50 protein-coding genes and 2 pseudogenes are annotated in these 49,018 nt (G+C 73.5%); 32 read left to right on the plus strand and 20 right to left on the minus strand.

The features are described 5' to 3' along the window. The 6 genes and pseudogenes from ACWDVG_RS26775 to ACWDVG_RS26800 all read left to right on the plus strand — a co-directional run. Window positions 1-336, plus strand: a pseudogene (locus ACWDVG_RS26775) (glyoxalase); the annotation flags it as partial. 97 nt (window positions 337-433) lie between these two features. Further along, the gene (locus tag ACWDVG_RS26780) at window positions 434-877 is read left to right on the plus strand and encodes an iron chaperone (RefSeq protein ID WP_451702682.1); all 444 of its coding nucleotides are present in this window, start codon (window positions 434-436) and stop codon (window positions 875-877) included. A 385-nt stretch (window positions 878-1,262) separates the two neighbouring features. Then, entirely contained in the window at window positions 1,263-2,105 is an 843-nt protein-coding gene (locus ACWDVG_RS26785; RefSeq protein ID WP_451702684.1) for a helix-turn-helix domain-containing protein, read from the plus strand. Between the two features lie 347 nt (window positions 2,106-2,452). Next, the gene (gene wecB, locus ACWDVG_RS26790) at window positions 2,453-3,592 is read left to right on the plus strand and encodes a non-hydrolyzing UDP-N-acetylglucosamine 2-epimerase (RefSeq protein WP_451702686.1); all 1,140 of its coding nucleotides are present in this window, start codon (window positions 2,453-2,455) and stop codon (window positions 3,590-3,592) included. Window positions 3,593-3,683: 91 nt separating this feature from the next. Continuing rightward, a complete protein-coding gene (locus tag ACWDVG_RS26795) occupies window positions 3,684-3,857 on the plus strand; it encodes a hypothetical protein (RefSeq protein WP_451702687.1) in 174 nt (57 codons plus the stop codon). Between the two features lie 145 nt (window positions 3,858-4,002). Further along, window positions 4,003-5,382: a glycosyltransferase gene (locus ACWDVG_RS26800; protein WP_451702689.1), complete on the plus strand. Its 1,380-nt coding sequence runs from the start codon at window positions 4,003-4,005 to the stop codon at window positions 5,380-5,382. 40 nt (window positions 5,383-5,422) lie between these two features. Here ACWDVG_RS26800 and ACWDVG_RS26805 read toward each other — a convergent pair whose 3' ends face one another. The 4 genes from ACWDVG_RS26805 to ACWDVG_RS26820 all read right to left on the minus strand — a co-directional run bounded on the left by ACWDVG_RS26805 (window position 5,423) and on the right by ACWDVG_RS26820 (window position 11,467). After that, window positions 5,423-6,940, minus strand: coding sequence for an oxygenase MpaB family protein (locus ACWDVG_RS26805; protein WP_451702690.1), 1,518 nt, complete (start codon window positions 6,938-6,940; stop codon window positions 5,423-5,425). After that, window positions 6,937-7,623, minus strand: a complete 687-nt coding sequence (uppS, locus tag ACWDVG_RS26810) for a polyprenyl diphosphate synthase (RefSeq protein ID WP_451702775.1) — start codon at window positions 7,621-7,623, stop codon at window positions 6,937-6,939. Before uppS ends, ACWDVG_RS26805 begins: the two co-directional genes overlap by 4 nt. Before the next feature lie 284 nt (window positions 7,624-7,907). Next, a complete protein-coding gene (locus tag ACWDVG_RS26815; protein WP_451702692.1) occupies window positions 7,908-9,662 on the minus strand; it encodes an ABC transporter ATP-binding protein in 1,755 nt (584 codons plus the stop codon). Further along, window positions 9,659-11,467: an ABC transporter ATP-binding protein gene (locus ACWDVG_RS26820; protein ID WP_451702694.1), complete on the minus strand. Its 1,809-nt coding sequence runs from the start codon at window positions 11,465-11,467 to the stop codon at window positions 9,659-9,661. Before ACWDVG_RS26820 ends, ACWDVG_RS26815 begins: the two co-directional genes overlap by 4 nt. Window positions 11,468-11,630: 163 nt before the next feature. Between ACWDVG_RS26820 and ACWDVG_RS26825 the strand changes: the two genes are divergently transcribed. Beyond that, window positions 11,631-12,272 carry a TetR/AcrR family transcriptional regulator gene (locus ACWDVG_RS26825; protein ID WP_451702695.1) on the plus strand — a complete coding sequence of 214 codons (642 nt, stop codon included), beginning with the start codon at window positions 11,631-11,633 and terminating at the stop codon, window positions 12,270-12,272. A 104-nt stretch (window positions 12,273-12,376) separates the two neighbouring features. Continuing rightward, window positions 12,377-13,147 (plus strand): GNAT family N-acetyltransferase, encoded by a 771-nt coding sequence (locus ACWDVG_RS26830; RefSeq protein WP_451702776.1) that lies wholly within the window; start codon window positions 12,377-12,379, stop codon window positions 13,145-13,147. A 142-nt stretch (window positions 13,148-13,289) separates the two neighbouring features. On the opposite strand, the gene abc-f is transcribed toward ACWDVG_RS26830, so the two are convergent. Then, entirely contained in the window at window positions 13,290-14,924 is a 1,635-nt protein-coding gene (gene abc-f, locus ACWDVG_RS26835) for a ribosomal protection-like ABC-F family protein (RefSeq protein WP_451702696.1), read from the minus strand. A gap of 395 nt (window positions 14,925-15,319) precedes the next feature. On the opposite strand from abc-f, the gene ACWDVG_RS26840 reads away from it, so the two are divergent. After that, entirely contained in the window at window positions 15,320-16,243 is a 924-nt protein-coding gene (locus tag ACWDVG_RS26840; protein ID WP_451702699.1) for a serine hydrolase, read from the plus strand. Window positions 16,244-16,456: 213 nt separating this feature from the next. Then, complete coding sequence (locus ACWDVG_RS26845; protein ID WP_451702700.1) at window positions 16,457-16,897, plus strand: hypothetical protein; 441 nt, start codon at window positions 16,457-16,459, stop codon at window positions 16,895-16,897. A 22-nt stretch (window positions 16,898-16,919) separates the two neighbouring features. Here the strand turns inward: ACWDVG_RS26845 and ACWDVG_RS26850 are convergent, their stop codons facing one another. From ACWDVG_RS26850 to ACWDVG_RS26860, 3 genes are all read right to left on the minus strand, one after another. Beyond that, entirely contained in the window at window positions 16,920-18,149 is a 1,230-nt protein-coding gene (locus tag ACWDVG_RS26850; protein WP_451702704.1) for a PP2C family protein-serine/threonine phosphatase, read from the minus strand. A 217-nt stretch (window positions 18,150-18,366) separates the two neighbouring features. Beyond that, complete coding sequence (locus tag ACWDVG_RS26855) at window positions 18,367-19,626, minus strand: serine hydrolase domain-containing protein (RefSeq protein ID WP_451702706.1); 1,260 nt, start codon at window positions 19,624-19,626, stop codon at window positions 18,367-18,369. A gap of 194 nt (window positions 19,627-19,820) precedes the next feature. Further along, window positions 19,821-20,489 (minus strand): DUF6000 family protein, encoded by a 669-nt coding sequence (locus ACWDVG_RS26860; RefSeq protein WP_451702708.1) that lies wholly within the window; start codon window positions 20,487-20,489, stop codon window positions 19,821-19,823. Between the two features lie 190 nt (window positions 20,490-20,679). Between ACWDVG_RS26860 and ACWDVG_RS26865 the strand changes: the two genes are divergently transcribed. Next, a complete protein-coding gene (locus tag ACWDVG_RS26865) occupies window positions 20,680-21,741 on the plus strand; it encodes a WD40 repeat domain-containing protein (protein ID WP_451702710.1) in 1,062 nt (353 codons plus the stop codon). Window positions 21,742-21,751: 10 nt separating this feature from the next. Here the strand turns inward: ACWDVG_RS26865 and ACWDVG_RS26870 are convergent, their stop codons facing one another. Then, window positions 21,752-22,621, minus strand: a complete 870-nt coding sequence (locus ACWDVG_RS26870) for an alpha/beta fold hydrolase (protein WP_451702712.1) — start codon at window positions 22,619-22,621, stop codon at window positions 21,752-21,754. Window positions 22,622-22,744: 123 nt separating this feature from the next. On the opposite strand from ACWDVG_RS26870, the gene ACWDVG_RS26875 reads away from it, so the two are divergent. Both ACWDVG_RS26875 and ACWDVG_RS26880 read left to right on the plus strand, forming a co-directional pair. Beyond that, entirely contained in the window at window positions 22,745-23,269 is a 525-nt protein-coding gene (locus ACWDVG_RS26875) for a VOC family protein (RefSeq protein ID WP_451702714.1), read from the plus strand. Between the two features lie 155 nt (window positions 23,270-23,424). Continuing rightward, on the plus strand, window positions 23,425-23,898 hold the full coding sequence (locus ACWDVG_RS26880) for a hypothetical protein (protein ID WP_451702717.1): 474 nt from the start codon (window positions 23,425-23,427) through the stop codon (window positions 23,896-23,898). A gap of 212 nt (window positions 23,899-24,110) precedes the next feature. Here the strand turns inward: ACWDVG_RS26880 and ACWDVG_RS26885 are convergent, their stop codons facing one another. Continuing rightward, the gene (locus ACWDVG_RS26885) at window positions 24,111-26,858 is read right to left on the minus strand and encodes a LuxR C-terminal-related transcriptional regulator (protein WP_451702718.1); all 2,748 of its coding nucleotides are present in this window, start codon (window positions 26,856-26,858) and stop codon (window positions 24,111-24,113) included. 187 nt (window positions 26,859-27,045) lie between these two features. Between ACWDVG_RS26885 and ACWDVG_RS26890 the strand changes: the two genes are divergently transcribed. Then, window positions 27,046-27,522, plus strand: coding sequence for an ATP-binding protein (locus tag ACWDVG_RS26890; protein WP_451702720.1), 477 nt, complete (start codon window positions 27,046-27,048; stop codon window positions 27,520-27,522). Window positions 27,523-27,612: 90 nt separating this feature from the next. Beyond that, window positions 27,613-27,990: a DoxX family protein gene (locus tag ACWDVG_RS26895; RefSeq protein WP_451702721.1), complete on the plus strand. Its 378-nt coding sequence runs from the start codon at window positions 27,613-27,615 to the stop codon at window positions 27,988-27,990. Between the two features lie 153 nt (window positions 27,991-28,143). On the opposite strand, the gene ACWDVG_RS26900 is transcribed toward ACWDVG_RS26895, so the two are convergent. Next, window positions 28,144-29,109, minus strand: coding sequence for an ArsR/SmtB family transcription factor (locus tag ACWDVG_RS26900; protein WP_451702724.1), 966 nt, complete (start codon window positions 29,107-29,109; stop codon window positions 28,144-28,146). Window positions 29,110-29,222: 113 nt separating this feature from the next. Here ACWDVG_RS26900 and ACWDVG_RS26905 point away from each other — a divergent pair, with 113 nt between their 5' ends. The 5 genes from ACWDVG_RS26905 to ACWDVG_RS26925 all read left to right on the plus strand — a co-directional run bounded on the left by ACWDVG_RS26905 (window position 29,223) and on the right by ACWDVG_RS26925 (window position 33,865). After that, window positions 29,223-30,389, plus strand: coding sequence for an acetylhydrolase (locus ACWDVG_RS26905; protein WP_451702727.1), 1,167 nt, complete (start codon window positions 29,223-29,225; stop codon window positions 30,387-30,389). 97 nt (window positions 30,390-30,486) lie between these two features. Continuing rightward, on the plus strand, window positions 30,487-31,062 hold the full coding sequence (locus tag ACWDVG_RS26910; RefSeq protein ID WP_451702729.1) for an ArsR/SmtB family transcription factor: 576 nt from the start codon (window positions 30,487-30,489) through the stop codon (window positions 31,060-31,062). Then, a complete protein-coding gene (locus ACWDVG_RS26915; RefSeq protein WP_451702730.1) occupies window positions 31,059-32,360 on the plus strand; it encodes an MFS transporter in 1,302 nt (433 codons plus the stop codon). Before ACWDVG_RS26910 ends, ACWDVG_RS26915 begins: the two co-directional genes overlap by 4 nt. A 99-nt stretch (window positions 32,361-32,459) precedes the next feature. Next, window positions 32,460-33,371, plus strand: coding sequence for a hypothetical protein (locus ACWDVG_RS26920; RefSeq protein ID WP_451702732.1), 912 nt, complete (start codon window positions 32,460-32,462; stop codon window positions 33,369-33,371). A gap of 83 nt (window positions 33,372-33,454) precedes the next feature. Then, window positions 33,455-33,865: a hypothetical protein gene (locus ACWDVG_RS26925; protein WP_451702778.1), complete on the plus strand. Its 411-nt coding sequence runs from the start codon at window positions 33,455-33,457 to the stop codon at window positions 33,863-33,865. 180 nt (window positions 33,866-34,045) lie between these two features. Here ACWDVG_RS26925 and ACWDVG_RS26930 read toward each other — a convergent pair. Continuing rightward, a pseudogene (locus ACWDVG_RS26930) lies at window positions 34,046-34,354 on the minus strand (hypothetical protein); the annotation flags it as partial. A gap of 55 nt (window positions 34,355-34,409) precedes the next feature. Here ACWDVG_RS26930 and ACWDVG_RS26935 point away from each other — a divergent pair. Then, window positions 34,410-34,790: a thiol-disulfide oxidoreductase DCC family protein gene (locus ACWDVG_RS26935; RefSeq protein WP_451702735.1), complete on the plus strand. Its 381-nt coding sequence runs from the start codon at window positions 34,410-34,412 to the stop codon at window positions 34,788-34,790. Window positions 34,791-34,869: 79 nt separating this feature from the next. Here the strand turns inward: ACWDVG_RS26935 and ACWDVG_RS26940 are convergent, their stop codons facing one another. The 3 genes from ACWDVG_RS26940 to ACWDVG_RS26950 all read right to left on the minus strand — a co-directional run bounded on the left by ACWDVG_RS26940 (window position 34,870) and on the right by ACWDVG_RS26950 (window position 37,086). Next, on the minus strand, window positions 34,870-35,700 hold the full coding sequence (locus ACWDVG_RS26940; RefSeq protein ID WP_451702737.1) for a DUF1206 domain-containing protein: 831 nt from the start codon (window positions 35,698-35,700) through the stop codon (window positions 34,870-34,872). A 106-nt stretch (window positions 35,701-35,806) separates the two neighbouring features. After that, window positions 35,807-36,145, minus strand: a complete 339-nt coding sequence (locus ACWDVG_RS26945) for a YkvA family protein (RefSeq protein ID WP_451702738.1) — start codon at window positions 36,143-36,145, stop codon at window positions 35,807-35,809. 41 nt (window positions 36,146-36,186) lie between these two features. Further along, window positions 36,187-37,086, minus strand: a complete 900-nt coding sequence (locus ACWDVG_RS26950) for a GNAT family N-acetyltransferase (RefSeq protein ID WP_451702741.1) — start codon at window positions 37,084-37,086, stop codon at window positions 36,187-36,189. A gap of 275 nt (window positions 37,087-37,361) precedes the next feature. Between ACWDVG_RS26950 and ACWDVG_RS26955 the strand changes: the two genes are divergently transcribed. Then, complete coding sequence (locus ACWDVG_RS26955) at window positions 37,362-37,796, plus strand: DUF6892 domain-containing protein (protein WP_451702743.1); 435 nt, start codon at window positions 37,362-37,364, stop codon at window positions 37,794-37,796. Window positions 37,797-37,893: 97 nt separating this feature from the next. On the opposite strand, the gene ACWDVG_RS26960 is transcribed toward ACWDVG_RS26955, so the two are convergent. After that, window positions 37,894-38,562: a DUF2238 domain-containing protein gene (locus ACWDVG_RS26960; protein WP_451702746.1), complete on the minus strand. Its 669-nt coding sequence runs from the start codon at window positions 38,560-38,562 to the stop codon at window positions 37,894-37,896. Between the two features lie 198 nt (window positions 38,563-38,760). On the opposite strand from ACWDVG_RS26960, the gene ACWDVG_RS26965 reads away from it, so the two are divergent. The 4 genes from ACWDVG_RS26965 (at window position 38,761) to ACWDVG_RS26980 (ending at window position 41,403) form a co-directional block, all read left to right on the plus strand. Beyond that, window positions 38,761-39,108 carry a hypothetical protein gene (locus ACWDVG_RS26965; protein ID WP_451702749.1) on the plus strand — a complete coding sequence of 116 codons (348 nt, stop codon included), beginning with the start codon at window positions 38,761-38,763 and terminating at the stop codon, window positions 39,106-39,108. Then, entirely contained in the window at window positions 39,105-40,238 is a 1,134-nt protein-coding gene (locus ACWDVG_RS26970) for a DUF5954 family protein (RefSeq protein ID WP_451702751.1), read from the plus strand. Before ACWDVG_RS26965 ends, ACWDVG_RS26970 begins: the two co-directional genes overlap by 4 nt. Before the next feature lie 82 nt (window positions 40,239-40,320). Then, the gene (locus tag ACWDVG_RS26975) at window positions 40,321-40,803 is read left to right on the plus strand and encodes a HEAT repeat domain-containing protein (RefSeq protein ID WP_451702754.1); all 483 of its coding nucleotides are present in this window, start codon (window positions 40,321-40,323) and stop codon (window positions 40,801-40,803) included. A 183-nt stretch (window positions 40,804-40,986) separates the two neighbouring features. Next, complete coding sequence (locus ACWDVG_RS26980) at window positions 40,987-41,403, plus strand: CBS domain-containing protein (protein ID WP_451702757.1); 417 nt, start codon at window positions 40,987-40,989, stop codon at window positions 41,401-41,403. Between the two features lie 161 nt (window positions 41,404-41,564). Here ACWDVG_RS26980 and ACWDVG_RS26985 read toward each other — a convergent pair whose 3' ends face one another. Next, the gene (locus ACWDVG_RS26985) at window positions 41,565-41,891 is read right to left on the minus strand and encodes a plasmid stabilization protein (RefSeq protein ID WP_451702760.1); all 327 of its coding nucleotides are present in this window, start codon (window positions 41,889-41,891) and stop codon (window positions 41,565-41,567) included. A gap of 296 nt (window positions 41,892-42,187) precedes the next feature. Between ACWDVG_RS26985 and ACWDVG_RS26990 the strand changes: the two genes are divergently transcribed. Then, window positions 42,188-42,682: a hypothetical protein gene (locus tag ACWDVG_RS26990; RefSeq protein ID WP_451702762.1), complete on the plus strand. Its 495-nt coding sequence runs from the start codon at window positions 42,188-42,190 to the stop codon at window positions 42,680-42,682. 80 nt (window positions 42,683-42,762) lie between these two features. Here ACWDVG_RS26990 and ACWDVG_RS26995 read toward each other — a convergent pair whose 3' ends face one another. Next, on the minus strand, window positions 42,763-44,214 hold the full coding sequence (locus ACWDVG_RS26995; protein ID WP_451702765.1) for an erythromycin esterase family protein: 1,452 nt from the start codon (window positions 44,212-44,214) through the stop codon (window positions 42,763-42,765). A gap of 189 nt (window positions 44,215-44,403) precedes the next feature. Between ACWDVG_RS26995 and ACWDVG_RS27000 the strand changes: the two genes are divergently transcribed. From ACWDVG_RS27000 to ACWDVG_RS27015, 4 genes are all read left to right on the plus strand, one after another. After that, entirely contained in the window at window positions 44,404-45,003 is a 600-nt protein-coding gene (locus ACWDVG_RS27000; protein WP_451702767.1) for an MBL fold metallo-hydrolase, read from the plus strand. 146 nt (window positions 45,004-45,149) lie between these two features. Further along, on the plus strand, window positions 45,150-45,578 hold the full coding sequence (locus ACWDVG_RS27005) for a phage holin family protein (protein WP_451702769.1): 429 nt from the start codon (window positions 45,150-45,152) through the stop codon (window positions 45,576-45,578). Then, window positions 45,575-46,027 carry a DUF3618 domain-containing protein gene (locus tag ACWDVG_RS27010; RefSeq protein WP_451702770.1) on the plus strand — a complete coding sequence of 151 codons (453 nt, stop codon included), beginning with the start codon at window positions 45,575-45,577 and terminating at the stop codon, window positions 46,025-46,027. The genes ACWDVG_RS27005 and ACWDVG_RS27010 overlap by 4 nt, the downstream gene beginning before the upstream one ends. Window positions 46,028-46,032: 5 nt before the next feature. Continuing rightward, window positions 46,033-46,299: a DUF4235 domain-containing protein gene (locus ACWDVG_RS27015; RefSeq protein WP_451702771.1), complete on the plus strand. Its 267-nt coding sequence runs from the start codon at window positions 46,033-46,035 to the stop codon at window positions 46,297-46,299. A gap of 210 nt (window positions 46,300-46,509) precedes the next feature. On the opposite strand, the gene ACWDVG_RS27020 is transcribed toward ACWDVG_RS27015, so the two are convergent. Together ACWDVG_RS27020 and ACWDVG_RS27025 are read right to left on the minus strand one after the other, a co-directional pair. After that, window positions 46,510-47,448 carry an ADP-ribosylglycohydrolase family protein gene (locus ACWDVG_RS27020; RefSeq protein WP_451702772.1) on the minus strand — a complete coding sequence of 313 codons (939 nt, stop codon included), beginning with the start codon at window positions 47,446-47,448 and terminating at the stop codon, window positions 46,510-46,512. A 380-nt stretch (window positions 47,449-47,828) separates the two neighbouring features. Continuing rightward, complete coding sequence (locus tag ACWDVG_RS27025) at window positions 47,829-48,434, minus strand: hypothetical protein (protein ID WP_451702773.1); 606 nt, start codon at window positions 48,432-48,434, stop codon at window positions 47,829-47,831. A 281-nt stretch (window positions 48,435-48,715) separates the two neighbouring features. Between ACWDVG_RS27025 and ACWDVG_RS27030 the strand changes: the two genes are divergently transcribed. Further along, window positions 48,716-48,877 (plus strand): hydrophobic protein, encoded by a 162-nt coding sequence (locus tag ACWDVG_RS27030; RefSeq protein WP_451702774.1) that lies wholly within the window; start codon window positions 48,716-48,718, stop codon window positions 48,875-48,877. The last annotated feature ends 141 nt before the right edge of the window (window positions 48,878-49,018 follow it).

Raw genomic sequence — 49,018 nt, forward strand, 5'->3', positions numbered from 1 at the left:
ACCTCGAACAAGAAGGACACCGGCCCCGACACCCGGGTCATCGACGACCTCGTCCTGCTGATCGGCGCCACCGACGTCGCCGAGAGCAAGAAGTTCTACGTCGGGCGGGGCCTGACGGTGGCCAAGAGCTTCGGCCGCAAGTACGTCGAGTTCACCGCCCCCGACCACTCCGTCAAGCTCGCCCTCTACGGCCGCAAGGCGCTGGCGAAGGACGTCGGCCTGCCCAACGACGGCACCGGCTCCCACCGCATCGCGCTGGCCTCCGCCGCCGGCCCCTTCACCGACCCCGACGGCTTCGCCTGGGAAGCCGCCCCCCAGCCCGCCACCACCCCCTGACCCGCCCCCCGCTGTCCTCGCCCCGCTGTTCTCGACCGTTTCTCGAGCGCCCCGGGGCACCCTCCCTCTGCAGGCCCCCCACGGAAAGGGACACCCCATGGCGACCGACGAGAAGTACGACGGCTTCACCGCCGAGGAGCGCGAGGCGATGAAGGACCGCGCGAAGGAGCTGAAGTCCACCAAGGGCCGCTCCTCGCGCTCGGCGAAGGCCGACACCGAGCCCGAGGTCCTCGCGAAGATCGCCGAGATGGACGACGCCGACCGCAAGCTGGCCGAGAAGGTCCACGCCCTCGTCCGCGCCGCCGCCCCCGACCTCACCCCCAAGCTCTGGTACGGCATGCCCGCCTACGCCGCCAACGGCAAGGTCGTCTGCTTCTTCCAGAGCGCCGCCAAGTTCAAGGCCCGCTACGCCACCCTCGGCTTCAACGACCCGGCCCGCCTCGACGACGGCACCATGTGGCCCACCGCCTTCGCCCTCACCGAGATCACCCCCGACGACGAAGCCCGCATCACCAACCTCGTCAAGACCGCCGCAGGCTGAACCGGCAGCCCCTACGGGCCACTCGCCGGCGGGAGACCCGACCCCCTCCCCGGCCTCTCCCGCCGGGCCACCCGTCCGTGGCGCACTGCCCGAGCCGGCGAGGCGGGGGACGTTGTTGGCGGCACCCGTCTGTGCGTACCCTCCGTGCATCACCGACTTCGGGGGGCGGGCGTTGACGGGGCACACGGTAGAGCTCGGAGCAGTGGACCGGGTCAGCGTCCGGGTGAGCCGCCACCCCGGAGCCACTCTCTTCTCGCTCCTCAAAGACGTCCTCGGAGGCCACTCCCACGGAGTGCCACGATCGTGGCGCGACACCGTCCGGCGGGCGTTACCCGCGGACGCGGTGGCCGTCGTCGGTCCGTTACTCCGCTCACCCGCGTGCTGGATGCCGGACCGCCTCGCGTTGGTCCAGGACCTGGACGCCTCCGACGTGCACGCCCTCCTGGACGAGCTGGCGGAGAGCGATCCGGCGCTCGTGGCCGCCGAGGTGGCGGCCTTCCATTCCGCCGGCGCCACGCCGCCGGAGTGGCGGCCGCTGCTGGATCACCCCGCCTCGTTCCTGGCCGCCTACCGGGCCGTGTTCGGCGCGGCCTGGGACGCCTTCGCCCCGCTGTGGCGGGAAGCCGACGTCCTCATGGGGCGGGAGGCCGAGCGGGTGGGTCTGGCCGCGGTCACCGGTGGCCTCGACGGGCTGCTCACCGGCCTCGACGCCGCCGACGTGCACTACCGGGACGGCGCCTTGCGCCTTCCTCATCCGTGCCCGACCCACCTGGCCGACCTCGGCGGGCGGCCCCTGGTCCTGGTGCCGCTGGCGTCCGGCTACACGGCCAGCATGTACGGCGCGGACCGTGACGACGCCCTGTGGATCGCCTACCCCGTGCGCGGCCTCGGCCGCATCGCCGGGCGCCGCCACGGCGAGGCGGAACGGCCGTCCGGGGCGGACGGTCTGTCGCTGGTCCTCGGTCCCGTCCGCGCGCGGATCCTGCGCCACGTCCCGCACCGGCCGACCGTCGGCGATCTCGCCCGCCAACTGCGCCTCGGGGTCAGCACGATGACGTACCACTGCCGGCAACTCGAGGCCGCCGGGCTCCTCCAACGCGTACGCCACGGCCGGGAGGTACGGCTCCACCCGACCGAGCGCGGCACCGCCCTGACGCACCTGCTGGCCGGGGACCCCGCCGTGCCGGGACGCAACGAGGGCGCGTCCGGCGGGTCGGCGCGGTCGTAGTCGTCACCGCCCCACGACGTCCGGGTCGAATGCCTGTGCGGCGACGCGTGCGTTTCCGTACGCATGGCTCAAGCGGCAACCCCGCTGGTGCCGTTCGGCCCCGATGTGTCTGTTTTGGGCCGTCAAGGCGGCTTTCTTCCCTGTTGGGTGGTAGACGCCTGCCTTCACAGGAGGCCCCCAACCTCCTCCTGTTGAACACAATTCGATCACAAGCGTCGGATGTGGCATTTTCGGCCAATCGCTGGCTCATAGGATTCGCTCGGCTGTTGCGTCGACCGCATGCGGCTCCGGGTACCAGGCCGCGCGCACGTGCACCGGTTGCTCGGGTTGCGCGGCAGGACCAGAACATGAACGACACACCGTCCGCCAGACGCGACGTGGCCGTGGTGCTCGGCACCCGCCCGGAGATCATCAAGATGGCGCCGCTCATCCGGCTCCTCGACGGCCGGGCCCGCATCGTCCACACGGGCCAGCACTACGACAGCGCCCTCTCGGGCAGCTTCTTCGCCAACTTCGGCCTGCCCCACCCCCACCTCCTGCTCGACGGCGCCACCGGCCCGTGGGGCCGCGGGGCCCAGATCGGCTCCCTCACGGCCGAACTCGCCCGCTCCTTCGTCGCCGACCCGCCGCGCGTGGTCGTCGTCCAGGGCGACACCAACAGCACCTCGGCCGGGGCCCAGGCCGCGCACTACTGCGGCATACCCGTCGTCCACGTGGAAGCGGGCCTCCGCTCGGGCGACCGGGCGATGCCGGAGGAGATCAACCGGCTCGTCGTCGGCGTGCTCGCGGACGTCCACTGCGCCGCCACCGAGCAGGCCGCCGCCAACCTCCTCGCGACCGGAACGGCGCCCGAGCGGATCCGCGTCACGGGCAACACCGTCGTCGAGGCGACCCTGATGTCCCTGCCCACGCCCGCCGAACGCGTCCGCATCGCCCGCGAGCACGGCGCCGACGGCCCCTTCGTGCTCGCGACGATCCACCGCCCCGAGAACACCGACAGCCCCGAACGGCTCCGCGCGCTGCTCACCGCACTCACCGAGCTCGGCGAACGCGTCGTCATGCCGCTGCACCCCCGGACCCGGGCCAAGGCCAAGGAATTCGGCCTGGAACACCTCCTGGACGGGCTCACCGTCACCGAACCGGTCGACCACCCCACCTTCCTGGCCCTCGCCGACCGCGCGCTCCTGCTCGTCTCCGACTCCGGAGGGATCCAGGAAGAGGTCACCGTCCTCAAGAAGCCGCTGCTCGTCGTCCGTACGAGCACCGAACGCCCCGAAGCCGTCAGCTCCGGCTTCAGCCGGCTCGTCGAGCCGGGACCGCCGCTCGTGGACGCCGCCCGCGCCGCGCTCGCCGACCCGCACCTCGGGGCCCGGCTGACCGACACCGCCTCCCCGTACGGCGACGGTACGGCCTCCCGGCAGATCCACGCCCTCGCGACGGCCCTCGCGGACGGCCTGCCCCTGCCGGGCACCGTCCCGAGCCGCTGACCCCGCAGCAGCCGGAGCGCATCCCGCGCGTCGGTGACCACCGGAGCTTCACCGGCGCGTCCGGTGTGGCTCCCCCAGGAAAGGAGGACCCGTGTACGGGTCGGTTGGAAAGGGCGCCGTGGGCGCCGGAGTGGTGGTCGGCGGAGGGCAGCTCGCCGTGACCGGCGGTGTGCCCGGCCTCGTCGTCACCCTGCTGGCCGCCGCCCTCGTGGTCGGCGGGGCACTGATGATGCGATCCGCCCGCCTCAAGGCCGCCAGGGTCTGACCCAGGCCAGGCCAGGCCGGTCCGCCCGTCGCGCTCACCCGCCGGCCGGACCGGCCCACCCCTCTTGAGCACGAGGCCCCCTTCACGACCCCTCCCACCCTGTTCAGCGCTCAGCACCCGCCCCCATCTGCAACCAGGAGCCTTCGTGTCGTCCTCCGAGCCCGTCGGCCTGCTGGGCCTCCTGGCCGACTTCAGCCTCGTCCTGAGCCTCTTCTTCCCGCTCTACCTCCTCGGGCTGGTGCTGCCGCTGCTCGTGCGCCGCAAGCGCCGGCACGGGAAGGCGAGCGACTACCAGTGGCACCTGTTCGTACCCTGCCGCGACGAGGAAGCCGTCATCGGTGACACCATCACCTACCTGCGCGCCTCCTGCCCCGAAGCGCACATCTGGGTCATCGACGACGACTCCGACGACAGCACCGGTGACATCGTCCGACGCGCCGCGGCCGCCGACCCCGGCGTGCACCTGGTCCAGCGCCGGCGGCCGAACGCCCGCCTCGGCAAGGGCGAGGCCCTCAACGCCGCCTACGACACGCTCAGCTCCCTGCTCCCGCCCGGCACCGACCGCCACCGGGTCGTCGTCGGCGTCTTCGACGCGGACGGCCGCCCCGCGCCCGGCTGCCTTGACCACGTCGCCGCCCGCAGGTTCTTCGGCCGCTCCGAGATCGGCGGCGTGCAGATCGAGGTGCGGATGATGAACCGCGACGACCGCCGCCCCGCCCACGGCAAGGGCGCCGGACGCAACCTCTACAGCCGGCTCCTCATCCGCATGCAGGACCTGGAGTTCCGGGCGCCGGTCGCCGCCCTCCAGCACGCCCGCAAGACCTCCCGCACCGTCTGCCTCGGCGGCAACGGCCAGTTCGTCCGCCTCGCGGCACTCGACGACCTCGTCACCGACCGCGGCCGCCCCTGGACCGGCCGGCTCCTGGAGGACTTCGAACTCGGCATCCACCTGATGCTCGCCGGCTGGATCAACGCCTTCTGCGCCGACACCCACGTCGAACAGGAGGCCCTGTTCGACACCAAGCGCTTCCTGACCCAGCGCACCCGCTGGGCCCAGGGCGTCATGCAGTGCGTCGGCTACATCCCCTCCATCTGGCGCAGCAACAAGATCCCGAACATCGGCTTCCTGGAGCTCACCTTCTTCCTGAGCCAGCCCTGGCTGCAGCTCATCGGCGCCCTGCTGTACCCGATTCCGATGATCGCCCTCGCCGTCTCCTACAGCCGCCACCCCGAGGCCGCCGCCGCGTACCTCCTCGACGGGGGCTGGCGCGGCATAGCCCTGTACGCGGCGATGGCACTCGGCCAGTTCGTCATCTGGGGGCCCATCTACCGACGCAAGTGCGAGCCCGGCACCGGCTTCTGGCGTGCCCTCGGCTGGGGGGTGGCCTACCCCTTCTACCTGATGTTCCTGTACGTCGTCTCCTGGCGCGCGGTGGGCCGCATGATCAGCGGCCGCAACGGCTGGGCCAAGACCCGCCGCAACGCCGAGGCCCCGACCAGCGGCCCCGTCGCCAAGGAGGCCTGACCACAGCTCCGGGGAAGGTCCGAGGGCAGCCGCAGCCGCCCTACGCGTCGGCGAGCAGCGGGTCGTACGCCGTGTTCGCGCGGCGGCCCGCCATGAAGGAGAGGAAGTCGCCGACGAAGGCGCTGCGGCCGTAGCTGCCGTGGGCGCCCTCGGTGCCGTCGGGGCCGTCAGTGCCGTGGGTGGGGGCGAGGTCGCGGTGGAAGGCGGTGCGGAAGAGCGCCCGGTGTTCGGCCGCGTCGATGGTTCCGCTGCCGTCCTTGTCGGTGGCGTCGAAGAGCACCTCGGCGACGCGGATGAGCGCGGGACCGGCCAGGGACGGTACGGCGGCGGCGTACTCCGCGGCACTGACACGGCCGTCGCCGTCCGCGTCGAGGGCCGCCTGGAGCTCGCGCCACCAGGCGGCGAAGGCGTCGTAGAGCCGGGTCTCCTCGGGTTCGTCCAGGTCGAGGCGGGTGGCCAGTTCGCGTGCCATGGCGGCGAGGTCGGGCCAGTCGAGGTGCCCGTCGCCGGTCTGGTCCAGCACCTGACGGAAGAACTCCTCCGCCGAGCGCCGGGCCTCTCCCGTGGCCGCGGCGCCTCCCCGGGCGGCCGGGAACGGGTCCGGGCCGCCGTCGCCGCCGCCCAGGGGCGTGAGGAGCCGCAGCAGGGCGGAGGCCCGCTTCATGCGGGAGCGCAACGCGGCCACGGTACGGGCGCGGGGATCGTCGCTGTCGGGCGAGAGGGAGAGGGTCTCGATGACGGCGTCGGCATTGACCCAGCCCTCGGGCAGGAAACGGGTGAGCCCGGCGGCGAGGTAGGCGCCCTGCATGAGCGTCGGGGCACCGGGCATCTCGGGCAGACCGGCTTTGCGCCGGTACGACTCGGGGAGCGAGGCGACGGTGATCGCGCCGAGGAGCGGACCCACGACGGCACGGCCGGCCGCCCACAGCGTCGGCGCGCCGTCGAGCAGCGCCGGAGCGGGCAGGTGGTCGAAGAGCCGGTAGAGGATGATGCGGGCCGCCTCGGTGTTCTCCAGCCGGTCCTCGACGACCCCGTCGAAGTACGGCCAGAAGTCGTTCACGTCCTCCGGGAGTTCGTCCGCGTCGCCGTCGAGCGCCGCGAGGAACGTGCGGTACTCGGCGTACAGGCCCTCCATGGTGGGCTGGTCGAGCGGCTGGCCGCTCAGCCGGCACATGGTGACGGCGCTCTCGAAGAGGGTGGCGACCACCCAGGCGCGGGTCGCGCGGTCCATCGCGTCGTAGGCGCGGCCGCGGGAGTCGGAGCCGCTCATGCGGGCGTGCAGCCTGTTGAGCCGGGCGGCCTCCCGTTCGCGCACCGCCGGGTCGGCGTCGAACATGCGCCGCATGCTGAGGAAGGTGTTGCGCAGCCGGCGCCAGGGGTGGGCCACGAAGGTGGAGTTGTCGGCGAGAGCGGCACCGACCTGCGGGTGGGCGGCTTCCAGGACGGTGGCGCGGATGAGGGCGAGCGCCCAGCGCGGGTCGTCGAAGAAGGCGCGGAACTGCGATTCCGGGCCGAACAGGGGCGCCGCGTCGGCGGTTCGCGTCGTTCCGGTCGTCATGACGGGTCTCCGTTGGTCTGGGGCGGCACGCCGCCGAAGCGACGGTCGCGGCGCCGGTAGGTGTGCAGGCAGGTGAGGAAGTCGGGGGCGCGGAAGTCCGGCCAGAGCACCTCCGGGAAGACCCACTCGGCGTAGGCGACCTGCCAGAGCATGAAGTTGGAGATGCGCTGCTCGCCGGAGGTGCGGATGACGAGGTCGACGTCGGGGGTGTCGGGGAACGGCAGGTGGTCGGCGAAGAGGCCCTCGGTCACCTCGTCGGCGGGCGTCCCGCTGCGGATCAGCGACCTGGCGGCCTCGACGATGTCCCGGCGTCCGCCGTGGTCGAAGGCGACGGTGAGCGTCATCCTCCGGTTGTCGGCGGTCAGCGTCGCCAGGTCCTCGAAGTCCTGGGCCAGTTCCCGCGGGATGCGCGGGTCCGAGGCGCCGAGGAAGCGGCAGCGGATGCCGCGCGCGAGCAGCAGCGGCGCGTGCCTGCGTACGACCCGGCGGACCAACCGCATCAGATCGTCGACCTCGGCGCCGGGACGGTTCCAGTTCTCGGTGGAGAAGGCGTACAGGCTGAGCCACTCGACCCCGGCCGCCCGGGCCGCCTCGATCACGTCGATGACGGAGGTCTCCGCGGCCCGGTGGCCTTCGGTGCGGGGCAGTGCACGCCGCTGCGCCCAGCGGCCGTTGCCGTCCATCACGCACGCGACGTGCCGAGGCACCGCACGCGCGGCCCCCGTCCGGCCGGGCTCCGCCATGCGCGGGACCGCCGTTCCCGGACCCGTCCGGCCCGGCTCCGCCACTCCCGGGCCGGCCACTCCCGGGCCCGTGCCGCCCGGAACGGCACGGTCACCCCCACCGCGCTCGGTCACACCCACCTCGTATCGCCCGTACGCCCGCCCCACCCGAGCGGTTTCCTCCGAGGAGTCTGACGGCAGGGGAGCGGTCCTGACCTGCGGAACGGGGTGCCGTCATCCCTGGCTCACGTGATCGATTCCCCGTGGACCTTCTCCGTCGGGGCGGCACCGCGACCCGGCGCCGCCACGGACACGCTCCAGAAGTCGGCGTAGCGGCCGCCGAGGCGCACCAGCTCGTCGTGGGAACCCTCTTCGACGATCCGGCCGCCGTCGAGGAAGACGATGCGGTCGGCGTGGCGGACGGTGCCCAGGCGGTGGGCCACCATCACCACGGTCCGGCCTGCCGTCAGGCGTGCGATGCCGTCGTGGACGGCGGCCTCGTTGGCGGGATCGAGCGCCGACGTGATCTCGTCGAGGAGCACGATCGGCGCGTCCTTGAGGAGGGCCCGGGCGATCGAGACGCGCTGGCGCTCGCCGCCCGACAGACGGGCTCCGCCCTCGCCGACGGGAGTCGCCCATCCTTCGGGAAGGCGCTCCACCACCTCGTCCAGACGTGCCGCGGCCGCGGCCGCCCGCAGCTCGGCGTCGCCGGCGTCGGGGCGGCCCAGGCGCACGTTCTCCTCGATCGTGCCCGCGAAGAGGTGGACGTCCTGGAAGACGACGGAGAAGCGCGCCATCAGCGTCTCGGTGCGGACCGCGCGCACGTCCGCGCCCCCGACGCGCACCGCGCCCGCGTCCACGTCGTAGAACCGCGCCAGCACCTGCAGCAGGCTGCTCTTGCCCGCGCCCGACGGCCCCACCACGGCGAGGCGCTGCCCCTCCGGTACGGACAGGGACAAGCCGTCGAACACCGTGTGCTCGTCGCGCCGGAACGTGACCGCCTCCACGTCCAGGCCGTGGCCGACCGGTTCGACGGGCTCGGGGGACTGCGGCAGCGGCGGGGTGCGCAACACCGCGTCCAGCCGGGCCAGTTCGCCGCGCGCGGCGCGCAGCTTGCCGCCGAGGTCGGCCAGGGAGAGCAGCGGATCCGCGCAGCGGGCGGCCAGCACCAGGATCGTGAGCAGCTCCACGGGCCCGACGTCACCGCCGAGCACCTGGTACGCGCCCAGGGCCAGGACCGCGGTGAACACCGCCTGCACCGTCAGGGCCAGGCCCAGCGCGCCGGGCAGCGCCGCCAGCGTCGAGCGGCGGGAGGCGCGCCGTACCCGCCGCAGGGCGTCGTCGAGCAGCCGGAAACGATCGGCGGTCCGGCCGCCGGCGCGCAGCACCGGCTGGGCCCCGAGGTACTCGACGACCCTCTCCGTGGCCTCGAGGTCGCGTGCGGCGCGCTCGGCCTCCTCGGCCGCCGTGGCGCGCCCGGTCAGGACCTGGATCGCCACCACGACGGGAGCGGCGCTCAGCGCGGCCAGGCCCAGCCGCCAGTCGAGAGCGAGGATCACGGCGACGATCGTCAGCGGGGTCACGGCCGCGGAGACGAGGGGTGCCAGGAGGTGGGCGACCACGCTCATCGCCCGCAGGACGCCCTGGCCGGCCAGGGCCGACACCTCGCCCACCCGGGCCGTGCCGTACCAGCCGAGCGGCAGCCGGGTCAGATGGTCGCCGAGGCGGTGGTACACGCCGCGCAGCAGGGCCGTGCCGACGCGGAACCCCGACAGGTCGCCGAGGTAGCGCAGCACCGCGTAGCCCGCGAAGGCCGTCCCGAACGCGCCGAGCCAGGGCCAGGCGCGGTCCGGCGCGTCCCCGAGCAGGGCGCGCAGCACGGGCGCCAGCAGGGCGTACGTCAGTCCTTCGAGGAGCGCGGCCGTCGTCATCAGGGCGAGGGTGCGGCGCAGCGGACGGGCGTACTGGTGGCCGAGTGCCCGCAGGAGCATGCGGATCATCGGGGGTCGCCTCCTCGGGAGTGCCACAGGGCGGCGAACTTCCCTCCGGCGGCCAGCAGTTCGTCGGGTGGCCCGTGCTCGACGACGACCCCGTCCTCCAGGACCGCGACGGCGTCGGCGTCCATGACCGTTTCCAGGCGATGGGCGATGACCAGCACGGTCCGGTCCGTCCGCAGCGTGTGCAGGGCGTGCCGGATCGCCTGCTCGGTCCGGGGGTCGGCGAAGGACGTCGCTTCGTCGAGGACCAGCACGGGGGTGTCGGCCAGCAGCGCGCGGGCGAGCGCGACGCGCTGGGCCTCGCCGCCCGACAGCCGGGCGTCCTCGCCGATCACCGTCTCGTACCCGCGCGGCAGCGCGAGGACGCGGTCGTGGACGTGCGCCAGCCGGGCGGCGCGCTCCACCTGGTCCGGCCGGGCGTCCGGCACCGCGAGCGCGATGTTCTCCGCGACCGAGGCACGCAGCAGGCGGACGTCCTGGAACACGAACGAGACCTGCCGGTACAGCTCCCGGCTGCTCAGGTCGCGCAGGTCGACACCGCCCAGGCGGACCGAGCCGCCCGTCGGGTCGGCGAACCTCGGCAGCAGCCGGACCAGCGTGGACTTGCCGCTTCCCGAAGGCCCGACGAGCGCGGTGACGGTCCCCGGCTCCAGCGTGAGGTCGACCCCGCGCAGCACGTCGCCACCGGGTCCGTACGCGAAGCGGACGTCGCGCAGTTCCACCCGGTGGCCCCGCGGCGAGACGGGACGGGCCGGCTCCGGCAGCGGCGGCACCGCGAGGACGTCGCGGATCCGGCCGACGGCTCGGCGGGCGGCCTGCACCTCGTCGAAGCCGTGCCCGAGCGCCGCCACCGGCGCGGTCAGGCCGAGCCCGAGGAGCAGGAACGGCAACAGGTCGACCGCGGGCATGCCACCGCCGGTGATCAGCACCGCGCCCCCGGTCAGGACGGTCAGCAGCACGAACGGGGGCGAGAGAACCAGCTGCATCCCCGCGGCGGCCGGCGAGATCCCGTGGACCCAGCGGCGGAACACGGCGACGAAGTCGTCGGCCGCCTCCCGGAACTCCCGGTGCGCGCGCTCGCCGCCGCCGAAGGCCTTGACCACCGCGATGCCCTGGACGAACTCCACGGCGGAGCCCGCGATCCGTGCCGTCGCCGCGTCGAACTCGGCCTGCTCGCGCAGCCGCGCCGGGGTCATCATGAGCGGGACCAGCGCCACGGCCGCGACCACCGGGACCAGGGTGATCAGGGTCAGCCGCCAGTCCACCGTGAACAGATAGACGAGCGACACCAGCGGTACGACCACGGCGGACGCCAGCTCGCCGGGCGTGTGCGCGATGAACGGGTGGACGGCGCCGACGTCCTCGCCCACCAGCCGGGCCAGCTCCCCGCCGCGGCGCCGGGCGAGCCAGTCGAGCGGCACCCGCCCGAGCCGCGCGGCAAGCCGCCTGCGCAGCGCCAACTGCACCGCCCCGTCGAGCAGGTGCCCGGTTCCCGCGGCGGCTCCCGTGCAGAGCAGCTGGACGAACAGACCGGCCGCCCCCGCGACCACGACGAGCCGGACGTGTCCGGGGTCGACCGGTCCGGGCGCGAGCACCGAGCGCCCCAGCTCGACGACGGCGAGCAGCGGAGCCAGCCCCGCCACCGCGCCGACGGCCCGCAGGCCGATCACGGCGGCGAAGCCCGCCGCGTACGGGCGCAGCAGTCCTGCTCCGCCCGGCCCCTCCGGGCGTCGCTCCCGTGCGGGACCGGCACCGTGCGGCGGTCGTAAGGAGGGGCTCCTCGCCCCGGCGTCCTCGGTGGTGGTCATCGCCTCTCGCCCTCTCGCCCCGTGACCTTCTGGCTCTCCGGCCCTCTCGGGACCCGGAGCAACCCAGGAATTCTTACGATGTAAGACTGCGTCGGACCGTATACTTACACCGTAAGAATCGTCAACGGGTCGCGAGGCGCCCGGTGCGGAGGGGTGGAGCGCCATGGCGGAGGGAAGGGCCCGCGGGCAGCGTGCGGGGCTCACACGGCAGGCCGTCCTGGAGGCGGCCCTGCGCCTCGTCGACCAGGAAGGGCTGAAGGCCCTCTCGATGCGGCGGCTCGGCGTCGAACTGGGCGTCGAGGCGATGACCCTCTACCACCACGTGCCGAACAAGGTCGCCCTCCTGGACGGGGTGATCGAGCGGGTCGTCGCCGAGGCCGCGCCCACCGAGTTCGGTCCCGCCACCTGGCGTGAGGACCTGAGCGCCTACGCGCACGGGCTGAGCGCCGCACTCGCGGCGCATCCGAACACCGTGCCGCTGCTCCTGTCACAGCCCGCGATGACGCCCCGCCTCCTGCGGACCCTGGAGGCCGTGGTGGGAATGCTGCACGAGGCTGGCTTCTCCCTGCCCAGGGCCCTGGACGTCGCCTACTCGCTGACCAGTCTCGTCGTCGGACACGCCGCCGCGCGGACGGGCAACGTCGGCGGGGTCGACACCATGGCCTCGTTGGACCCGGACGCGTACCCCCTGCTGGTCGGTGCCGCCCGCGCTGCGGGCGAGGACGCGGCCAGGGCGCGCTTCGACTTCGCGGTCGACGCGCTGCTGTCCGGCTTCGAGGGGGACATCTCGTCCTCCGGCCGCTGAACGGGCCCCTCGGACACGCGCGACGTGCTTCACTCGTCAGAGGTTTCGCGCACGCGACAAAGTGAGGGATTCCGTTGACGGTTCTCGGGGACTCGGTCGAATCGATGGAGCAACTGGCCGTGGTGTGGCGGGCCATGGTGCTCGACCGGGACCGGACCGCGGACGTCCGTGACCTGCCGGGGATCGCCGTCCGCTGGGCCGACTGCCGGTTCGCCTTCTGGAACTGCGTGACCCTGACCGACGTCGGCGCGGACGCCGCACTCCTGGAGCGGCGCCTCGGCGAGGCGGCCGATGTCATGCGCGCGAAGAAGCAGCCGGGCTTCCTCTGGGTCTTCGAGGACCTGATCGAGGACGAGGCCCGCCCCGGTCTGGAGGCGGCGGCCGAGCGGGCGGGCCTGGTGCACGCCTTTCCCGGCACGGGCATGGCAGGGGACCTGCTGCCCCTGCCCGAGCCCGTCCACCCGGACCTCACGTTCGTGCGCGTGTCGACCGACGCGCACCTGGAGGCGTACGCCGACCTCAACTCCCGTGCGTACGGCTTCCCCGTGGAGGACGGACGGGACGGCATCGCAGGATCCGCCCTCTGGAAGGAGCGGGTGTACGCCTATCTGGGCCTGCGGGACGGCGTACCGGTGACCTGCGCGGCGACCGTGGAAGCCGAAGGACGGCTCTTCGTCGTGCTCGTCGCCACGGCCCCGGAGTGGGAGCGCCGCGGGTACGGCGAGGCCGTGACGCGCAAGGCGCTGTACGAGGGAGGCCGCGCCACCGGCCTGACCCGCGCCACGCTCCACGCCACCGCCGCCGGGGCGCCCGTGTACCCGCGCATCGGCTTCCGGCCGAACTCGCCGATGCGCTTCTTCGCTCTGAACGGCTGACGCCGGGGGCGCCGCGCCGCCCGACCGGCCGGACAGCCACCCGGCCGGACCGCCGCCCGCCTGCACGGACAGGAGCCTGTCCGGACCGCCGCCCGACCCGGGCGACGGTCCGACCCGGGTCGGCCGTCGCGCCGACGACGGATCACACCTCCGGTGCCCCGGTCTCCTCGAGGACGCCGTCGGCCAGCCGCAGCCAGCGGTTGACGCCGATCTCCGCCAGGAACCGCTCGTCGTGGCTGACGACCAGGAAGGCCCCCCGGTAGGAGTCGAGCGCGCTCTCCAGCTGGCCCGCGCTGACCAGGTCGAGGTTGTTGGTCGGCTCGTCGAGGAGGAGCAGGTGCGGTGCCGGTTCGGCGCACAGCACGCAGGCCAGGGTCGCCCGCAGCCGCTCGCCGCCGGAGAGCACGCCGACCGGCAGGTGCGCCCGCGGGCCGCGGAAGAGGAACCGGGCGAGCAGGTTCATCCGTTCCGCTTCCGGCCGCTCGGGGGCGAACGCGCCGAAGTTCTCCGCCACCGTACGGTCCGGGTCCAGCAGGTCCAGGCGCTGCGACAGATAGGCGATCCGGCCGTCGCTCCGCCTGATCTCCCCGCCGTCCGGGACGAGTTCGCCGGTGATCATGCGCATCAGCGTGGTCTTGCCCGCGCCGTTGGGGCCGGTCAGCGCGATGCGCTCGGGACCCCGTACGGTCAGGTCGACGCCGCCCTCCGCGAAGACGTCCCTGCCACCGAGCCGCACCCGCATCCCCTCGCCGAGGAACACGTTGCGGCCGGCCGGCACCTGGGTGTCGGGCAGCTCCAGGGTGAGGCGCTGCTCCTCGCGCAGCGCGCGCCCGGCCTCGTCGAGCCGGGCCCTGGCCTCGCTCACCCGGGAGGCGTGCAGCTGCCCGGACCGCCCCGCGGACTCCTGCGCGCCGCGCTTCATGGTGCCGGCGAAGATGCGGGGGAGTCCGGCGTTCTTCAGGTTCTTGGAGGCGTTGCTCATGCGGCGGTCGGCCCGCTCGCGGGCCTGCTGCATCTCGCGCTTCTCCCGCTTGAGCTCCTGTTCGGCGTTGCGGACGTTCTTCTCCGCGACCTCCCGCTCGGCGCGGACCGCCTCCTCGTATGCGCTGAAGTTGCCTCCGTACAAACGAAGTTCGTCGCTACCGAGCTCGGCGATGCGTTCCATGCGGTCGAGGAGCGCGCGGTCGTGGCTGACCAGGACCAGGCAGCCGCCGAAGTCCGACAGCACGTCGTACAGCGTGTGCCGGGCCTCGACGTCGAGGTTGTTCGTCGGTTCGTCGAGGAGCAGCACGTCCGGGCGCTTGAGCAGCTGGGCGGCGAGGCCGAGGGAGACGACCTGTCCGCCGCTGAGGGTGCCCAGACCGCGGTCCAGGGCCAGGCCGGCGAGGCCGAGCCGGTCGAGCTGGGCGCGGGTGCGCTCCTCGATGTCCCAGTCGTCCCCGATGGTGGCGAAGTGCTCCTCGGCGACGTCGCCGGACTCGACGGCGTCCAGGGCGCGGATCACCTCGGCGATGCCGAGTACCTCGGCGACGGTGAGGTCGGCGGTCAGGGGCAGGCTCTGCGGGAGGTAGCCGAGCACGCCGCCGACCTGCACCGAGCCGGTGGCGGGGCGGAGCTCGCCCGCGATCAGTTTGAGCAGGGTGGACTTGCCGGAGCCGTTGGGGGCGACCAGGCCGGTGCGGCCGGAAGCCAGGCTGAAGGACAGGTCGTGGAAGACGGGCGTGTCGTCGGGCCAGGCGAAGGAGAGGTTCGAGCAGACGATGGCAGCGTCGGACATGAAGGGCCTCGGAGGTACTGAGGGCAGCGCACGGTTCTCTGCCCTGGGCAGACATGGGTCAGGGGGTACGACGAGACGGACCACTCCGGCAGCGCTCCTGAGCGCCGGCCGGTGGCCGTCAGATCCGGATCTCACCCGGAGATGTCGTCTTCACCCACCACGTCTGTGACTCCTCGATGCACGGTCTGGGTCTCGCATCACCGTAACAGCCCGCCCTCACGGCACGCGATCCCATTCAGCCTGGAGGCGAGGGCTCCTCGAACGCCGGGTGGAGGCCGCCTCCGCACCCGCCCGAAAAAAATCTCGGTATTCGTACAACCATCCGCCCGCTCGTGAGTCATGTAAGGCGAGCACGCCGCAGGCGTGTTCGTTTTTTCGTTTCCAGGGGGATTCCCATGACTCACCACGCAGCCCTGCGTGCCCGCGCCCTGCCGCTCGTGGCCGCCGCCGGGATACTCGTACCCGTCGCGGCGGGCGCGGCGCCCGCGTCCGCCGCCACCGCGCCGCAGGTCAGCTGCACGTCCGGCAAGACCGGGCTCGCCGCCAAGCTCCAGCGGGACATCACCGCCGCCCTCGCCACGCGCTCCGGCACCGTCGCCGTCGGCCTGCACGACCGCACCACGAACACCACCTGCACCTTGCGTGCCACGTACGCGTACGACTCGGCCAGCATCGTGAAGGTGACCGTCCTCGCCGCACTGCTCTGGGACGCCAAGAAGACCAACCGCTATCTGACCTCGCGCGAGGCCAGCCTGGCGACGGCCATGATCACCAAGTCCGACAACGCGGCCACCACCACCCTGTGGAACCAGCTCGGGCTCACCAAGGTGAAGGGCTTCCTGACGGCTGCCGGCATGACCCGGACCGTGCCCGGCACCGGCGGCTACTGGGGTCTCACCCGGATCAACGTCGCCGACGAGCAGCGGCTGCTCTCGCTGATCACCGCCAGGAACTCCGTCCTGAGCGACAACGCCCGCGCCTACATCCTGCGGCTCATGGGCAGCGTCGTCTCCTCGCAGCGGTGGGGGACCCCGGCCGGAGCGCCCTCGACCGTGTCCGTGCACGTCAAGAACGGCTGGCTGCAGCGCGCCACGCGCGGCTGGCGCGTGCACAGCATCGGCGCGTTCAAGGGCGCCGGCCACGACTACACCATCACCGTGCTCACCGACGGCAACAGCACGATGAACTACGGCGTCGGCACGATCCAGGCCGTGGCCAAGGTGATCCACCGGGACCTGATCCCGACCGCGACCACCGCGTCCCGGTACACGCCGACCACGACGCCCCAGGAGGCGTTCATCGCGGTGCCCCAGGGCTGACGCGCCGCTCGCACACGCCGTCGACGGCTCTCCGTCCCGCGCCGCCCCGGGCGACGACCGCGCGGGGCGGAGGTGAGCGGGTGGGTCAGAGGTGAGCGAGTGGGGGAGGGGGCATCCCGCGCCGCGACCGGGCCCGCCCCCGCGGGCTGGTCCTTTCGGGTGCACGGTGGCCCCCGCCGTCACGCGCGCCCACGAGGGTGGAAAAATTCCGGCATGCCCTCTCACGACGACAGGCCCGACGCCCAGCACACCAAGCCCTCGCAGACGAGCGAGGAGACCCTGGAGGCGCTGGGCGCGCTCTCGAAGGCACTGGAAACGGTCGAGCGCGCCCGCGGCCACCTCTACGGCTTCCACCAGCTCACCGGCACGGCCGACTTCGAACTCGACCGCGCGGTGCGGCTGCTCCGCTCCGCCGGCCACGACGACTGGGCCGACCGCGTGCAGACGGAGATCCTCGGACGCAACGTCATCCCCGGCCACTGGACCTTCCAGATCGTGGAGGCCTACAACGAGACCTACTACGAACCCTTCAAGGAGCTGGAGAAGGACGCCGTGGAGGCGCTCGCGGACGGGCGCGACCACCTGCTGGAGGCCCGCATGAAGGAGGCGAGGCGCACGCACGGCCATCCCGACCACACGGCCCGGCCGGAATGAGGCCGGAGCGCCCCCGCGGGGATCAGCCCGCCGGTGCGGCGGCGAGAAGGGGGAGCGGCCGGTCCGGATGCCACTCGACGAGGAGGATGGTGGCGTCGTCGCGCAACTGGTGGTCCTGATGGTGGAGCAGGCTCTGGATGAGCCGCCGCAGCGCCTCCGGCGCGGGTTCCCCCGCCGAGGTGGCGCGGATGACGAAGTCGGCCAGTCGTTCCTCGCCGAAGAGGTCGCCGCTCCGGGAGCGGCCTTCGGTGACGCCGTCGCTGTACAGCAGCACCCGGTCACCGGGCTGGAGCCGCTGACGGTGCTCCGTGACGGGCGCGCCGGCGTAGAAGTCCCATCCCAGCGGCGGCTGGGACGGCCGCGCCAGCAGATCGGGCCGGATGTGGCCGTCCCGGATCAACAGGGGCGGCGGATGGCCGAAGTTCACCCAGGACAACTCTCCGCTCAAAACGTCCAGTCGGCCGATGACCGCCGTCATGAGCCGTTCGGGCAGCCATGTGGAGAGGGTCCGGTCGATGGCCGTGCCGATGTCGGCGAGACCGCCACCGGCGCGCCGGGTGGAGCGGCAGGCGGCCAGGGCCGCGGCGCTGGCGCCGCCCGACGCCAGGTCGTGGCCCATCGCGTCGAGCAGGGTCAGGTGCAGCCTCCCGTCGCTCAGGCTGTGGTCGAAGGCGTCCCCGCCGATGTCGTAGGCCGGTTCCAGGACCGCGGTGGAGGTGACGTGGGCCGTGCCGATGGTCCGGGGCGGCAGGAACGCCCACAGGAGTTCCGCCTGCGTGCTCATCGGCCTGTCCCGCACCCGCTCGACCAGCAGGTCGCTGTAGAGGGACTTCGACACCACCAGCAGCGTCGCGGCACTCGCCAGGGCCGCGCAGGCCCCCAGCAGGCGCGCGTCGAACGCGGGCGCGGTCACCTCCATGACCCCGATCCGCTCGATCCCGTCCAGCATCGGCACCCACGCCGTCGACCCGTCCCGCGCCGTCTGCGTCTCCTGCGTGCGGTACGCGAGGCCGGCCAGGGAGGAGTCGACGGCCACGGCCGCCTCGTCCGCCCGTACGGAGTCGTGCTCCGGACCCGGGGAACCGGACGGCAGGGGGACGAGCCGCACCTGCTGGAGATCGGCCACGTACAGGCGGACGCCGGAGAGTCCGAACTCCCTTCCGGCCTCCTCCACCAGCCGAGGGACGTCCCGCGCCGACGCCTCGTGCGACCGTGCCAAGAGGCCCGCCAGGCCGGTCTCGTTCCTCGTCACACAGCCTCCGGTCGATTCCCGCCCCACGAGGACGGCTGCTCACTCACCCGTCCCATGCTGGACCACCGGGCGACGCGCTGCCCGACGCCGCGTTCGGCTTACCCCGTCCGGCCGTACGGCGCGCTCCGCGGCGACGCGTCGTCACCAGGGGCCGCGAGACGGCGGGCCGGGGCACCGGGAGGCCGCCACGGTGTGAGGCCTCCCGGTGCGTGGAGCCTCAGTGGCGCTCGGGCAGGTCCCGCTCCGCCGGCCGCAGGGTGACATCACCGGCCGTATCCGGGGCGGCCGAGCGCGCGGACGGCGCCGCCGCCGGCTTCTTGCCGCAGAAGGCGGGCTCCAGCGTGCCGCCGAGTGCCGTGTTGGCGCTGCCGTGGTTCGACGTGTTCGCCACGGCCGACAGGCTGCGCCGCCCGTCGCGGGTCGAGAAGGCGTACGTGTAGAAGCCCTGCACCGTGCCGGTGTGGCCGTACACCTGGACGCCGCAGGACAGGTCGTAACGGCGCAGGCCGAGCCCGTAGAAGCGGGTGTTCGTCGCGTCCGTCGGGGTGACGGTCGTCATGGCCTCCATCATGGCCGGGGACAGCAGCCGTCCGCGCATCAGCGCGCTGGTGAAGGTGTTCAGGTCGGCGGGGGTGGAGATGACGGCCCCGGCGGCCTGCGCCCACGACACCGTCTGCTCCGTGGAGTCCACGAGCGGCTCGCCGGCCGCGTCCGGGTGGAGGTAGCCCCGGACGTGCAGGCCCTTGATCCGGGTGTCGGGGTGGACGTGCGAGGTCTTGCGCAGCTTCAGCGGCTTGAAGATCCGGCCGTCGTACGCCTCGGCCAGCGTCCGGCCCGTGAACTTCTCGATGAGCATGCCGACGACCACGAAGTTCGCGTTGGAGTACTTGTACGCCGCGCCGGGCTCGGTGGTGCGCGGCTCGCTCAGCGAGAGGTCGACCAGCTCCTGGTGGCTGAAGACCCGGTTCCGCACGGCTTCGAAGCCCGGCACCGTGTTGGCGAACATCGCGTTGGTGTAGTCGGAGAGGCCGCTGCGGTGGGTCAGCAGGTGACGGACCGTGATGCGGTCGTCGGGGAGCAACCCGGGCAGGTACTGGTTGACGGACGCGTCGAGCTCCAGCTTCCCCTCCTGTACGAGCTGGAGGAGCACGACCGTCGAGAACGTCTTGCTGACGCTGCCGATGCGGAAGCGCGCGTTGATGTCCATCGGCGTGCCCGACACCCGGTTCTGGACACCGACGGTGCGGCTCTCCACCCCCTCGGGGCCGGAGAACCGGGCCATCGCTCCCGGCGCGCCATTCGCCAGGGCGGAGTCGAGCGCGGCGACGACCCCGTCCATGTCCGCGGCGGGGGCGGCCGGACGCGCGGCGGCGGCGGCGTTGGCGGCGAAGGCGCTGGTGGTCGGGGCGAGTCCGGCCGCCAGGGCGGCGATCAGGGTGGCGCTCACGGTCAGGCGTCGGCGCTGCGACAGGGGCACGGTGGTTCCTCGGCTTCATCCGAACGGGTCTGCGCGGCACACGACACCGGTGCACCACGAGGCGGAGGAGCACGACGCGATGCGCGTGCGTCCGTACGCCCAATGATCATGAGGGTCACTGTCCGAAAAAGGTTCCCGACACGGGCGGTGAATTCGTACGGGCCCGAGGAAGCCCCCTCGCGTCGGCTGTCGTCCTACGGCGGCGTCCGGGCACCGTGCGGCTCGGGGCACTCGTGGTCCGCCCACATCTGGTCTCCCGCGGCGAGGAGTTCGGCGCACTCGCCCGCGAAGGAGCAGAGCCGTGCCACCACCTGCTGGTATTCCCTCGGGTCTCGTGCCCGGTTGGGCGCGAAGGCGATCCACTGCCGCCACAGGCCACCGTCGGCCAGGTAGGGGGCCGCCCGCTCCGTCCCGAGGACGGCATCCAGATGGAGCAGTGTGCTGACGGCGAAGCCCTGGTCGTAGGGGACGTCCGGCTGGGACAGACAGCGATCCAGGTACGCGCACAGCAGATCGGCGTCCGCCTCGGTGGCGAAGGTGGCGAGCGCGAGACCGGCGGACCCGCCGTAGGGGCCGGGGCTGCCCATCAGGAGTTCACCGAGGCGGCCGCGGAACTCGGTCCTCCTCGCGACGGCGATCAGCCAGCAGGCTGTCTTGCGCTCCCGCCAACCGCCTTCGAGGAGGATGCCGAGCTCGGCAGGAGTGATCTCCCGGGCCGACTCCACCAACCCGCGCATGAACAGCTCGCGTTCGGCCCCGCTCATGCGCAGGCAGCTGCCCCCCAGCCGCAGGTACCGCCGATCGGGCGCGACGAACCGCCGTATCAGTTGTTGCAGTTCCGGGTCGGTGCGGGCGTCGCGCATGGGGGCATCATGGCCGGGCGAGAACCCGGCCGCCACGGGTTTCGGCCCGATCCGCAAGGAGCGCCGGTCGCTACGACCGGGCGGTGACGTCGTCGTGCCCGTCTCTTCCAAAACGCCCGAGCCCCGGTGCCGCGGTCGGGCGCGGGAATCCCCGTTCTCGTGCGAGGAACCGAGGGTTAGGGTCCCCACCATGTCTGACCACGTTCATGAGGGCGGTTCCCGCGGTGCGGCGGCTGTGGGCCCCGGCGCGGAATGGTGCGCGCGGTGGGCCACGGGTGGCCTCGCCGGCGCCACCGTCGGGGCGGTCGGCCACGCCGACGTGCTGCAGTCGGCCGCCATCGCCGTCGTCGGCGGCCGCACGGTGGCCGTCACCGGGGCCGACGACGACATCGCGCTGGTCTGGGACCTCGCGACCGGCGCGCGGATCGGCGGCCCCCTGCCGGGCCACGGCTCGGTCTGGGCGGTGGCCGTGACCGGGGCGACGCGCGGTCGCCCCGTCGTCGTCATCGCCGACGCTTCAGCACGCGTTCAGTCGTGGGACCTGTCCGACGGTCGTCCCGTGGCGGCTCTCGCCGGAGGCGCGTGGGCGGCGGCGACGGCTGTCGTGCGGGGCAGGCCGGTGGTCCTCGTCGGCAGGCAGAGTGCTCCCCGGCTGCTGCTGTGGGACCCGGTCCGGGGAGAGGTCGTCGCCGAACTCGCGAGCGACGGGTCCTCCGGTCGCGTCGGTGCCGTGGTGGCCGTGGCGACGGCCGTGGTGGGCGACCGCCCCTACGGCATCACCCTGCACGACGACAGCGCCGTCCTCGCCTGGGACCTGGCCGCGCGCCGGTACGACGGGCAGATCGCCCCTCGTACGGGAGGCGACGACCAACGGATCTCGCTGACCACCACCGTCGTCGACGGGCGGCCGGTCGCCGTCACGGGAAGCTGGGACGGGCAGGTCCGCTCCTGGGACGTCGTCGCGCGCTCGGAGCTGCCGGAGCGTGCGACGCCGCCCGCCCACCACGGTCCGGTGTGGTCCCTCGCCTCGGCGGTGGTGGACGACCACCCCCTCGTCGTCACCGCCGGTGACGACCGGACGGTCCGGGTGTGGAACATGGCCGCCCAGCACCAGGTCGGCCCCGACCTGCGGTTCCCTTCGGAGGTGACCGCCGTGGCCATGGCGCCCGACGGGCGGCTGATGGTGGGAGTCGGCGGAGACGTCGTGGTCCTCGCCCCCACGGCCGGCGGCGCCGCCGCGCCCTCACCCTAGGGGGAAGGGGCTACGGGGCACCGTCCAGGACCTCGCGCAGCCGGTGGGCGAACTCGTCCGGCTTCCCCGGGTATCCGAACTCCCCGTCGCAGAAACCGGCGTGGTGGCTCGGGAAGACGGTCACCCGCTGCCCGAGTAGTTCGGCCGTCGCGACGGAGGTGCGGCCCGTTTGCAAATTCGCGGACTCCTCACCCACGGCGATGACGACACGAGTCGGTGCGGCGGCGAGCGCGTCCTCGTCCGGCCGGTAGCCGCTCACCGCCCACGACAGGTCGGACAGCAGCGGATCGTCACGCGAGCCGTCGTCCTCCGTGGGCATGCCGAACGCGGCGGGGTCGGCCTCCGGCTGTGCGAAGTACGCGTCGGTGAACTCGCCCTCCCACGAGGTCATGGCCACGAACGCGGCCATCCCGGCGCCCCGTCCGCGCCTCTCGTACGCCTCCCGGACTCCGGCCCGCGCCCGCACGGCCGCCGGGCCGTCCGGGGTGAGCGTGATGAGGGGCGGCTCGTGCGCGACCAGGGTGACCACGTCGGTGGGGTACCGCGCCACGAGCGCGAGTGCGGTGATCGCGCCGCCGCTGCTCGCGAACATCTCCACCGGCCCGGCCCCGACGGCCTCGATGACGGCGTGCACGTCGTCGGCCTGTGTCTGCGGCGTGTGATCGTCCCGCCCGTCCTTCCGCACGCTGCGACCGAGGCCCCGCGGGTCGTACGTGACGACGGTCCGGTCCGGGAAGCGCGCGGCGAGCGCGGCGAAGCCGGTGGCGTCCATGGGCTGCCCGATCATGAACAGCGGAGGGCGTCCGTCCGTGGTCGGCAGCGGCCCCCGCACGTCATAGACGAGGTCGGCGCCGGGTGTCTCGAGTGTGTGCGTTTCCATACCCGTACAGACCGGTCCCGCCACGAAAACTCATCGAAGCGGTCCCGGATCTAGGACCGGCACCGTCCTACTTGAGTCCTACGGTCGTCACATCGTGAGGGACCGGACGAGAGGACGAGACCGATGAAGCACACGGCACCCGAGGGTTGCACGAGCGTCGCACCGTGGGTGGTCACCGACGACACCGGTGCGCTGCTCGACTTCGTCGCCGCGGCGTTCGGCGGCGAGGAACTCGCACGCGTACGGGTCGAGGACGGCACCGTCGGCCACGGCGAGATCCGCGTCGGGGACACGGTGGTGCTGGCCTTCGACCGACGCCCCGACTGGCCGGTGATGCCCTCGCTGCTCCGGGTCTACGTCCCGGACGCGGACGCCGCCGTGGCCGCTGCCGTCGCTCACGGGGCACAGGTCGTCACCGAGGTCGCCGACAGCGCCTGGGGCGATCGCGGCGGCCGCGTGCGGGACCCGTTCGGCAACATCTGGTGGGTGGTGAGCCGGGTCGAGGACGTCGCACCGGACCGGGCCTGGGACCGTATGTCCGAGCCGAAGTACGCCGAGGCGATGCGCACGGCCCAGGAGACGCTCGATGCCGCGCTGAGCGGCCGCGCGGCGGGCGTGGCGAGCGCCCCGCTGCGCCCAGCCGACTGAGCGGTCGGGCGCCGGAAGGGCGGCCGGCGCGGCGCCGACGACTCCCGAGTGCAGAGCCGTGACCACCGCCCGCCGGGCGGCCTTCCTCCCGCCCCCGCCTCGGCGGGCGGAAAATCAGTCGGCGGCGGCCGGTCCCGGGCTTACTGTCACCCCTGATGGAGATGGTCTTCCGGAAGCTGCCGGACAATCAGCACGAGATCCTGGTCCGGGCCCGCAAGGGTCCGGACGTCAGGCTGCCCGCCCAGCCCGTCGGCCCGACCGTGCCGCACGACCTGGTCCACGCCGTCGTGGAGACCGCCCTCGGCATCGACGACGGCTTCTGGGGGGCGATGGCGCGCGGCGCCACCTTCGAGGGGTTCGAGCTCGTCACACCGGGCCGGCACCGCCGGTCCGGGATGCGGGTGCTGCGCCGCGGCGGCGACGCCGTGATGGCCGCCGAGCTCTCCGTGAACTGGGCCTACCGCGCGTGGAGAGGCCTCCCCACGGAGGGCCGCGGCGTCGGCAGGCCACCCCTGGACGCGGAGGCCCTGGCCCGCACGATCCCGCCCCTGGACGCCGCGGCCCTCCGCTGGGCCGCCGTCCCGGAGGGCGGCGAACTCCTCTGGCGCTGGGGCGTGGACGGAGCCTAGGGACCGGGACCCCCACTCCAGCCCGTACGCGTGCGTCCCGGCCGCCCTGATCCGGGTGGCCGGGACGCACGTCCGACACGGGGGCCGCAGCGGTCGGCCGGTGGCCCGTTGACGGCGCCGCACGGGGTGTGAATGCGGCGCCGCCCCGGGACGATCTTGGCGCGAAGAGCACGCCCCGGCCTATCCGGACACGGACATCCACGGATACGCAATCAATCCGCCGCCCGCCCGAGCACCTGCCCGAGCCTCTTGCGGGAGGGCGCGCCCGTCTTCTGGAGCGCCCGCGCGACGTGCTGTTCGACGGTGCGCGGGGACAGGTGCAGCGTGGCGGCTATCTCCCGGTTGGACATGCCGGCGGCGGCGAGTTCGGCGACCTCGGCCTCCCGCGGCGAGAGCACGTCGCCGTAGCCCGGCCGCCCCGGAGCCCGCCGCTCCGCGGCCGGCCGGTGGCCCCGCAGGTCGGCGCGGGTGCGGGCGGCGTCCCAGACCGCGCCGAGCGCGTCGAAGGCCGCGGCGCAGTCGGTGAGCGCGGCGACGGCCGGGCCGATGTCCTCGCCGAGGTTCAGGGCGCAGCGGGCGGCGGCCGCGGCGGTGAGGGCCGCGTGGTACGGCCGGGGCAGCGCGCGGTACGCGGCGGCGCTCTCTTCGTACGACGCGGTGGCCTCCGCCGTACGACCCGCGTGCTCCGCGAGCAGCCCGCGGGTCCACGCGAGTGCGGCCTCCGCCGAGGGTGCGTCACGACCCTCCAGGCCCGCCGCGAACTCGTCGGCCACCGCGCGGGCGGAGTGAGCGTCCCCGGCGCGCAGCATCGCCTCCACCGCCCAGGGCGCGAGTTCGGCGCCCCAGGCCCAGATGCCCTTGACGCGCAGCCTCTGCCACGCCGCGGCGGCTTCGGCGGCGGCGCCGGTGATGTCGTCCTGAGCCAGGGCGAGCCTGACGAGGGCACCGGAGACGGCCGCGGAGATCGGTACGGGTCCCCTGTCGAGGTGGACCGCGCCGGGCCCGGTGAGCCAGTCGACGGCGTCCGCCCATTCACCGCGCGAGAGAGCGAGCAGCCCGAGGACCATCCGGGCGTCGGCGACGAGGTAGGGCATGGTGCCCGCCTCCTCGGCGAAGGCGCGGCCGCGGTCGGCGAGTCCGGCCCAGCGGCCGGTCGCCCAGTCGAGGACGAGGGTGCAGCCGCGCCCGGTCTGCTCGGCATAGGCGGCGCCGTTGCGCGCCGCCAGCGCCACCCCCTCCGAGATCAGCGCGCGCGACTTCTCGTAGTGGCCGAGCCACACGGCGGCGTCGGCCGCGTTGCACAGCCCCCGCGCCGCGTGCTGGCGGCAGCCGATGAGGTCGCTGTCGCGGGGCAGCCGGTCGATGAGGGACCAGGCGGCGGGGTCGCCGTTGTTGAGGAGGACGCTCACCCGGTTGGCGGTGACGGCGGCCTGCACCACCGGGTCGCCGGACTCCTCGGCGACCTCCACCGCCCGCTCGATCCAGGCGGCGTTCTCGGCGAACGAGGCGTCCGGCCCGTACGGCATCGCGAGCGCCGACATCGCCCGGGCGCGCGGCACCGGCCGGTCGGCCAGGTCGTCGACCGCACGAGTGAGTTCGGCCCGGCCCTCGACGACCTGCCCCATCTGGTTGCACTGCAGGAGGCCGAGGTCCAGCCGGATCTCGCCGCGGACGGCGGGGGGCAGGTCGCGGTCGGCCACGATGTTCCGGAGCACCTCCACCGTCTGGTCGGAGCGCAGACCGACCACCGCGCAGCGGGCGAGGACGAGGACGAGCCGGGCGCGGGCCTGCTCGGGCACCCGGCCGGTCGCGAGCGTGGACTCCAGCAGGGCCACGGCGCGCCGCTGCTGCCCGGACTCCTCGAAGGACTGGGCGGCGCGTTCGACGGCGTGCAGCCACTCCCGGTCGTCCCCGCAGGCCCGGCGATGGCCGGCCACCCCCTCCCAGGGCACGGGCTGGCGCCGGGCCAGCAGGCGCGCCGCCCTGCGGTGCAGCAGGTCGCGCCGGGGCCCGCCCGCCGAGCGGCGCACGGCGGCGGCGGCGAGCGGTGACGCGAAGCCGTACCGGCCGTCGCCCCGCTCGTCGAGGACGGCGGCCCGCACCGCCGCCGCGACGGCGTCGTCGGCGTCCTGCCCGGTGAGTCCGGCCACGGTCCCGAGCTCCCGTGACGTGGCGGGCTCGTCGAGGACGGCGGCGGCGAACACGATCCCGCGGTGCGCCTCGGGCACGCGGGCCGTGCGCCGGAGCATCAGGGCGTCGAGCCGGGGCGGGATCCCGAGGGCGCCGACGGCCCGGGCGTGAGCGTCGGCGGGAGCGGGAGCGGGAGCGTGAACGTGAGCGACGGGCGGCGTGTCGGGCTCGGCGAGCGTCATCGCGAGCCCGTCGAGCAGGTCGGCGACGGTCTGGGCGACGCCCCCGGAGGCCCGGTGCAGGGCAGCGGCCAGACCGGGCGGGCACCGGTCCTGGCCGAGTGCGGCGACGGCCGTCCGATGGACGGAGGCGACGTCGAGCGGCTCGAGGACATGGCGTACGACGCCGAGAGCGGCCGAGAACTCCGTGTCGGGCCCGAGGACCAGGCCGGGGGTGCTCAGCTCCTCGGGGCGGTAGCTCAGCACACAGGCCAGGTGCGCGGGCGGGCGCGCCAGGAGGGCGAGGAGCCCCGCCACCTCTCCGGCGGTCGCGCGATGCACGTCCTCGATCACGAGCAGCAGCGGTCCCTGGTCGGGCGGCGGCCCGTCGGGGACACTGCGACGTGCGGTCTCGGCGAGCGCCGACGTGAGCCGGTCGAGCAGCCGCGTCTTCCCGGTACCGGCGGCGCCCTCGACCAGCAGCAGGACGGGCCGTCCGGGCCCTTCCGGGGCGAGGGCGGCGCCGAGCCTGCGCAGCAGCGCGGCCTCCGCGGCGTCTGCTGCGTCTGCTGCCTTCTGCGCCGCGTCCGCTGCTCGGGCGGTGTCCGACATGGCTCGTCTTCCGTTCCCAGGAGCGTCCCCCGGTTGATTGCGTATCCGTACTCAGTCTGCCCTGATTGCCGCGCGGTGCGGTCGGTGGGCACCGTGGAGCGGGTAAGGCTCCCAGGCCCACGGTGGGCCCCCCGGAGCCGGCCGCCGACCGTGTCGGCAGCGCAGGCAGGAGTCCGGCGTGAGAGACATGACCCATTCCACCCCTGCCGGGGTGCTTCTCGCCGCGGCCGGAACGTCGCGGGACGAACGGAGGCCCGTGGCGGAGTCCGGCAGCCGGCAGATCCTGGCCGCGGCAGTCGTCCCGGCCTGCCCGAGGGCCGTGCCTCGTCTGCGCGGGCTCGCGCGCGCGGTGGCCAGGAGCCATCGGCTGTCCGCGGCGGTGGACGAGGCACTCGCGGTGGTCGTCAGCGAACTCGCGACCAACGCGGTCCTGCACAGCGGCAGCCCCGACGTCGCCGTGATGCTGGAGTGCGACGGCACCGCGTTGACCGTGGGCGTACGTGACCGGGGACGCTGGCGCGAGCGCCCGGCACCGCGCTGCGAGCCGGTGGACATGGGCGCGGACTTCGGCCGCGGGCTCGCTCTCGTCGACGCGTACTGCGTGGACAGGACGGTGCGATGCTCCGCCGAGGGCACGGTCGTGCGGGCCGTGATCGCCTTGTGAGCGAGCGCGGGTTCCCTCGTCCGCACCCGAGCCGTACTCTTGGGTAACTTCACTGCCCCGCGGGGCACCGCCCAGCGACGAGGACGAGACATGCCCGCTTCCGCGACCTCCGCCCGGCTGCTCAGCGGCCTGCTGATCGGCGCGGGCGTCGCGCACTTCGCCGTCCCCCGGCAGTTCGACGCCATCGTGCCGCGGAGCCTGCCCGGCTCGCCCCGCACGTGGACCCACCTGAGCGGCGTGGCGGAGATCGCCGTCGGCGTGGCGATCGCCGCACCGCGCACGCGGCGCGCGGGCGCGCTGGCCGCGGCGGGCCTGTTCACCGCGGTGTTCCCGGCGAACGTGAAGATGGCCTACGACTGGCGCCACCGCCCCGCCCCCCTCCGCGCGGCGGCAGCGGCCCGACTGCCCCTCCAGGTGCCCCTCGTCCTGTGGGCCCTGCGGGTCCGAGGGGCCCACTCCGGCAACTGAAAGCCCCCGGACCGGGGCAGCGACGCGCCCCGGCGGGACGGCCGAATCTCTCCCATCCAGCCGCCCCCGTCAACCGGACTCCAACGACCGCAGCGGCCGCCGACGTCACGCCCCGGCCCGTCCGTCCGCTGACGCCCGGGAGGACACCGCGCGTCAGCGCAGCAGCAGGTTCGTGAGCGGGGTCCGCGCGTGGTGGACCGAGCGGCCCGTGCGGGTCGTCGTCAGGAGGCCGGCGGTGCGCAGGGCCGTGGTGTGGGCGGAGACCGTGGCCGGTGAGACGCCCAGCACCGCGGCCAGTTCGCCGGTGGTGCGCGGCACCGGCAGGGCGTGCAGGAGGGCGGCCCGTGTGCTGCCGAGGACCGCGGCGAGGGCCTGCTCCCGGTCGTCCGGCTCATCCGGTGCGGGAGGCAGTGCGGGGCCCGCCGGGTAGGCGAGGACCACCGGCCGGTCCGGTACGTCCTGCACGAGGGGCGCGCCGCGCCAGTGGAAGGTCGGCAGCAGCACAAGACCGCGGCCTCCGAGCCGTATCTCCCCGGAAGCGGAGGGCCACTCACCGGAGGGCCACTCCCAGATGCCGCCCCGCAGCCGCGAGCCGGGCGCCAGGGCCGTCAGCGCGGCCTTCGGGCCGTCTTCCGCGAGCGTGACCGCGTGCCGGGCGAACTCCGCCCGGTGCAGGTCCTCCACCCGCCCCCACACCGGCGCCAGCACCGTCCCGTACGCCGCTCGCTGGGCCCGCGCGAGCGTGCCCCAGCCCTCCGCGCCGCCCGCGTGCAGGGACCTGATCCACGCCGGCGCCGGGCCCCGCCCCGCGTACACCCGCTCCAGCTCCGACCGTACGAGCTCCGGCGCCGCCGCCCGGATCGTGTCGAAACCCTCCTGCCTGCTCTCGCCCAGCACGTCGAGGAACGAGGGGGGCGAGCCACCCGGCACCAGGTCGGCCAGCGGCGCCGCAGCGGCCGGCAGCGCCCGCGCCGTCCGCGCCCGCCACCGCCCGAAGAGCAACCCGTCGTGCGGGGCGCCCAGCATCAGCAGTGCCGCGTGCAGCTCGGGCACGGGCGAGGGGCGCGGCGCGCACCGCAACCGTGTCCAGTCCTCCGCCGTGAAGTGGATCCGCAGCACGCCCCCGCCTTTCGCCCGGTGCCCTCACCCCTGTCCGCGGCGGCCCGCGCAAGCCTTTCGGACACCGCCGAAAGGCTCGCCCGGCGCGTCCGCCGGGCTCCAGCATGCCTGCCATGACCAGCATCTCCCGCCGCACCCTCGCCAAGGCCGCGCTGCTCGGCCTCACCTCCACCGCCCCCGTCGCCGCCACCGGTCCCGGCTCTCCGGCACGCGCCGCCGCCGGCCTCGTGCCCGTCCTCCCCGCGCCGACCGGCCCCCACCCCGTCGGCACCGTCCGGCACACCCTCACCGATCCGTCCCGCACCGACCCCTGGGACCCCGCCCTCGGGGCCCGGCAGGTCGTCGTCAGCGTCGTGTACCCGGCCCGGACCGTCATCGGGCTGCCCCGCGCCCCGCAGCTCACCCCGGCCGAGGCACGCGTCTTCGCACAGCTCGCCCACCCGGTCCGGGGGCTGCCCGCAGCCGGCGTCGACTGGGCCGGGACGCTCACCCACGCGCACCCCGGCGCCCCACCGCTGCCGGGCCGCCGGGCGGTCGTGCTGTACACCCCCGGCGGCGGCGACGCCCGCACCCTCGGTAACGGCCTCGCCGAGGACCTGGCCAGCCACGGCACGGTCGTCGTCCTCGTCGACCACCCCGGCGAGGCGAGCCAGGTCGAACTGGCCGACGGCACGGTCCGGGAGACCGTCCTGTACGGACCGCCGGACCCGGCGGCCTTCCGCACCATGCTCGACACCCGCGTCGCCGACCTCCGACTCGTCCTCGACCGGCTCGGCGACCTCCCGTACCCACCCCCGCTCGACCCGTACACGCCTGTCCTCGACGTGCCCCCGCTCGACCCGTACGGCGCCGGGATCTACGGGCACTCCGCGGGCGGGACCGCCGCCGCCCTGCTCGCTGCCCGTGACCCGCGGATCCGGGCGGTCGCCGACCTCGAGGGCTACCTCGACGTCGAGCCCTGGCCGGGCGGCGCACCGCTGCTCCTCCTGCGCACCGACGGCTTCGAGGGCGCCGAGCGGATCCAGCGCTCATGGGCGGGCCTGCGGGCCCGGCGCCGCACCCTGCGTGCCGCGAACCACTGGGTCTTCACCGACCACGCCGCCGTCGTGCCCCGGCTGCACCGGGCCGGGCTCGTCACGGACGGCGTACGGGACGGGCTCGTCGGTCCCGGTGACGCCGCGGCGGCCTTCGCGACCGTCCGCCGAGAACTGCGCGCCTTCTTCGCCGTCGCGCTCCGCCCCGCCGGGTCCCGGCCTCGGCCGCGACCCAGGCCCCGGTAGCCGGGGGACGGGACCCCAACGGCCGCCGACCGCAAGGACATCCGGCCCCGCGGGAAACCACTTGCTCAATGGTCAAGAAGCGTTGACCATTGCTCGCATGCCTACCGACGACCTCCCCGAGACCTTCCACGTCACCACCGACGAACAACTCCGCGCCGTCTCCAACCTCACGCGTCACCGGATCATGGCCGTGCTCCGCCACGAGCACGCGACGATCACGCAGATCGCCGACCGCGTCGGCCTCGCGAAGGGCAGCTCCAGCTACCACGTACGGCTCCTGGAACGGGTCGGCCTGGTCAAGGTCGTACGGACGCGGAAGGTCCGGGGGGTCACCGAGCGGTACTACGCCATGGCCGCGCGGTCGATCGAGCTGCCGGATCCGGGCAGGGGAGGGCCGGACGTGCTGATGCGGCACGCGGTGGCCGACCTGGAGGCGGCGCCGAAAGACGGGGACCGGTACGTACGCATGGCGCATCTGCGGCTCACCGACGACCAGTTCGCGGAGCTGGGGGCGCGACTGGAGGCCCTGGCGGACGAGTACCGGGAGCTGTCCGACCCGTCGCTGCCGGACGCGTCGCTCGTCTTCGCGCTGTTCCACCCGGCATCCGGTGGACAGGCAGGCGGGCAGGCCGGTGGGCAGGCCGGTGGACAGGCCGGAGGGGAGGCCACGTGACGACCGACGTACGGAAACTGCCCGCCGGGTTCGGGCGGCTGTGGACCGCGCAGACGATCTCCTCACTCGGTGACGGGGTCTCGCACGCCGCGCTGCCGCTCCTCGCGCTGACCCTGACACGGGATCCGATGGCGCTCGCCGTCGTCACCGCCGCAGGCACGCTCCCGTGGCTGCTCTTCGGGGTCCTCGGGGGCGCGCTCGTGGACCGCTGGGACCGTCGGCGCACGATGTGGGTCACGGACGCGGCCCGCGGGGCGCTGCTCGCGATACCCGCGGCGGCGGCCGTGCTCGACCTCCTCAGCATTCCGCTGCTCGCGGCCGTCGCCTTCCTCCTCGGCCTCGGCGGACTCTTCTTCGACACGGCCGCCACTGCCTACCTTCCGGACCTGGTCGGCCGCGACCCGGCACTCCTCGAACGCGCCAACTCCCGCCTGCGCGGCGCCCAGACCGCCATGTCCGGGTTCGCGGGGCCACCCGCGGGCAGCGCCCTGCTCGCGCTCGGCCGGGCGGTTCCGCTGCTCGCCGACGCGCTGTCGTTCCTGCTCAGCGCCCTGCTCGTACGTACGCTGCCCGCCGTGCCCCGGCCCGCCGCGGAGGCCCGCGAACCGCTGCTGCGGCAGGCGCGGGCAGGAGCTTCGTACGTCTTCCGGGACCGGCTGCTGCTGGGTCTTGCCCTTCGCCCGGCGGTGGGGAACGTCGCCTTCCTCGCCGTGGAGACCGTCCTCGCCCTCTTCGCGCACGAGCACCTCGGCATCGGCGCCTTCGGCTTCGGCCTGCTCCTCACGGCGGAGGCCACCGGCGGCCTCCTCGGCGCGGGCATCGCCTCCTTCCTCGGCCGGAGACTCGGCACGGGCACCGCGCTGACCTGCACGGCCGCGGTCGAGGGGCTCGCCGTCCTCGGCCTGGCCTCGGCATCGAACCCGTACGCGGCCGGGCCGGCGCTCGCCGTCTGCGGGGCCGGCATGGGAGCCACGATGGTGCTCGCGCCCTCCCTCCGGCAGGCGATCGTCCCCGCCCCGCTCATGGGCCGGGTCGCCTCCACCTCCCGCATGCTTGCCATGTGCGCCGCGCCCGTGGGGGCCTTCCTCGGCGGCTGGCTGGCCACCACCCACGGCATCCGGACCCCGCTCTACGCCGCCGGGGGGCTCCTCCTCGCGATGACGGCCGTCACGGCGTCCATGACCAGCAACCGCCGCATCGAAGCGGCGCTGCGGTCCGCGGCTCCGCCCGCCCCGGCCGCCGGACCGGACGGTCCCCGGCACCCGGTGACAGGTGACCGGGCTGGTGCCCCCGGGTGACCATCGGTGAGGCGTCCGGAAGACGAGCTCGGCGTCACCTCATCCTCGAAGCAGTGACGACCGGCGACGGGCCGGTCAGGACCGCCCGGGAGCGACACGGTGCCGACTCGTCCGACCACCACCCCGCGAAGACTGCAGACCGGCGCCGTGGTGCCGCCCCTGCTCACGCTGGCCGTCGCCTGCGGACGGCCACCGGCCGCCCCGCCGACCCAGGCGCCCCCGGGAGCGCCGGTGGCCCCGGGGGCCGGTGAGCCGGCGACGCTCTGCGCGCCCGCCGGGACCCTGCGCGGCGCGGACGGCGCGTACGCGGACGTCGCTCTCTGCGCGGACAGCGGCGGCCTGCGGCTCACCCTCTCGGCACCCGCCTCCTGCGGGCGCGCCGGTTCGCGCATCGCGTACGCCTGCCGGAGCACCGGCACCTGGACGGCCCGGCACGCCGGAACCACGCTCACCGGAACCCTGCCCGGCCCTGCCGAGCACCCCGGCCCCGGGCGCTACGACCTCACCGCTTCCGTCCGCGTCCGGTCGGAGCCCGAGGGCATCGACGTCCACGGCACCGTCAGCGCCGCCCTGACGCTGTCCGCACCCCTGGCCAAGCCCTCCCACGCGGTCACCGCGGACCGCACGACCCTGAGCCCGGGCACCACGACCACGCTGACCTACACCGTCCGCCGGGACGGTGAGGAAGGCGACGGCAGCGCGCGGTTCGGACTGATCGGCGAGGAGGGCTCAGGCGTACGGATCTCCACCGCGGACACCCGCTGTGTCAACCCCCTGGACGGCCGGTACCCCGCGGCCACCCGCCTTCCGCACGTGCTCGACTGCGCCCTCACCGCGCTCCAACCCGGCCGCCCGGAAAGGGTGACGGTCCGGGTCTCCGTGGGCTCCGCATGCTCCACCGTGGTGTCGAAGCTCGGCTACTGGATGCCGGAGGGCCAAGCCCTGTACACCGGCGGCATGCAGCCGGGACCGAAACTGACCTGCGTTCAGGACGCCCCCGGTCGATCATGACGAAGTGCCCGGCGACCGCGCCGATGCGATCACCGGCCGGTCTGTCCGTACCCTCCCCCCGCGCATAGAGTGACGGCGTGGGCATGCGAACGGTCATCGAGGACCTGGTAGAGGAAGCCGAACGGCAGATCCGTGAGCAGACGTGGGTCCCGGACGCCGCGGATCGCACCGTCGCCGCGAAGGCCGCCGCGGACCTGCGCGCCGCCGTCAACACTCCGGAGGCCCAGCAGGCGCTGTCCGCGGTCGACCGGCTGGCCCACCTGCGGGAGGCGCTCGCCGATCTGGCCATCGCCCTCGCCCACGTCCACGGACGCCTGGCCTGGTTCCTCGGCGCGGCCGCCACCGCGCTCACGCCCATCCTGCACTGGCGCGCCCTGCCCGCCGAGAACGGCCTCACCTTCGGCGCCGTACGCCCGACCTCCCAGCAGTACACGGAGGCCGAGGAAGCGATCCGCCGACTGCAGAACACCCTCGCCGACATCAGCACCGTCTGACGTCCTCCGGCGGCTCGGCCGGGGGAGTGACCCGAGCGCCCGGGCGGCGTGAGGGGCCGGACCGGCGCCTCACCCTCCGCCGGTGCTCTCGGTGCTCTCGGTGCTCTCGGTGCTCTCGGTGCTCTCGGTGCTCTCGGTGCTCTCGGTGCTCGCGGTCCCCGCGGTGTCCTTGGTGGCCTCGTCGAGGACCGCGAGGCCCTGGCTCCAGCGCGCGCGGCGCTCCGCCTCCTGTTGGTCCCACCACGGCGTGCCGCGTTCGCCGAGGGCGACCTTCGCCGTGTGCACCCGTGCCCGGGCGGCGCGTTCCGCCGCCGCGTCGTCGGCCCGCCGGGCCGCGGCCACGGCGCGACGCGCGGCCATGAGGTGCGAGCGCAGTCGAGCGGCGGCCTCCTCGGGCACGTCCGGGTCCGTGGCCCGCCACCGCCTGCCCTCGACGATCACGTACCGCCCGTCAGGGGTGCGGGCGGGCCCCCGCGCGTCAGCTGTCACCCGTACAAGCCTGGCAGACGAACGACCACCTGTCGCGATCCCGCATGATGGACGTATGCGCTCCCGGCCTGTACTCGTCTACGACGGAGACTGCGGCTTCTGCACGACGTCGGCGAACTTCGCCGAACGACGGGTGCGGCCCCGCTGCGACATCGTCCCGTGGCAGTTCGCGGACCTCGACGCCCTGGGCGTCACCGCGGAGCGCGCCCAGTACGAGGTGCTGTGGGTGACACCGGACGGAACGGTGCGGGGAGGAGCCGAGGCCGTCGCGAAGGCCCTCCTGAGCGCGGGCGGAGCCTGGGCGCCCTTGGGCGCGACACTGCTGCTGCCCGGCGTCCGGTGGGCGGCGGCACGCGTCTACCGCGTCGTCGCGGCCCACCGCCACCGACTGCCGGGAGGCACACCGGCGTGCGCCGTCCCCCGGCGACCCCGGTGAGCCGAACCGAGGGCCGCGAACGGCCGTCACCCCGGGACGGACGGGGGAGCGGGGGCCGGGACCGCCGACTGCCGCACCGTCAGACGTCGCGCCACTTGGCCTGGCCGAAGGAGAACACGCCGAAGAGGGCGAGGGCGACGGCCACCGCGACCAGGAGCCACGGCCCCGCGGGTGTCTGGGCGAAGGAACGTATGGCGTCGTCCATGCCCTTGGACTCCTTCGGGTCGAAGGCGACCGCCGCCTTCAGACCGAAGTAGCCGACCGCGCCGAAGACGAGCCCGCGCCCCACGCCTCCCGCGATGCCCGTCACGTCCATGAACCGCCGCTGGTGCCTCGACATCCGGCCCCACGTGAGGTGCTTGCGGTACGTGCGCCGGGCCGCCCGGACCGCGATCCACAGCCCCGCACCGAGGAACCCCGCGGCCGCGGCGCCCACCCACCACTGGCCGCCCGGCAGAGCGAGGAGACGCCCGGTGATGTCCTGGCTCTGCCGGTCGGTCGAACCGGCACCGCTGCCCCGGTCACCGGCCGCGAAGGCCAGGACCAGGAACGACGAGACTCCGTAGAAGACGAACCGGGCGCCGGACATGGCGCGCTTGCCCGCGCCGTCGCCCTTCGGCCCCGCCGAGCCGAACAGCGCCTCCGAGAGCCGCCACAGCGCCATCCCGGCGAGCCCGACGCCCAGCGCCCACAGCAGGACGGCGCCGAACGGCGTGGCGGCGACCTCCGTGAGGGCCCCGCCCCGGTCGGCCTGCTCGTTCGTGCCCGTCAGCCCTATGCGTACGGCCAGGACACCGACGAGCAGGTACAGCACACCGCGCGCGGCGAAACCCACCCGGGCTCCCGTGCGTACGACGTCCCCCCGTGCCGCTCGCCTCGCGGCGGCCCACGACGACCCGGCTGTGGTCATGTCAGGTCCTCCCCTTCGTCCGGATCCGGATCCATCGGGTGCCCCGAGTTCACGACTCGAATCAGGAGGCGGGGGCCCGAGGACCCCCGCCCCGCTTCGGCAGGCGTCAGCGACGCCTCTCGCTGCTGAGTTCCGGCTCCCGGGTCGAGGCCTTCGACGGTGCCCCGCTCCTCAGTGCCCCGCTCCTCGCGGCCGCCGTGTGCAGCGCCCGCAGGGCGACCAGCAGGACGCCGACGTCGTCCAGGTAGACCGGGTCCGGCAGGAGGTCGACCGGAGAGACCGTGTAGACCACCGCCGCCCAGAACAAGGCCTTGGACTTCAATGGGACACCGGCGTCCATGAGCACCTTGCGGGCACGGAACACACGGACGAGCAGTACGGCCGCGGCGCCGGCCACGGCGAGCACGAGAACCGCGGCCACGACGAGCCAGAGGGTGTTGTCCATTCCCCTCTCCTACCCCGTAACGCCCCGTCCGCGCCGAGCCGCTACGCCGGGGAGCCCGCCGGGTGGAAGTTGATGCGTTCACGGACTACCGGGAATCCGGCCTTGGCGAAGTGCGCGGCCATCGGGAAGTTGCCCCGGTCCGTCGCTCCGCCGATGAACTCCGCGCCCCGCTCGACGAGGAAATGGGTGCACTCCGCGAGGAGGTCGTAGGCGTAACCGTGACCGCGCTGTTCGGGGACCACTCCGATGAACCCGACGGTCGGCCCTGAGGGGTTGTGGGCCGGGATGTGGATGCCGGCCAGGTCGCCCTCCGGTGTGCGCGCGATCTGCCACCACTCCCGGGGTGAGGGGCACCAGTGGAAGAAGTCGAGTTCCTCCTGGGCCGCCCGGTCGAGGCCCCCCTCCTCGATGGCCCTGAGCGCGTGGGCGTCCAGGGTCACGGAGTGGATGCGGCGCAACGCGTCGAAGAACACGGCGTCGTCGGGTTCGGCGCCGAAACGCAGGCGGCCGGGCCGTTCGGGCAGACCCCGCTCCGGGGTCCAGCGGTACAGGAAGCGTTCCACCAGGAGTTCGTACCCGGCGGCTCGCGCGGCGGCGAACCGCGCCTCCGCGGCGGCGCGCGGGCCGGGCTCCTCCCGCCACCCACCGGGCAGGTTGATCTCCAGTTCGACCTGCCACGGGGCGGAGCGCAGGAGTTCGGCGCCGGCCTCCTCCTCGCCCTCGGCCACGTCGAACCAGTTGATGTTCACGGGCTGCGAGTCGTCGGGGCCGCCCCACCAGGCGCCGCGTGCGACGACCTCGCCGTCGCGCAGGGCGACGCGCTTCCATTCGGGGCGGAACCGGGTGAGCCGATGGCCCGCACGGGCGCCCAGCGGGTCGAGGAGTGCGTCGAAGAGATGAGCGTCGCTCGCGCAGAGCGTACGGATGACCGTACCGGTCATGGATTTCCTCCGGGATACAGGCTGCTTGGAGCGCTCCCGGTCAGAACTGACGAACCGCGCCGGGACGGTGGGGGAGGGAGCGCTTGAAAGACGTGAACTGCACGGCACTCGCCTCCTTCCGTCATCTCAGGGCGTGGGACCCACACCGTACGTGACCTGCCGCGCGTTCGTCCACGGATTTCCGCGCCCCTCGCAGGCGGGGCCCGGCGATCCGCGCCAGGCCTGCCCCGGGCCGGGCCGACGCCCGTGTCGTACCTCCGTGATACTCCTGCCCCATGACCCAGTTCCGCGACTTCAACCTCAAGCTGCTCGTCATCGAGGAGCTCATGTACGGTCCCGAGCCGCTCCTCCCGGTCTTCGACCTGCCTGCGCTGCTGGCGGAGCGGGGGATCGGCGACCCCGCGTCCTACGTCCTGGAGAACGGCCTCCACGCGGAGGTGCTGCCCGAGTCCCGGGCCCACTTCGAGTCCCTGGAGATCCCGGCCGAGCTGCTCGCCCGCGTCGAGGAGCTGTGCTTCGACGCGGGCGCCGACGTCTTCCGGCACTGCGCCCCCGCCTGGGACGGCGAGGACGACCTCTTCGACGTCCGCTCGCTCGACGACCTCGCCCTCCTGCCCCGCCTGCGGGAGGTCACCTTCGTGGAGGACGGCGTGCTCGCGGTGCCGGACGCGGCCGAGGTCTTCGCCGCCCACGGCATCGACACCGACTGACGGCCCGACGCGCTGGTCGCGGCGACTCGTTGACGGCACTCCGGCCCGTGGCGCGGCGCCCCGCGCCGTCAGCCCCGCGCCGTCAGCTCCCCGCGGGTCAGCTCCGCGCGGGAAGGGGGAGGCGGGCCACAGCGCGGGTGTGCACGCGGCTGAGGAGGAGCAGTGCCGAGACGGCGCCGATGAGCGCGCAGAACATGTCCCACTGCGTGTCCCACACGTCCCCCTGCGTGCCGAGGAACGCGTCGGCGGCCTGGCCGCCGACGACGGCCGCCAGCCATTCCAGCATCTCGAAGACGGCACTGAAGGCGAGGCAGGCGCAGACGGTGAGCGGGGCGAGCCACCCGCTGCCCCGCAACGGCGAGGTGCGGACGAGCAGTTCGCGTACGAGGATCGCCGGGACGAAGCCCTGCATCAGGTGCCCGAAGCGGTCGTACGGGTTGCGCTCAAGACCGAGTCCGTCCCGCACCCAGTCGCCCACCGGCACCTCCGCGTAGGTGTAGTGCCCGCCGACGATCAGGACCATCGCGTGCGCGGCCAGCAGCACGCACAGCAGGCCGCTCAGCGGGAACCGGTTGCGCAGCAGGATCACCAGCGGCAGGCCGAGAATCACCCAGACCGTCTCCAGCAGCCAGGTCGTCCGGTCCTCCGTGCCGAACGCCGACACCACGAGCGCCAGGGTGACGGCGAACGCGAGAACGGCGGGCAGGCGTCGGACGGACGGCCGCGCGTCCTGCGACGGTCTCGGTGCGGGGAGGCTGACGGACATCGCGGGCTCCTTGTGTCGGGGTGTGCGCTCATCCTCCGGGCCGCCGCGGTGACCCGGCATGAGTGCGCGTACTCAACTGCCCTGCCACAGATGCGGATCCACGCCCTGCTGTCGGCGCGCTCCACACCCTGCTGTCCGGTGCGCTCCCGGCCGCGTCCCACGGTGTCGCCGCACGACACGGATCCGCGAGGAGCGGTGATGACCGACCAGGACTTCCTGACGGCGAAGATCGAGCTGGGGTTCGACCAGCTCGACGTGAACGGCAACGGTGAGCTGACCGAGGACGACCACGTGGAGATGGGCCGTCGAGTGGCCTCCTCCCTCGGCCACGCCGACGACTCACCGGAGGCACAACGGATCATCGACGCCTACGTGGCCATCTGGCGGGAGGTGCACCTGACGTTCCTCCCGGCCGGCAGCCGGGGAATCCCGAAGGACCGGTTCGTCGCCTCGACCGGCTCCCCCCGGGGTGGCTCCCCCGGGGCGGTGAATGATCCGGTGAAACCACGATACGAGCGCCTCGCTGCCGCCAGGATGGTCGCATGAGTGCTGAGAATGCGGGTCCCCTGGGGTGGCCGGTTCGGGTGAGGGTGCCGGTGGAGCCGGTGGAGGCCGCGGTGGAGGCCGATGCCGTCGACTGCGCGGCACGCTACAGCGCCCTGGTCGTACGCGGTCCCCTGTTCGGGGTGGCCGCGCAGAGCGCGGACGACGGACCGAGGTGGCGGGTGGTCGTGGAGGTCACCCACGGCTGTCCGCAGCAGGCCAGGGACGGGCTGAACTCCCTGTTCTGGTTCCGGGCGAAGGACGACGCGAAGACCCCGGAGGAGCGGCGCGCGCTGCTGGCGGCGGTCGCTCGGCTGGAGAACGAGTGCGTCGACGAGCTCACGGTGCTCGACACCCGCTACCGCGTGGTGCGGGCCGAGGAGTACGCGGCCGTCGACGAGCACGGCGACATCGAACCGCCGCGGCCCACCGACCCCGAACCCCTCACCCCCGACTGGCGCCGGGGTGCCGGCGTCCGCAGCCCGCGGGTCGACGACGGCCTCGTCCTGGACCCCGAGGCCCCCCTCACCCCTCTCCAGGCGGCGGAGCGCCTGTCCCTGCGCTCCCTGGCGTACAGCGGCAGCAGGTTCCCCGCGGCCGTGCTGCACGACTCCGCACGAGCCCTGGAGACCCACCCCGACGTGCTGTTCATGCCGTCGGCGTTCCTGATCGTCGAGCGGTCCGGGACCGAACCCTGGACCCCGGGCAGCAGCCTGCACGCCACCGCCCACGACGCCCGCCGGACCCTGACCTTCGCCCTGACGTGGATGCAGCCGCGCCAGCGGGGCCTGATCCCCTACGACGCCGAGCCGGACGTCGACGCCCACACCGTCGTCGCCGAGAACACCGGCCCCGCGGTGACCGAGCTGGCGGTGTACGCCGAGGCCGCTCAGCAACTCCGCGACGGCCGCCTCAACCAGGTCGAGGTCCACGGCACCGTCTCGCGGATCGCCCGCGCCCGCCGCCTGCTGCGCTGGGGCCCCGACGGACCGGAAGGCCCGCGCCCGTCCGACATCAACTCCCATGAGCCCCAGGCCATGCACCCCCGCCTCGACGAGCACGGCACCGTCCACTTCGAGGAGTCCACGGAGGACGAACTCGAACAGACCACGGAGGACGAAGCCGCCTCCTGACCGGGCCCCCCGACGGCGGGAAGCCGTCGCCCCGGCCGCAGCCTGTCGCCTGTCTGGGCAGGGGGCGAGGAGCCTGGGCCTGGTGATCGGCCCGTGCGAGCCCCCGACACGGACGATCGACGAGGTGCTCGCCCACTTCGGCGAGTCCGACGGCGGCGCCCTGGCGCTCCGGCTGCTCCAGGACGCGATGAAGCGCCAGGACGCCGACGACGTCGAGATGGCGTTGATCGTCCACGCCGCCGCCCGCGCCTCGGTCGAGGAGTTCCTGGAGCCGTTGATCGAGCTGTTTCCCGCCGAGTGGCACAGGGATCACGAGGACATCATCAGGATGCTGGGCCGCCTCCGCTCGCCCCGTACCCAGCCGACCCTGGTCCTGGCGACGCAGTGGGTTCCCCAGGGCCTGACCTGGGACGAGAACCGAGCGCTCGCGGTGAAGGCGATCTGGGCGCTCGGCGCCATTCCGGGGCCGGAGACCCGGGAAGTCCTCGAAGGCCTGCGCGAGGCGGAGAACGAGATCATCCGCGAGAACGCGCTGAACCAACTCGCCCGCCGGGGTGAGCTCTGAGGGGTGGCCCGGGTGCCCTCCGGGTGGCTCTGGTGTCCCGCGCCGATGCCGGGCATGCGGATGAATTGATCGCCGCCCGGGGCGTGGTTTACCCGCATCACTCCGGGAGAGGTGCAGAACGGTACAAAAACACCTGAGTGAGGAGGCCGTGCATGCGGTCGCCGAAAGGAACGAGGTGACGAAGTGACGACTGCACGAGAGATCATGACGGCGGGTGCCGAGTGCATCGGTGCGAACGAGACGGTGCTGGACGCCGCCAAGAAGATGACGGAGCTCAGCGTCGGCGCACTGCCGATCTGCGGCACAGACGAGAAGCTCAAGGGCATGCTCACCGACCGCGACATCGTCGTGAAGGTCCTCGGAGCCGGGAAGGACCCGTCCGAGGTCAAGGCCGGTGACCTGGCCCAGGGCGAGGCGGTCACCATCGGCGCCGACGACGACGCGGAGGAGATCCTGCGCACGATGAGCGAGCACCAGGTACGCCGCCTGCCGGTGATCGACGGGCACACCCTGGTCGGCATCGTGGCCCAGGCCGACGTGGCTCGGGCCCTCCCGGACCCGAAGGTCGGAGACCTTCTCCAGGCCCTCTCCACGGACTGACCCGCCGGAGACGGCAGGGAGCCACGGCCGCGCTCACCGCGACCGTCGGCCATGGCAAGGGGCGCCGGATGCACTCCGGCGCCCCTTGACGTCCTCTTCTCGGGCCCGCGAGTCCTGGGCCCGCGGGTCCGCGTGCCCGACGAGGCCGAGGCCTCGGGGCCTCAGCGGCCCAGAGCCTTCTTGAGCTCCTGCTTGTTCATGGACGAGCGGCCCTCGACCCCGCGCTTCTTCGCCTCCTCGTAGAGCTGGTCCTTCGTGGGCCCCTCGGAGCCGCTGCGGGAACGTTCGCCGCCGCGCTGCGGTGCGGACTTCTTGTCCCGCGTGGAGCTCTTGCTCGCGGTGGCGGACTCACCGGAGCGAGCACGCTCCTTGTTCACGGTGCGCGCCGCCATCTCCTTCGCCCGCTTCTCGGAGGCACCGCGCTTCTCCGCGCCCTCCTTGATGTGCTCGTACTGGCGCTCGCGCTTCGCGTTCGATCCTGCCGGCATCGTGTTCCTTCTCTCTGCTTCTCTGTGCTTCTCACTGACCGTGGTGGCGCCGCTGCGGCCATCCGCGCCGACCGGGGTCGCCCGGGCCGCATGGGCCGCCCGGCGGCCGGTGCCACACGCGGCACCGGTCCCATCCCACGCGAAGTCCCCGGAGCGCGCGAACGGGCGGCGACCGAACGAGCAACCATCGACGCGTCCGCCCACGTCCGCGGTCCGTCTCCACGCCGACTCGTGGCGGTGCCCGGCTTGGTCCGCGAGCCTTCTCAGGGCGCCGTACGGGAACCGATGATGACGGCATGGCCATCAGCGAGGAACTGCTCTGGGACGCGGCCGACAAGAGGACGCCTCTGCGGCCGGGGCGTACGGCGGTGACGGCCGGCTGCGCCGGCCTGGTCGTCCTGGCCCTGTGGGGTTGGGCCGACGCCACCTGGGCAACCTGGGCGGCGGCGGCCTACGGGCTCGCGGAGATCACGTACCAGCTGTGGGACCGCAGGCGCCTGGTCGAGGTGCGGATCGTCGTCGTCGGCGACAGCGACGGCCGCACCACGCTCCGCCTCCGGCAGGCCGGCGGACGGACGACCGAACACGACCCCCACCACGTCGCCCGGGTGCTGATCATCCGCGACAACGTCGTCCCCTCGGCGAAGCTGCGCCTGCGCCTGCACGGGCAGCGTGCCCTCTTCGGCCGCCCGGGCCGCCCCCCGGCTGTCACGACGTGGCGCACGGCGTGCCCCGGGGCCCGTATCCAGGAGAGAAGCGCCCTGTGGGGCATGCCGGGGATTCCCGACTAGGGCGACACTGCCGACGGGGCCGCAGGCGCGGCCGGACGTCAGGCCCGCCGCCACCCCCCACAAGTCCCCCTAGAAGAAATCTAGTTGAGCATGCGGGCCGACTCCACCTGCTGGAGGTGGATCACGACGTCGTACGACTCCGAGAGCCGGATCTGCGGGGCGTCGGCGATCCCGGGGTAGGTGGCGCCGATGTTCTTGACGGTGTGCGGTGCGGCGAGCCAGGTGCGGGCCGCCGCCGGAGCCTCGCGCAGGTCCACGACGAAGTCGCGGTACCGGACCCGATCGAGGGTGTGTTCGGCGGTACCGGGAGCGGCCGGGCCGACGGTGAAGCGGTGGACGGCGCCGTCCGAACCGAAGGCGTTGAACGAGCCGTGGTCAAAGGTGAGGCCGACACTCAGGTAGCCGTTGCCCAGTCGCTCGCGCAGGAAGTCGCCCTGGACCTTCGGGTAGGCGTCGGGGATGTAGGACTTGAGGGCGATGTGGCCGTTGTGGGCGGCGAGCATGATCTTGTCGCCGGTCTGCCGCTGCCACCAGGCGATGTTCTCCGCCATGATCCGGTCGCGGTAGAGCATGAGGTCGGGGACGCTCCGGGGGTCGTCCCAGTCGAAGGTGAACAGCGTGGCCATCTGGTGGATGGCGGTGGCGTGCTGGATGGCCCAGGCGTGCGCGTCGGCGCCCGTGCCCGTGGAGGGGCGCTGCTTGAGCAGCTCCACCGCGCGGCCGGTGCGCTGCTTGAGCAGCTCCACCGCGCGGCCGGTGCGCTCGGCGAGCTCCTTGCGTTCGGCCATCGGCTTGGACAGGTAGTCGTTGACGTACGTCTCGGCGTCGGTGGCGGGCCGCAGACCCCGGTACAGCTCGGCGAGCCTCGGGACGAGTTCGGGGCGGGCCGCGGCCGCGTAGGCGCTCACCTCGTCGTACAACTCGGCACCGGCGAACCCGCTGTCGTCGCCGACGAAGCGGACCGGGTCGTCGGGGTGCCCGACGTTGTACGCGCGGATCCACTGGAGCAGGTCGCGGTACTCGGCGTTGTTCCACCACCGGTACGTCCCCCGGAACTCCTCGTCCATGATCCGCTTCAAGTCGCCCTCGCCATCCAGGAGATAGGCGTTGAGGCGCAGCCCGGTGCTCCACGGGGCTTCGAGGGCGAAGGCCCGGAAGCCCTTCTCCTCGACCAGGTACCGCAGGAGCCGGTGCTTGACGGTGAGGAACTCGTGCGAACTGTGGGTGGCCTCGCCGAGGCCGACCACCCGGGCGTCGCCGACCATCCGGCCGAACGGGCGCAGGTCGGCCAGGCCTCCGCCGCGCTGCTCGGTGGTACGGAGCGGGTGGGCCACCCGGCCGAGGGCCGCCTCGGGGGACCGGGACGGTGCGACCGCCGCCTCCTCCCGGCCGACGGGCGCGGCGGCTGCGGCGGAGGACGAGGCGGCGGCGGTCGGGCCGGGCGCGGTGGCGGCTAAGGCGCCCGGGACGACGGCCAGGGCCGCGCCGAGTGGGACGAGCAGGGCGGTGAGCAGGGCTTTGTGCGTGTTCATGGGCTCCACTCTCGCCGCGCGGAGGCGCCCCGGACCATCCGGTGCGCCCCCCGGTCGGTGGGGGAGTGGGCTACACCCCTCGACGGCTGCCGCGTGTGCGGGCACGGAGCGCCGATCCATGGGAATCCCCTACCGGCCGTACGTGTGGACCATTGGCGAACGTGCGTCCCGGAACGTAACGTCAGGCCCATGCGCGTCATCAAGTACACCCATTCCTGTGTCCGGTTGGAGCAAGACGACCTCGGCGTCCTCGTGATCGATCCGGGGGTCTGGAGCGAGCCCGACGCGCTCCGCGGCGCGGACGCGGTGCTGGTGACCCACGAACACGCCGACCACGTCGATGTCTTGCGCCTGGCTGGTCTGGGAGTGCCCGTGTACGCCCCCAAGGGAGCGGTCCTGCCCGGGGTCGACACCGTCGAAGTGAGCGCGGGGGAAGGGTTCACGGCCGCGGGGTACCGGATCACGGCGCACGGTGGCAGGCACGCCACGATCTACGGGGACCTGCCGGACTGCACGAACCTCGGCTATCTGGTCGAGGACGGCCTCTACCACCCCGGGGACTCCCTCCACGTCCCCTCGGCCCCGGTGGAGACCTTGCTGGTGCCGTTGTACGCCCCCTGGATGCGGACGAGCGAGGCCATCGACTTCGTACGCCGGGTGGGGCCGGAACGGGCGGTGGGCATCCACGACGCACAGCTCAACGAGCGCGGCCTGGCGAGCGCGAACGGCTGGATGGAGGCCGAGGCCCGGACCGCCTACCGCTGGCTGTCGCCCGGTCACCAGCTGTAGCCCTCGGCCACTCGGCACACGACGAGGGCTCCGTGCCAGAGGTGGGGTCTGATCCGGTCCGTTCGGGGTAGTCGCGTGACCACGCGACCGGTCGTGGCACGGCCTGTCGTCGTGGACCAGGCAAACAACGACGGGAGGTCAGCGTCGTGTCGACGATCCAGCCACCTCCGGGCGGCCGTCAGAGCACCCACACCGAGGAGCCGGTGAGCGCCCTGGTGCAGCGCGCCTCGCAGCAGCTGACAGAGCTGGTACGGGGCGAGCTGAAGCTGGCGCAGGCTGAGATGAGAGAGAAGGGCAAGCACTACGGCAAGGGCGGCGGCCTGTTCGGCGGCGCGGGAATCGTCGGGTTCCTGATGCTCCAGGCCCTGGTGGCCACCGTGATCGCCGCGCTCGCCGAGGCCCTGCCGGTGTGGGCGGCGGCGCTGATCGTCACCGCGGCGCTGGGCGTGGTCGCCGCGGTGATGGCCCTGAGCGGAAAGAAGCAGATCAAGAAGGGTGCGCCGCCCGCGCCCGAGCGGACGGTCGAGAGCGTGAAGGCGGACGTCGCCGTGATCAAGGAGAGTGCACACCGATGAACCAGCCCCACCACGAGGATCCCGACACCGCCTCCAGCCCCCAGGCGCTGCGCGCGCAGGTGGAGCACACCCGCGAGGAGCTCGGACAGACGGTCGGCGCACTGGCGGCCCGAACTGACGTCACGGCGCGCGCCCAGGAGAAGGCGGCCGAGGTGAAGCAGCAGGCCGCCGCCAAGGCCGAGGAGCTGAAGGCCCAGGCGGCCCACGCCGCGGCGCAGGTCAGGGAGAAGATCCCCGGCCCGGTCAAGGACAAGGCCGCATCGGCCGCCGACCAGGCCAGGACCACGGCGGCGCATGCCGCACAGCTGCTCCAGGACAAGGCGCCCGAACCGGTCCGGCAGAAGGCGGCAGAGGGAGCCCAGGCAGCCCGGGACCACCGCAAACTGCTGCTCGTGGCCGCCGCGGGAGCCGTGCTGGTGTGGGCGGCCTGCCGCCGTAAGAAGGGTTGATCGGAATGGGAGCCCTGAAAATCGCCTACCGTCCGGTCGGTCTGGCCCTGGGAGCCGTCAGCGGCATGGTGGCCGGCGCCCTGTTCAAGCAGGCCTGGAAGAAGATCGGCCACGACACGGACGCCCCCGACGCCACCGACGAGAACCGGTCCTGGGGCGAGATCCTGCTGGCTGCCGCCCTGCAGGGCGCGATCTTCGCCGCGGTCAAGGCGGCGGTCGACCGCGGCGGAGCCGTGACCACCCGGCGCCTGACGGGCACCTGGCCGGGCTGACAAGAAGCGGCGCCCGTCACCCGCACAGCCGCCCCGGCAGCACTGGGGGCGGCTGTGCGGCATGTCGGCACGCCGGCCGGCCGGGGAACCGGCTGAGGTGGGAGCAGACCTGCCGACGACTGTCGACGAAGTGGTACGTCGTGACCCCACCCCGCGAGCGGCGCAGAGCCCCGCGTAACTCCGGCCAGCCATCAGCGGCCTGAAAGTGGATCAACCCGTCGTGGCCATGAGGCGGTGCGTGAGGTCAATGAGATCGGGCACGCGCAGCACCCGGTCGCCGTACCCCGGAAGGGGGACGTGCAGGGGCTCGGTCCAGCGGGCGGGAACGGCGTCCAGCCCGTGGCACGCGCCCGCGAGGGCCCCGGTCACGGCGGCGACGGTGTCCGTGTCGCCACCGAGATCGATCGCCGCACGCAGAGCGTCCTCGAAGTTGGTGGTGGTGCGCACAGCCCAGACCGCCGACCCCAGGCAGGGCCAGACCGCGCCGTTGAACTCGGTCGCCCGGCCGGGCTCCCAGTCGGCCGCCAGGACCGTGGCGTACCGCTGACGGTGGTCGGGATGGACCAGATCCAGAACGTCGGGCAGGGAGTGCCAGGGGTCGGCGCCGGCCAGGGCGAGGCGGACGAGTTCGTGGAAGACGGCGGTGCCTTCCCACGCGGCGCGATCGCCGTGGGTCAGGGCGGCGATGCGGCGGGCGGCGTCCATCGTGACGGCCTGGCCCGCGTCTGCGAAGTAGACGGCGGACATCGACGCCCGCATCAAGGAGCCGTTCCCGGCCGCTCGCCGGTTGACCTGGAAATGGACGGCGGCCGCCATGTCCCACGGCATGCCGTTGGTCAGCACGTCCTCGGTCTGCAGACCGATGTCTTTGGGACCCGCAGCAGCCCACCGCTGGAAGCGGGCGAACATGTCCGGCAAGTCGAGCCCGCCACGCTCCAGCAGCGACTCCCCGACAAGAACGGCCATGTGCGTGTCGTCCGTGGCCTCGCCCGGCTCCCAGCCGCCACCCCCGCACATCTCCCCACCGCTCCCGGGCTCGGGGAACCGGTCCGAGAACACCCCGGGGAGACCGAACTCGAAAGGCGCTCCCAGGGCGTCGCCCACCGCAGAGCCGACGACCGTCGCGAGGGCTCGCTCCCTACGCTTCATCCGCGCAGGCTATCGACGTGGGGGACGGTGCGGGTGCGCGTGGTCGGCAGCGCGTGCCCGTTCGTGGTCGGTTCACCGTGGGTTCCGTACGACGAGGGGGCGAACCGCTCCGGCGCGCCGATCGGTCAAGTGGGGAGGTGTGCACGGGTGGAGTGGGGGTAGGCGGTCGCCAGGAAGCACGGGGTTGCTTCCCACCGCCCGGCCTGCGGCCCTCCCCCTGCCGCAGGCCCGCGGCCTCACGATCGCCCCGCACGGCCCCCTTCCGGTGCGGGGCGATCGTCATGCCCTCGGGCAGCCCGCAAAGGCCCCTGCTGTGCCGGCGAGGCCGCGTCGCGCCCAAGCCGCCGGGGCCTACGGGGGGCACGGACGCACCTCCCCACCTACTTGGCGGGTACCGCCCACTCCACGGGCACGTCCATGCTCTCGGGCGAGTACACGACCGTCTCCGGTCGGCTGTCCCCGGGTACGGGGAACACGACCTTGCCGCGCACGCACTTGCCCGGGGTCAGCTTGGTCTCAAGAGGGAACTCGGGCTTGGGGAAGTCGTCCCAGGTACTGCTCGACGGCTCGATGCGGGACCCATCGGCGTAGGACAGGGTCCATGGGGTGGTGGTGGCGACGAAGACGCCCTTGTTGCTGCAGACCTTGAGCTCTAGGGCGGCCCAGACGTAGTTCTTGTTCCCGCTCTCCTCGGCCGCGGACCCGACGGACGTGATGCCCTGCTGGTAGCCGAGGACCGCGCTCGTCCCGCTGACGGCTGCCTCGGCGTCTTCCCAGGCGTGCGTGGAGCCGAACGTGAGCGGCGCCGCTGTGGTGGAGACCGGAGCCGCCGTGCTGGTCTGCGCCGGGGGAGAGGGCCTGTCGGTGGCGGCCTCGGCGGAGTCCTTGTGCGACGCCGTCGCGGGCGGGTTTTCGGCGGACCCGCATGCCGTCAGGACGAGGAGCAGGCCGACCGCTGTGATGGTGGGGGTGAGCTTCATACGCATCGCGTCAGGCTGCCGTAACGTGCGCCTCCTGGGGGCGGGTGCAGCAGTGCTGTGACACAGCTACACGAGCATCGCGAACTGCTCCCCTGCTCGCGGGGGATGAGCCGCGACAGGGCGAGCGCTCCCAAACCGGGGGTCAGCAGGCCGCACGCCCGCCGACCGAGCGCCCCTGAAGAGAGCTGAGCAAAACGCGTGCCCGCCAAGCCAGGAGAAGAAACCGTGAAGATCGAATGCATGAGCGGCTGACGTCCGGGAACACGATGCGTCGGAGGTTGATAACTATGGTTCCCCTGCTTTTGGTTCTGCTGCTCGCCCTGATCCTCTTCGGCGCCGGATTCGCGGTGAAGGTCCTGTGGTGGGTCGCCCTTGTCGTCCTGGTGCTGTGGCTTATCGGCTTCGTCGCTCGCCCCAAGGGCAGCAGCGGCCGTTGGTATCGCTGGTAGATCGTCGGCATCCTGCCCGACACAGGTAAGAGTGGTGGCCCCCGGCATGCCGGGGCGCCCTGGCCGCTCTGGACGACGCTGACCTCCTTCGAGACCAGCTCCGAGAGCAGGTGGAAGGCGACGACGTCGTGGCTCGTCATG

The sequence above is a fragment of the Streptomyces sp. NPDC003327 genome, assembly GCF_053589515.1.

Coding starts and splice junctions, on each gene's coding strand:
- ACWDVG_RS26780 (WP_451702682.1), top strand. CDS start 434: ATGGCGACCGACGAGAAGTACGACGGCTTCACCGCCGAGGAGCGCGAG.
- ACWDVG_RS26785 (WP_451702684.1), top strand. CDS start 1,263: ATGCCGGACCGCCTCGCGTTGGTCCAGGACCTGGACGCCTCCGACGTG.
- wecB (WP_451702686.1), top strand. CDS start 2,453: ATGAACGACACACCGTCCGCCAGACGCGACGTGGCCGTGGTGCTCGGC.
- ACWDVG_RS26805 (WP_451702690.1), bottom strand. CDS start 6,940: ATGACGACCGGAACGACGCGAACCGCCGACGCGGCGCCCCTGTTCGGC.
- uppS (WP_451702775.1), bottom strand. CDS start 7,623: ATGGACGGCAACGGCCGCTGGGCGCAGCGGCGTGCACTGCCCCGCACC.
- ACWDVG_RS26815 (WP_451702692.1), bottom strand. CDS start 9,662: ATGATCCGCATGCTCCTGCGGGCACTCGGCCACCAGTACGCCCGTCCG.
- ACWDVG_RS26820 (WP_451702694.1), bottom strand. CDS start 11,467: ATGACCACCACCGAGGACGCCGGGGCGAGGAGCCCCTCCTTACGACCG.
- ACWDVG_RS26825 (WP_451702695.1), top strand. CDS start 11,631: ATGGCGGAGGGAAGGGCCCGCGGGCAGCGTGCGGGGCTCACACGGCAG.
- ACWDVG_RS26830 (WP_451702776.1), top strand. CDS start 12,377: ATGGAGCAACTGGCCGTGGTGTGGCGGGCCATGGTGCTCGACCGGGAC.
- abc-f (WP_451702696.1), bottom strand. CDS start 14,924: ATGTCCGACGCTGCCATCGTCTGCTCGAACCTCTCCTTCGCCTGGCCC.
- ACWDVG_RS26840 (WP_451702699.1), top strand. CDS start 15,320: ATGACTCACCACGCAGCCCTGCGTGCCCGCGCCCTGCCGCTCGTGGCC.
- ACWDVG_RS26845 (WP_451702700.1), top strand. CDS start 16,457: ATGCCCTCTCACGACGACAGGCCCGACGCCCAGCACACCAAGCCCTCG.
- ACWDVG_RS26860 (WP_451702708.1), bottom strand. CDS start 20,489: ATGCGCGACGCCCGCACCGACCCGGAACTGCAACAACTGATACGGCGG.
- ACWDVG_RS26865 (WP_451702710.1), top strand. CDS start 20,680: ATGTCTGACCACGTTCATGAGGGCGGTTCCCGCGGTGCGGCGGCTGTG.
- ACWDVG_RS26870 (WP_451702712.1), bottom strand. CDS start 22,621: ATGGAAACGCACACACTCGAGACACCCGGCGCCGACCTCGTCTATGAC.
- ACWDVG_RS26875 (WP_451702714.1), top strand. CDS start 22,745: ATGAAGCACACGGCACCCGAGGGTTGCACGAGCGTCGCACCGTGGGTG.
- ACWDVG_RS26880 (WP_451702717.1), top strand. CDS start 23,425: ATGGAGATGGTCTTCCGGAAGCTGCCGGACAATCAGCACGAGATCCTG.
- ACWDVG_RS26885 (WP_451702718.1), bottom strand. CDS start 26,858: ATGTCGGACACCGCCCGAGCAGCGGACGCGGCGCAGAAGGCAGCAGAC.
- ACWDVG_RS26890 (WP_451702720.1), top strand. CDS start 27,046: ATGACCCATTCCACCCCTGCCGGGGTGCTTCTCGCCGCGGCCGGAACG.
- ACWDVG_RS26895 (WP_451702721.1), top strand. CDS start 27,613: ATGCCCGCTTCCGCGACCTCCGCCCGGCTGCTCAGCGGCCTGCTGATC.
- ACWDVG_RS26905 (WP_451702727.1), top strand. CDS start 29,223: ATGACCAGCATCTCCCGCCGCACCCTCGCCAAGGCCGCGCTGCTCGGC.
- ACWDVG_RS26910 (WP_451702729.1), top strand. CDS start 30,487: ATGCCTACCGACGACCTCCCCGAGACCTTCCACGTCACCACCGACGAA.
- ACWDVG_RS26925 (WP_451702778.1), top strand. CDS start 33,455: ATGCGAACGGTCATCGAGGACCTGGTAGAGGAAGCCGAACGGCAGATC.
- ACWDVG_RS26935 (WP_451702735.1), top strand. CDS start 34,410: ATGCGCTCCCGGCCTGTACTCGTCTACGACGGAGACTGCGGCTTCTGC.
- ACWDVG_RS26940 (WP_451702737.1), bottom strand. CDS start 35,700: ATGACCACAGCCGGGTCGTCGTGGGCCGCCGCGAGGCGAGCGGCACGG.
- ACWDVG_RS26945 (WP_451702738.1), bottom strand. CDS start 36,145: ATGGACAACACCCTCTGGCTCGTCGTGGCCGCGGTTCTCGTGCTCGCC.
- ACWDVG_RS26950 (WP_451702741.1), bottom strand. CDS start 37,086: ATGACCGGTACGGTCATCCGTACGCTCTGCGCGAGCGACGCTCATCTC.
- ACWDVG_RS26955 (WP_451702743.1), top strand. CDS start 37,362: ATGACCCAGTTCCGCGACTTCAACCTCAAGCTGCTCGTCATCGAGGAG.
- ACWDVG_RS26960 (WP_451702746.1), bottom strand. CDS start 38,562: ATGTCCGTCAGCCTCCCCGCACCGAGACCGTCGCAGGACGCGCGGCCG.
- ACWDVG_RS26965 (WP_451702749.1), top strand. CDS start 38,761: ATGACCGACCAGGACTTCCTGACGGCGAAGATCGAGCTGGGGTTCGAC.
- ACWDVG_RS26970 (WP_451702751.1), top strand. CDS start 39,105: ATGAGTGCTGAGAATGCGGGTCCCCTGGGGTGGCCGGTTCGGGTGAGG.
- ACWDVG_RS26985 (WP_451702760.1), bottom strand. CDS start 41,891: ATGCCGGCAGGATCGAACGCGAAGCGCGAGCGCCAGTACGAGCACATC.
- ACWDVG_RS26990 (WP_451702762.1), top strand. CDS start 42,188: ATGGCCATCAGCGAGGAACTGCTCTGGGACGCGGCCGACAAGAGGACG.
- ACWDVG_RS26995 (WP_451702765.1), bottom strand. CDS start 44,214: ATGAACACGCACAAAGCCCTGCTCACCGCCCTGCTCGTCCCACTCGGC.
- ACWDVG_RS27000 (WP_451702767.1), top strand. CDS start 44,404: ATGCGCGTCATCAAGTACACCCATTCCTGTGTCCGGTTGGAGCAAGAC.
- ACWDVG_RS27010 (WP_451702770.1), top strand. CDS start 45,575: ATGAACCAGCCCCACCACGAGGATCCCGACACCGCCTCCAGCCCCCAG.
- ACWDVG_RS27015 (WP_451702771.1), top strand. CDS start 46,033: ATGGGAGCCCTGAAAATCGCCTACCGTCCGGTCGGTCTGGCCCTGGGA.
- ACWDVG_RS27020 (WP_451702772.1), bottom strand. CDS start 47,448: ATGAAGCGTAGGGAGCGAGCCCTCGCGACGGTCGTCGGCTCTGCGGTG.
- ACWDVG_RS27025 (WP_451702773.1), bottom strand. CDS start 48,434: ATGCGTATGAAGCTCACCCCCACCATCACAGCGGTCGGCCTGCTCCTC.
- ACWDVG_RS27030 (WP_451702774.1), top strand. CDS start 48,716: ATGGTTCCCCTGCTTTTGGTTCTGCTGCTCGCCCTGATCCTCTTCGGC.